Raw genomic sequence first — 57671 nt, 5'->3', positions numbered from 1 at the left:
ACTAATATTTGTCGATAGACTCATCCTAATAAGTTATTCGCCCATTCGAGTAATTAAAAAAATACTGAATCAAGAGTAACGCATTACATGATGAGAACAAAAAAAGAACCCTTGAACTCCAAGGGTTCTTTCTCTGTCTGATAACGATGATTAACGACGGATTTCTTTGATACGAGCAGCTTTTCCGTGTAATGCACGTAGGTAGTACAATTTTGCACGACGTACTTTACCGTAGCGAACTACTTCGATTTTTGCAACACGTGGTGTGTGCAATGGGAATGTACGCTCAACGCCCACTCCGTTAGAAACTTTACGTACTGTATAAGTTTCGCTGATTCCAGCACCGCGGCGTTTGATAACAACACCTTCAAATAACTGGATACGTTCACGAGTACCTTCGACAACTTTTGCGTGAACACGCACAGTGTCACCAGGGCGAAACGCTGGGATGTCAGAACGTAATTGGTCTTTTGTTAATTCTTCGATTAATGGATTCATGGTTTTCTTCTCCTTATTCCAAATATTCTTATGAGCTTTTCTCACAGCGGAATATCGTAATAGTTAAGTGCTTGTACACTCACCATAAAATACTAACATACTATCAATCTACTGTAAAGAAGATTTTAGAAAAATTTACTTGGTTACATCTGCTGTTTTTTCTTGTTCTTCTTTCTTGATCTCTTCTAAAAATTTCGTCATTTGAGGTGTCCATTCAAGTGTTTCCAAGAGATCAGGTCGGCGTTGATAGGTTCTTCTTAGCGACTCTTTTAATTGCCATTCTTCAATCAATTTATGATTTCCATTTGTCAATACTTCTGGTACTTTCATCCCTTTATATTCTGCTGGACGAGTATATTGGGGATGTTCTAATAGACCAGTTGAATAAGAATCGGTTTGGGCAGAAGTCTGATTGCCTAACACATCTGGCAACAGCCGAACTGTTGCATCGATCATGACCATCGCACCTAATTCTCCCCCAGTAAGGACATAATCCCCTAAGGAAACTTCATCTGTCACTAATGTGCGGATACGTTCATCATATCCCTCATAATGACCACAAATGAATACCAGATGTTCTTCCTGTGAAAATTCTTCTGCCATTTTCTGATCGAATCGTTTACCAGCTGGGTCAAGAAGAATTACTCTTTTTTGGACATCCGGTGCAGCTTGTTCGATTGCTTGGATGTTATCATAGATGGGCTGGACTTTGAGCAGCATACCTGCTCCTCCGCCATATGGATAATCATCTACTGTCTGATGTTTGTTATCTGAATAATCACGGAAGTTAGAGATATTGATGTCTAATAATCCTTTATCTACAGCCTTGCCGATGATGGATTCCCCCATAGGGCCTTCAAACATTCTTGGAAATAAAGTCAATACATCAATCTTCATCGTCAATCAGTCCTTCTGGGATTTCTACACGGACCACTCCAGCTTCTAAATCGACTTCTTTGACGACAGAAGCGATATATGGAAGCAAGATATCAGCTTTTTTCGGACGTTGAACGACCCAAACATCATTGGCACCTGGTGACAAGATTTCTTTTACTTTACCTAGTTCCGTTCCATCTTCTTCCACCACACGCAGACCGATGATCTCGTGGTAATAGAATTCATTTTCAGCTAGATCTACAGAGTTGTCTTTTGACACTTTCAATATGCCATCCCGATATTTTTCCACATCATTGATAGAAGGATGTCCTTCAAAACTCAATAAGTCAAAATTTTTATGTTTGCGATGACTTTTGACTGTTAATTCCACAGGTGCTTTTCCATCTTGGAATAATGTCAGCACCGTCCCTTTTTTGTAACGTTCTTCTGGGAAATCCGTTGTTGAGATCACACGGACTTCACCTTTGATACCTTGTGTGTTTACGATTTTTCCTACATTCAAGTATTCAGTCAACTTATATCCCCATTTCTTTTTTGTCTGTTTTATTTTAGCATGTGCGGAGAGGCAATTCTAGTTTTCTTTTAGGGTATTAAGCCAAATTTATGCAAAACTGTGGCTTGCTGTTTTTGATGACTTCTTATTTCTTGGAGCTGAGCACTTCTGTCATGGCTTCTTCATAGAAACTGCCATCTTCAATGCAGCTATAGGGTCTTGACGAGTGATCGTATAGACATTTTTCGGTTCTTGCCAACTTACTTCTACGGCTCGATTCGTCGTATCTCCCATATCAATAGTTATCTTACCAAATTGTTCAGGTGCTGGCAGCCTGTTTTCTTCCAAATAGGCTACGATTTCTTTAGCTAACGGCAAGGGTTCTTGACCATCTATATTATTCCCACGGATCCGAATACGCCAATTTCCTTCTTGCCATTCAAGGTAGCTTGAACCTGCTGCTCCTTGCTGATACCCCGTGATTTGATGACCTAAATCCATTTGCTGCCCATTTGTATCGATCTCAAATGGCTGCAAGACTTGGATCGTTTCTTGACTAGAAGCAAATCCATATTGATAGAGATAAGTTGCAATAGGCGTTTCTTGATTCAATTCGTCAGCATTCAACCTGAGGGGACGATCTGATCCGTAATATAAAATAGAATAGCCTTGCTTTGTTTGTGCCGCTGCGACATTGAGATAGCCAGAAGAAATCGGTACATCTAAAGGCATGGGCACGTTTGGTTGTTGTTCTTTCAATTGGTTTAAAGCAGGCTTTTCCTCATTATTTGAGGTAGCCCTTGTTTGTTCAGTAGATGAAGCCGTTTTAGTACTACTTTTTTCTGTACTTGCAACAGTTTCAGATGTACTGCTTGATAGTTGCGTATTGTCTGATCTTTCAGTAATCAAACTGCAGGCGCTTAACAATAAGACAAACGGAATAAATAACATAGTATTTCTCATTATCTGCTCACTCCCTCCTATTATAAGGATACGCTTTCTTACTTCTTTTGCCAAATAATCATTTCTTCAATTAATAAAAAAACAAAAAAGCTGTACTCGGAAATTCGAGTACAGCACGTTTATTTACTTTTCCTTATCATCGATGATATTCAAACGCACTTTTTTTGGTGCATTGATCCGAACACCGTAAACGATCGTGCGGATTGCTTTGGCCACACGCCCTTGTTTTCCGATGATACGGCCAATATCTTCAGGTGCCACTGTTAGGTTGTACTCGTAAAAATCTTTCGACTCTACGACCTCTAACTTGACTTGATCAGGATAAGTGACTAGCGGACGAACGATTGTTAAGACTAAGTCGCTTAAATCTTTCATATCCGGTCACCTTATTTCTTTGAGAATTTAGCTTCGTGGTGTTTTTGCATAACGCCTTCTTTTGAAAGGATGTTACGTACAGTGTCAGAAGGTTGTGCACCTTTTGATAACCAGTCAAGAACTAAGTCTTCTTTTAAAACTACTTCTGCAGGGTCTTTCAAAGGATTGTAAGTACCTACAGTTTCGATGAAACGTCCATCACGAGGAGAACGTGAATCAGCTACGACGATACGGTAAAAAGGACTCTTTTTAGAACCCATACGTTTTAAACGGATTTTAACTGCCATTATTTATTTCCACCTCCATTGTTTTATTCACAAGATGTAGTGTAACAGTTTTTTTTTACCCTGTAAAGCTTTTTTTCTTTACAGCTTGATTAAATTCGATTTTTTTTAGGAAATAGCAGATTTTAGACTTCTTTTTTGTTAAAAACAAGCCACCCAGCTACGATGGATATGACGATAGAACAACATGTCACTGCTAATGACCGAGTATAATCTGCAAGGTGGATTTCTTTCGCAAGAAAATTTGAGGAAGAAATCAAATAAGTCGGTACATATTCTGCTACTTTAGAGAACAACCCAGCACCATAACTCAGAATGACCGTTCCCCCACTAGCCAACAGAACCGCATAATTGGAAGAAAGAAAAGCTGAATAAAATAAAATCAATGAATAAAGCCAACAACCAAAAAAATAATAAGTAAAACTGATAAATAAAGGATGGGTGATAATCGACTGGTCCCAATAATAAATCGTGTATGCTAGCGTAATACTATAACAGCACCAATAGCTGACACTCCAAAATAGTATACCCATGATCCATTTCGACAGAAATATCTTCCAGCGCTTCATCCCTTTTGTCAGCAAGTTGATGATTGTTCCGTTTTGGTATTCGCTTGTCAATATCCCACTGAATAAAAGAAGGAAAAAAATCAGCAACATCGGAATATTTTTATAAAATTGTGTCCATGAAGTCGTTGCATCAACTGTAATCTTCTGAACAGAAATCCCTGACTCTGCCAGAGTTGTTGACATAGCTTGCACTAAATAAGGAGTCAATTTAGCTAGCAATGGATTCATTATACCGAAAATCACTGTGAGCGCACTTAGCGTGATGATTTTTCCAGTACGCCAGTTTTCCTTTAGCTCCTTTTTGGCGAAGGCAATGAGTTGTCTCATGATTGAACTACCTCCAAAAAGAGTTTTTCTAGCGTAGGTTCTTCCATCTGGACCGATTGGACTGGCAATTGGTATTTGGCTAGCAAATCCATAGCAAAAAGCATTTCTTCTTTACTTTTTTGTGGATAAGCTATACGCAGTTCACTTCGGATCATCCCTCCAGGTAAAAGCTCTTCAAATTGTTCGCGCTCTTTTTTGGAAAAAAATACGATCTCAAACCCACTAGCATTTGTTTGCTTTTTCAATTCGTCCACTGATCCAGACAACACGATTTTTCCCTTATCCAAAAAAGCAACTTTGTCACAGATACGCACCACATCAGATAAAATATGAGTTGAAAATAAAATCGTCGTTTGCTCTTTCACAGAGGATAAGATATCTAAGATTTCTTTTCGACCAACAGGATCAAGAGCAGAAGTTGGTTCATCGCAAATGAGTAATTTGGGCTCGTTCAACAAGGCTTGAGCAATCCCTAAACGTTGTCGCATCCCTCTGGAAAATTTTTTGATCCGCTTCTTTTCATTCGACAGACCGACAAGTGACAACAGTTCATTGGTTTTTTCCTTTATCCGCTGTTTAGGCATTCCTGTGAGTTCGCCGCAAAAGATCAAATACTCAGAAGCAGTCATATAATCATAAAAAACCGGTACATCAGCTAAATAGCCGATTTCTTGATTGGTCGTTGTTTGTCCGTACTCTACTTCTTTTCCGTTCACTCGGATCGTTCCGCTGTCTTTTTTGATAAGACCTAAGATCAGTTTCATAGTTGTCGTTTTTCCAGCACCGTTTTTACCGATGAAACCAAAAATCGTCTGTTCTTCTACAGAAAAAGATAAATCATCTAGCAATTTGTTTGTACCAAAAGACTTTGAGACTTTTTCAAGTGTCAAGATAGCCACTACGCATCCTCCTTGCCAAAAATCAAATAAAGGACAGGGCCGATAAACTGCATACCAACAATAACAATAATCACCCATATCATTCGATTTCCATGTTTATATGCAGAATGTGTAAAGATATGATGAAGTACATAAATAAGTAATCCAAACTGTACAATGATTAAAGGAATTAAAAACGGAAGAAATTCTTTGATGCTCATATTACTCGCCCGCCAATCGTTTTTTTAGTTTTTCAATTTTTGATCTTTCAATTTGTTGAAAAATCGGATTTTCTAATGCACTCAATGCCCCTTCCCTGATGATTTTCGTGTCTCTTATTTGCTGTACCCCAAGATCTGCTCCTTCAAATATCTCATTTATCTCATCAAAATACCTATCACCATGAAGAATCCTGCCTTCCTCACTTAAAAGTATAAGTGTCAAATCCACAAACTGTTTTAAACACTTTATTACTTGTTCTTCTTTTTCATGTTTCGCATAAGCACAGGCTGCAGCGTAAGAAAATTGAGCACAACTGTTGGGATGGATCGCCGTCAGGTTGAATGCTTGGATCACAGCATCTATTCTATTGACAGTTTCTTCTATAACCGGTAATTGAATGATTTGGATCAATAGATAATGAGTGGCTGAAGATACGAGATTGATTAAATGAGAAAACATGCTGAATTGAGTATAGCTTACCGCTTTTTTTGTTTGACCAGCGGCTCGGTACGCTTGGATAAGCAAGGTGTCGCTTTGCTGGGCAAAACGATAAGGATCCGCTTTTTCTTCGATTTCAGATAAAGCTTCTTCTGGTTTGCCTAACTGGAGCATGACCGCTACTTTTAACAAAGAAGCATTATTGCATAGAGATAATTCTGCTGATTCTTCAACGATTTTCGTACATAACGCTTCTGCTTCAGACAGAATTGCTTGTTGTTCCTCCAGATCCTTTGTTAGCATAAAATGATTCAACCACAAAACGACTACTTGTAGAAGAAAAGGATAACATGAGTAATATTGTTTGACCGCTTTTCTACAGTCCTCCATCACATATTCAAAGGGCTCTTTAGAAAAAGCGGTGGTCCACTGCTGATAAAAGTGTCTGATTTGCTCTTTCGTCAATTGAGGATGATAGCCGAGCAGTTCATCAACAGACACATCAAAAAAACTGGCTAATTTAGGCAATATGAGTACATCAGGCATACTTTGGCCTGTCTCCCATTTGGAAACAGAAGCTTTTGTCACACCTATGAATTCGGCTAGAGTTTCTTGAGTCACGCCTTTTTCCTTTCGTAAATTTGCTACATTTTTCGATAATGATAATTCTTCCATCTTATCCCTCCTTTTTCTTCATTATATAGACTTTCTAAGAGGGTTGGCAATGGAGACTAACGATACTTCGCGATCATTTGTCAACTAAAACGAAACTTTTGCCAGTAAGTGTTTTTATTTGCTCCAGTTACTTATTTTTTGTAAGATTATTATAGATAGTTTGAAGGAGGAAAAATCGTATGACAAAAAAAATTGGATTTTTTATTGGTAGTTTAAGAAAAGATTCTTACAACAAAAAAGTAGCAGAAGCTTTTGCGAAATTGCTTCCTGAAGGGTACGAAAGTGTATTTGTAAAATTCGATGATCTGCCATTTTACAATGAGGATCTTGAAACCCCAGAAAAAGCTCCTGCTGAATGGACTCGTTTTCGTGAGGAAGTGAGCGGATTAGACGGTGTCGTTTTCGTTACTCCTGAATACAACCGCTCTGTGCCAGCAGTATTGAAAAACGCTTTAGATGTAGGCTCAAGACCTTATGGACACAGTGTTTGGGATCATAAACCAGGTTTAGTCGTTACTGCATCACCAGGTGGGATTGGCGGCTTTGGCGCAAACCACCATCTACGCCAATCACTTGTCTTTTTGAATGTGCCAACCTTGCAACAACCGGAAGCATATATCGGAAACGTTGCGAATCTAATTGATGAAAACGGCAATATCGTTGAAGGAACATTAAGTTTCTTCCAAACGATTTTAGATGCGTATCTAGATTTTTCTAACAAATTAGCAGAATAAAATCAGAACAATTAAAAAAAGAGGCTGGGACAGAAGCGTTTAACTCCAAGAAATAAGAAGGAATTCACGAAAATTGCTTTTCAAATTTTTGTGAAATTCAGCTTATTTCCGAAGGAGTTGCTTCTGCTTCCGCCGTTTATATGTGTTTAGAGCGTGAGACAAAAGTAAAGAACACTTTTGTCTCACGCTTCTTTTGTTTTATTTGCTTCTACTTTCGTACATAATGTAATTCGATAAATTCACCGAATCGTGTCGTATCTAGCAATTCAAAACGTGCTTCATAGGTTCCTTTTTGGAATAAAGGGATTCCGTCCCCTAATAATACAGGGGCAATCTGGATATACCATTCATCAATCATTTGATGTTCTACTAACGGTTTGATCAATCGACCGCCACCCACGACCCAGATATCTTTTCCTTCTGTCATTTGTAGATTTTTTAGAAAAGCAACAGGCTCTTCGTGTACGACCTCAGCATCTGGCAATTGTAATTGTGCATTGGTTGAAAAAACGAAATTCTTTTTCTCTGGATAAATTGCTTCGGTTTCCAAATATTTTTTTGCTTCTTGATAAGTTTTCCTGCCCATGATGGTCGTATCGATTGTTTCATAAAAAGCTTCATAAGTGGTTTGCTCACCTGTCGGAGTGTCAAAAAGCCATTGAAGGTCATCCGTTTTCGTTGCCAAATAACCATCTAAACTTACAGCGCCATAAAATATGATTTTTCGCATGTTTTATTCGCCCTTTCTTTATTTTCTTCCGATACGTACGACCTCTTCTTTGCGGAAACAACTGTCAAGGTGATCATTGATGATCCCGACTGCTTCTAAAAAAGCATAGATTGTCGTACTGCCAATAAATTTAAATCCTCTTTTCTTTAGATCTTTTGCTAATTCATCTGAAAGAGGACTTGTTGTCGGGACTTCTTCTTGTGAATGATAAGAAGAATCAACGATTTTTCCATTAGAAAACGACCAAAGATACTCAGAAAAACTGCCGAATTCTTCTTGAATCTTCAAGACTGCTTTAGCGTTTTGGACAGCAGCTTCGATTTTTCTGCGGTTCCGAATAATTCCTTTGTTTTCCATTAGTTCGCTCATTTTTGTTTCTCCATAATTTGCGACTTTTTGGATATCGAATTGATCATATGCTTTATCGAATGCTTCACTTTTATTTAAAATCGTCTGCCAACTCAATCCTGCCTGATTGATGTCGAGCATCAATTTTCGGAACAGCTTTTGGTCATCATATTCAGGAACACCCCAGACAGTATCATGATATTGCTGCATATTTTCTGTCTGTTCACTCCACGGACATCTCATTTGTGCCACCTCTTTGTTTAGAGTAATTGTATCAGTAAAGAATAAAAATTGCTGATAGAAAAGCTCCGGCAATAGACATTTTCAGTCTGTACCGAAGCTGTTTTTTTTATCTTATTTCCGTTTTTTCTTTTTCTTCTTATTTTTCTTGATCATTCGATTCATCGCCATTTTGCCTAGTTTCCCTTTGACGCCTGATCCAAACATTTGGTCCATACCTGGGATGTTCATATCCCCTTTGGACATTTGTTGCATCATTTTTCTTGATTCCTTGAATTGCTTGATCATTCGGTTTACTTCAACCACACTGTTTCCAGAACCAGCAGCAATTCGGCGACGACGGCTTGGATTCAACAGATCAGGATTTGCTCTTTCTGCTGGTGTCATAGAATAAACCATCGCTTTTTTGCGTTCAACATCTTTTGGATCTACCTTGACGTTTTCGATTCCAGGGACTTGATTCATTCCTGGGATCATTTTGATTAGATCTTCCAGTGGGCCCATCCCCATCACTTGATCGAGTTGTTCAATAAAGTCATTGAAATCAAATGAGTTTTCCCGCATCTTCTGTGCAAGTTCTTCCGCTTTTTTCTCATCATAGTCTTGCTGCGCTTTTTCAATCAGTGTCAGCATGTCCCCCATACCAAGGATACGGCTAGCCATACGATCTGGGTGGAATACTTCTAAGTCAGTCAATTTTTCACCAGAACCGATGAATTTGATTGGTGCGCCTGTCACTGAGCGGATCGATAATGCTGCCCCGCCTCGAGTATCCCCATCAAGTTTAGTGATGACTACTCCAGTAATCCCTAATTGCTGATTGAAGCTGTCAGCTACATTGACGGCATCTTGACCAGTCATGGCATCGACAACCAACAAGATCTCATTTGGTTGAGTTAATTCTTTGATTTGTTTCAACTCATCCATCAATGTTTCATCGATGTGTAGACGTCCTGCCGTATCGATCAATACATAGTCGTTTTTCTTTTCTCTTGCTAGCTCCATCCCTTGACGAACGATTTCTACTGGGCTGACTTCTGTTCCCATATCAAATACAGGAACATCTAGCTGTTGACCTAATACTTTCAATTGGTCGATCGCTGCTGGCCGATATACGTCCCCTGCGATTAGGAGCGGACGAGCATTTTCATTTTTCTTTAAATAATTCGCTAATTTACCGGTAAAAGTTGTTTTACCTGCCCCTTGTAGACCAGCCATCATGATAACAGTTGGTATTTTTGGTGATTTATTTAACTCTGCTGTTTCAGAACCAAGTGTGATTGTTAATTCTTCATCAACGATTTTTACGATTTGTTGTGCTGGTGATAAACTTTCCAGCACTTCTGCCCCTACCGCACGTTCGCGTACGCGTTTAGTAAAGTCTTTGACTACTTGCAAGTTAACATCGGCTTCTAGTAAGGCAAGGCGGATTTCCCGCATCATTTCTTTTACGTCAGCTTCTGATACTTTTCCTTTTTTTCTTAGTTTTCCCATCGCCTGCTGGAGACGTTCAGTTAAGCTTTCAAATGCCATATTTTCTTCATTCCTTTTATTTATTCTTCGATTGCTTGAATTTGCTGTACATATTCAAGCAGTTTTTTATCTTCCGGATACTTATCAGTAATATATGCGGTCATCTTTTCCAATATCTGTTCTCGGACAATATAATCAGAGAAGAGATGGAGTTTTTTTTCATAATCCTCCAAGATCTTGCTTGTCCGCTTGATATTATCATATACTGCTTGACGACTTACTTCGTATTCTTCCGCGATCTCGCCTAATGAAAAATCATCTGCATAATATAACTCCATGTAGTTCATTTGTTTTTCTGTCAATAAGGTCGAATAAAATTCAAAGAGCGCGTTCATTCGATTGGTCTTTTCGATTTCCATTCTGCTCACCTCTAGTTTTCAGCCATTCTTCATCAGAGAGCACAGTCATTTTTTGCTGAATAAAATAAGCAGTGGCCACTCCGGCGCCATTTTTTGTTATTCCGGAAAAGCTTCCATCATAAATCGAATGGGTCCCGCATGAAGGGCTTTTTTCCTTCACGATGACTAGATCAATGTGCTTTTCCTGCAATTTTTGATAGGCTTTGATCGCGCCGTTTTTGTACGCTTCCGTTACATCTTCGCCGCTTGTCGTCCATACTTTTGCTTGATCTTTCCACACATCGAACCCATTTCCACCAATGATTTCAGCAGGATCTCTAGGAATTGACAATCCGCCGATTACTTCTGGACAGACCATGACGGCTTCGCCAGTTTCAACTAGTTCCATCAATTCTGGTACTTCTTTTTTCTGTCCATCATAGCGACAGGCCAGACCGCCTAAACATGCACTGATTCCAATCATTGACTGCTCTTCCTTTCTATTCAGCAAAGTGCCTTCCTATTATACCATTTATTTCTTCTGTAAAATAGCCCCTTGTACTGATTCTATGCTAAAATATAAACAGAATGAAACCTATTTAAAGGAGATTTGAATGAAAAAAATACTAGTTGTTGATGATGAACCTTCTATTGTGACGCTCTTGACGTTCAATTTGGAAAAAGAAGGCTATAAGGTAACCAGTGCCGCAGATGGAGGCGAAGGATTAGAATTAGCATTAGAACAATCATTTGATTTCATCATTTTAGATGTGATGCTTCCAACGATGGATGGCATGGAGATCACTCAGCGGCTGCGTCAAGAAAAAAATGAAACACCGATTTTGATGCTGACGGCTAAAGATGATCAGGTGGATCGAATCATTGGTCTTGAGATAGGTGCTGATGACTATTTGACCAAACCATTTAGTCCACGTGAAGTATTAGCCCGTATGAAAGCCATATTCAGACGGATCGAACCTCGTAAGCAATCAAAAGATGAAGCTGAGCCTGAATATCTATCGATTGGACAAATCACTGCTGATTTGACCAATTATCAAGTCACCGTAGACGATCATCTGATTGAACTAACACCGAAAGAATTTGAATTACTCGTTTATTTCATGAAACGAAAAGACCGTGTGATCGATCGCGACACATTGCTAGACCGCATTTGGAATTTTGACTTCGCAGGACAAAGCCGTATCGTAGATGTACACGTTAGTCATTTGCGAGAAAAAATCGAGCGAGATCCAAAACATCCAAAGTACTTGGTGACTGTTAGAGGATTTGGCTATAAGTTTCAGGAACCAAAACGATGAAATGGAAAAAAATTTATGAGCGTCTCTTCTTTCTTATTCTTTTGATTAGTTTATTTTTTGGTGGTTGGCAATTGATCTCCCATTATTTCCAACAACAGATCGTCGAACAGCAAGAAAGCTACCTGACAAAAAAAGCACAACTACTGATCCGGCAATTAGATGTCGAAAACCTCCAAGCGGCGCAAAACAAAACTGCTTTGGAAGAATTCGTCCATCAGTCGAACGAACGGATCACTTTAATGGATGCTACTGGAAAAATCTTATTTGACACAAACAATGAAACATTGAATGAACAGCGAAGTTCTCGTCCAGAAATAAAAGCTGTATTGAATGGTGGGAACCTAGGTAGCGCTTTGCGCAAAAGTACTACTTTGAATGAGGATCTTTTATACGTCGCATTACCAGTCAAAAAAGGAGGCCAGTTAGAAGCCATTTTACGTATCGCAGAACCGACAAGCGGATTTTTACCGAGAACGGAAAGTTTTCGCCGTTGGGTCTTTTTCTTCTTTCTGTCTTTCTTCCTTGTTCTTGCAGGAATGATCTATTACCTGATCTACCAAAAAAATCAGCCTTTGAAAACTGTCCTGCCTGTTCTTAGAAAAATGGTACAAAATCCAAACCAATCAGAAGTAATCATGCAGACACCTGACCAATGGGAGGAATTGTATCAGACGATCAATGCGCTGAGCGAACAAATGAGTAAGATGTATCGAGCGTATACTACAACAGAAGAACAATTGTACACATTATTAAATGAACTGATGATAGGCGTATTCCTGATTGATGATGCTGATTCTCGTTTACTACTGCTTAATCCAAAGATGCAGTTGCATTTAAACGTGACAAGCTATGAACCTGAACAACGATACACAGAAGTCATCCAAGAGCCAAAACTCATTCAGCTGATTCACCAAGTGACTCCTGAGCATCCGCTGATCCATCAGGAGATCACCATCGCTGAAGGACGACAGACATTAGACTTGAGTTTGCGCTACTTTACTAATTCAGAAGGTACCGGACAGATTCTAGGGGTGGCGTATGACTTAACGAAAGTGCGACGTTTAGAAAAGCTACAAAAGGATTTCGTGGGCAACGTCTCCCACGAATTAAAAACTCCTGTGACTTCACTGATTGGTTTTACCGAGACTTTACTGGATGGTGCAAAAGATGACCCACAAACTCTGACTTCTTTTCTTGAGATCATGCAAAAAGATGCGATTCGGTTAGATAAATTGATTCGGGAAATCATCCAGCTGTCAAAAGACGGTGAAAATTCTTACGAGATCCAGACGATTTATACAGAACCTTATTTCCAGCAAATCGTTCAAAATTATCAGCCAATCATCGAAAAGAAACGGTTGACGATTCGATTGATTGGAAAGAACGAACCATTTACTACTAAAACAGATATCCTTTATCCAATCCTCAAAAATCTGATTGAAAATGCTGTCCAATACTCAAAAAACGACAGCGAGATCATTATCCGTTACCAGGCAACAGATGAATTATCGTTTTCTGTCCAAGATTTTGGTATAGGTATCGACATTGAGGATCAGGAACGGATCTTTGAGCGTTTTTACCGCGTAGACAAGGCACGAAGCCGACATTCAGGCGGGACCGGACTAGGGTTAGCGATTGTAAAAGACTACGTGCAACTCCTTCATGGTACAATTACTGTAGACAGTCATCTTGGAACAGGTTCGACTTTCACCGTTACCATTCCGAAAAGCAATTAAATAAGGCCTGCTTGCAGCAATGTTTAGATGTCTAACGATCATCTACTACGCTGAAAAGCAGGCTTTTTATTAGCTAAAAACGCTGAGCCACATGTTATAGATCTTTGTCATGATGTGTAGCTGTCTTTTCTGACATCTTTACAATCAGCTCCTGGTTCATTTTCTGATAAGCATCTATAGCATAATCAGCAAAACTTTGTGTTTTTTGATTCAAATAATCCGTTAATTTTTCGGGATGATTTACTATTAATTCTCTTGCTTGTTGGTCTGTACTTGCTAACTCTTTCGATAGATGGTCTCGAACTTTTTGGCGAGTTGGTAAAGTAATATTTTTCTTAAAATCACTATAGTATGGCTTCGTCAAGATGTTCGTCAACCGATATGTCCAGTAAGCGGAAATATCATCTGGCATATCTGTTCCTTTTTGATAAGCTTCGGGTGTCTCGCTTATATTGCTATAAAATGGTATATAATTGCTTGTATCAGGAATCCCCAACGCTAACCAATGGATACCACTGATTTCTTCTGGTACATTGTTTCTTATCTGTAGAATATGAGATTCCATCGTATTCGGCACAGAGATTGGACGATACTTATCTGGCTTTGTCCCTTCGATGGTATCATATTCAGTACCATTAAAGTGTAATGTCATGATATAAGCTGTTTCTGCAATTGAAATAGGTTTATCTGGTTTGACAAACATCTCAAATGAACGATCTGTTATTTTTTGTTTCTTTGAAGGTGTCAGTTTTCTCTGTGCATCCCATATCCTAGGAAGATTGTATTTTTCATCCTTTGACTTATCTGCAAATATGTCTCTTAAAGAAATATCCCGTTTCGTATTTATCAGTTGATTCTTTTCTAAAAAAGATTCTAAATCTGCTGAACAAAGATAAGAATCTTTGTCCTTCAAATCAAATGAATCAATTGACAACATATTAGGAATAACTGCATAACAGTCATCTGGAACTTTGACAGCTGCCCACTGATGACCACTAAGTATCTCCATATACCAGATTTCATTTTTATCAGAGAAAATCACACCATTTGTCTCCGCAGCTCCTTGCTTAGCAACGATTTTTCCTAATCGTTCTACCCCTGCTCTTGCTGAATCAATATAAGGAAGGGTCACGGTCAACATAGAGTCTTCTGCGATACCATGCGCGGTATATGGATCTTTTTTCAATATCTCTTCCTTTGTCGTAGCTGATTCAGTAGCGCTCATTGCAACGTTCTTGCTATTGATACCATCTTCTTCAAATAATCCTTCTGACGTATCCCATTCTGGGGTCGCTGTGTACTTCAGCTGTTCTTACGGAAGATCAAGGGTAAATCCATTCCCTTTTGATACAAAATGTGAAGGATTCGTATTTTCTTTTCTGACAACAAAGTATTTTGACCAAGCCGTGTTCAGATCTTCATTTCTAGCAATCATCGTTGAACCATCTCCTGAAGCATTTTTTCCTACTAAAATCGTCGTACAAGCATCAATAGAAACTGATAAGAAAATCCCATACAGTACACCTAAAAATAAACTAAATTGAAGCAATCTTCTATTTTTCATTTGAAGCATTCCTCCCACTTTTGTAAAAACGCTTTCAAAATGATTATAGGACACCTGAAGTAAAGATTTAATTGGTTTTCTATAAGTTCTAGATAAAAATTTGCTTTGTTTTTTATACAGAAAGAAGCTTAGAAAATACAATTTTTTAGTTAATGTATTTTTAAGCTTCTTTTATCTTATTAGTCATTTATTTCTTTTGAATACTCGAAGGAACCGAGGCAATTTATTTATTATCTCCGGCTCTTTTTCATTTTTACGTTCAAACAAATATTCTACCAATGTAGTCAAATGCCTAAAAATCGAATCTGCCGAGAAAAATAAAATACTCAACAACAAAAGCGATACAGCTGAGATACCGGTGATTGAAAACAGTTTATGCAAAAAAACGACCGAAAAAAAGATACCGCTAGCACAGAAAAGAATGATCTGACTTCTGAATTTATTCAGCGGTGAACAGATTTTATAGAGAACGAGAAATCCTACTGCAATCAAAAGCATAGTAGATGCTGTAGAAACATCTGTTTTATTTAGATCCAAAGTCACCCCGCAGATCACCAACGCACCGACTACGATCATATCTGTCAGTCCACCTGGCACAGCCTTTTCCATCACATTCATGATGAACTTCCCTCTGATTCGCTTTTTGTTTTCTTCTAGAGCAAGCAAGAAAGATGGAAGTCCAATCGTAAACAAACTAATCAATGTGATCTGTGATGGTTCTAAAGGATAGGTCAAAGCAAAGATGACTGAAAACAGCGAAAGCAAAAAGGAGAAAATATTCTTCACTAAAAACAAGCTGGCTGATCGCTCAATATTGTTCACGACGCGCCGTCCTTCTGCAACAACTTCCGGCATGCGTGAAAAGTCAGAATCAAGCAAGACCACTTGTGAGGCCTGCATGGCGGCTTCATTGCCAGAAGCCATCGCTATACTGCAGTCTGCTTCTTTCATGGCTAGAATGTCATTCACGCCATCACCTGTCATAGCTACTGTATTGTTACGCTTTAGCAATTGAACGAAGATTTTCTTTTGTTCTGGCTTGACGCGTCCAAAAACTGTATATTTTTCGACAGCTGCTTCATATTCTTCTTCTGATAATTTAGACGCATCAACGTACTGATCAGCATGTGAAATCCCTGCTTGGACAGCTACATTAGATACGGTGAGCGGATTATCTCCAGAAATCACTTTGATGGCTACTTGCTGTTTTTTGAAGTAATTGAATGTGGCTTTTGCTTCTTTTCTGATAGGATTAGCGATCAGGATATACCCTAATGGTGTGACTGCCTCCGTTAATACTGGTTCTTCAAGAATCCCATCGTACACACCAAAGACCAACACGCGATAGCCTTTTTCAGCGAAAGAAACAAACTCTTCCGCATATTCCGGCAACTGATCTCGCAAAACCATTTCGGGTGCTCCTAAAACATATACCTTGTCTCCCAACGCTACACTGCTGAATTTTTGGACAGAAGAAAAAGGAATGACTTGGTGATAGGATTGATCAGTGGTTTTTGTAAAGTATTCTTTGACGGCTTCCATTGTTGCATTGTCTCCTGCCATCGCTTTTGCATAGTCAGCAATGCGCTCTTCCAGTTGATCTGATTGGCTGATTATTTTTTGTTTTTTAGAGACAATCACTTTTTGGACAGACATTTTGTTTTCTGTGATCGTTCCTGTTTTATCTACACAAAGGACATTTACTCTTGCCAATGTCTCAATGCTTTTCATATTGTGTAAAAGAACTCTTTGCTTTGCTAGTTTAGTCGCACTTAATGCTAATGCAATCGTCGTTAACAAGTACAGTCCTTCAGGTATCATACCAATCAATGCTGCTTCCATTGCGACGACACTTTCTTTCATCGTGTTTCCATTAAAAAAGTAACTTTGAGAAAAAAGCAGAATACCGATAGGAATAATGATGATCCCAATCCATTTGATCAATTGATTAAGAGAAGCAATCATCTCCGACTGTTCTCCTTCTCCCATTGTCTTGGCTTTGACTGTCAATTGGGAAATATACGAATCTGCTCCGACTTTGTCTAATCGGGCGTAAGCTTTTCCGGAAACAACGAAACTGCCGGACATCAATGGATCACCTATTTCTTTGGTTATCTCATCTGCTTCGCCTGTCAATAAAGCCTCATTAACTTGCAGTTTCCCTTCCACGACCTCTGCATCTGCTGGAATTTGATGTCCAGTCTCTAAAATAACAATGTCATCTATTACAAGGTCTTCTATATCTATTGTTTGTTCTATCCCGTCTCGTATGACATTGACTTTTGCTGTATTTAAAACATTTAGTTCGTCCAAGATCTTTTTGGATCGAATTTCCTGAAAAATGGCGATTCCTGTATTGGCTATGATAACTGGTAAAAAAGTCAAGTTCTTATAGGATTCTACTAAACAAAGCAAAATAGCTAAGATAAGAAAGATCAAATTGAAATACGTAAAAATATTTTCCAATATAATTTGTTGGTTTGTTTTGAATGTGGGATCGACTGAATCGTTTGCTGCACCTTTTTCTATTCGTTCCTTGACTTGTTCTGCTGTCAATCCTTCTTTGTACGAGGGAAAAAGACGGATAACTTTGTCAGATGATTTTTGTGTTATTTTCTTTTTTTTACTTCGATTTGTCCATTTATTCTTCATGTGGCTACCTCGATTGATTTCGTTTTCTGGATATTTCCAAACTTCTCCTATCCAGTATAGAACAGATATGGAAAGTGTTCCTCACATTAAGCTTGCAAACACCTTTCATTCCTGTCATATAGCAAAAAAAAGCTACGACAGTTCTATGTCGTAGCTCTTTTTTTCGAATAAACGGTGTTCAATCAGCTGACCCTCGGTATTAGCTCAAAAAACGGAAAAATATGAGGAACTATTTTTCACAATTAAAGGAAAAATGTATATGTGGGGAAACATAGTTGATTTTTCCTTAATAGTAACGACTACCGTAGTATGTTTATCTGCTAGTTATTTGATATTTCCTTCGTGATCACGTTCTACTTCCATCATTGTGATCGGTAAATACCCTAATTCTTTGACAGGACCTTCTTGTATTTCTTCTGTCATCATGTAGTCTAAGAATTTTTGAACTTCAGGGGAAGGTTTTCCGTTCGTGTACATATGTTCATATGACCAGATTCCCCAGCTGTTATCTGCTACATTCTCCTCTTTTGGTTCTACACCGTCGATACTTAGTGCTTGTGTGGAATCATCGAGATATGAGAAAGCTAAATAGCTGATTGCTCCTGGTGTTTGACTTACCAACTGCCGAACAGTTCCTGATGAGTCTTGTTCTTGGGACTGTATAGGTGTGGCACCATCTAATCCCCATTTTTCAAATGTCGCGCGGGTACCGCTGCCGTTTGCACGGTTCACGACGTTGATTTTTTGATCTTTCCCGCCAACTTCATTCCAATTAGTGATTTTTCCTGTAAAGATATCAATCAATTCCTGTTTTGTGATATCTTTGACACCTGTATCTTTGTTGACGATTGGTGCCATCCCAACCACTGCTACTTTATGATCCACTAATTTTGAAGCATCAACTCCGTCTCTTTCTTCTGCAAATACATCAGAGTTTCCGATAGTAACTGCTCCAGCTTCGACTTGGCTCAAACCAGTTCCGCTTCCTCCTCCTTGTACAGAGATTTGATAATTTGGATTTTCTTGTACAAAGCTTTCTTGTGCTGCATCGACTAACGGCTGTAATGCTGTCGAACCTACCGCAACGATTTTTACTTGTTCATTTGAGTCACTTGAATTATTTTGTGTGGCAGAGCCATCTGTATTTCCTGATCCTGAGCCGCATCCGGCTAAAAGAATTCCCATCATACCTAGAGTAAACAATACTTTTTTCATTTTATTGCTCCTTTCTTATTTACAACTAAAGTTTATCAGTCGACTGTAAATCCCTCGTATGGTTGCTGTAAAAATATAGTTAAGTTATGTAAAAATCATGTAAACGTTTTTCGCATTCTTTACATAATAATAAAAAAAGCATATGAGAAACATGCGTTTTCCGCCGCTCATATGCTTTTTACTGATGATCCACCATCAATAGTTATTTTTTATAGATACAGATCGTTCACTTTTTATCCTGATTTCTGTCCAGAAGTAAAAAAATGTTGCAAGAATAAATGAGGCAATTACTAAATAGAACCATGGTTTGATCGTCAAGAAATACATGGAGGGATATGCTGAATCCTTCAGTCCGCTCTCGCTCAAACCATTAGGACCGATGATCATGCGAGGCAACAAGGAAAACATAGATGTGAATATGAGTAAACAAGAAAAATAAAGCAGCTGCCAATTATAATGATTGATCAGAGATTTTGGCAGTAATAGACCTACACTTATCACTAAGTAAAAAATAGTCAAAGCTGGAAAATTTCTAGAAACCACAAATCCACTTCCTTGGATCAGCCCTAATATCTCGGCACCTTGCACAACAGCATTTACCCATGTAAAAGGTAGCAAAACGATAGGAAAAAACCAAAAAAATAAATAAAGACGATCGATTACTGCTTTTCTTCTCATCAATGTTCCCCCAAACCAATTTCTGTCTCTTATACACATCTAGATGTTTCTTTCATCATACTATACAATTTTCTATCTAAAAAAATTAGGGGGAAAAACTTTTTTTTTAGAGATAATGGCATGAGAGTTTATTCATTTAATCTAGAAATAATGAAAAAGTAATTGATTATTATATGATTCAATTTACAATAAAATTAACAAAATAATAACACTTGTTAGGTGGTGACAAAATATGATAAAAACGTGTTGGAAGAATCTTCCATTGCTTTTATCTTTTGTTCCTTATGTGCATTTCGCTTTACTGCTTGATTTCTATTATCATTCCGTAAGCGGATTCATCACGTTGATATTTTTATCTCTTTTTGCTGGGTATTATTTCCAAAAAAGCAGGCGTATTTTATCTTTATTTATCGCCAACATTATATCTACTGTCACTTCCTATTTATTTTGCGTCAATTTTGCTGAATGGCGGTACTTTTATCATCCTTTAAAACCGACCCAACTGATTTTGATTCTAGCTGGCATTTACTTAGTTCCACAAATCCTTGGATCGTTATGGGCGGTAGCCTTATCTTATAAAAAAGCACGGCATCCCTAAAAAAATAAACCCTATATGTACAAAGAGAAGCTGTTTTTTTCTTTTTGTACATATAGGGTTTTCTTATAATTCATGTAGAAAAATTTTTTTGATAATAATCTTATCCATCAATTGGGATTGACTGTTTTGCTCCCCTATGATTTCAGCGATGATGGTCCGATTTTGCGGTTTTCTTCTTAGCTGGTAATTGATTTTCCCGGTTTTCATCAATTCGCTGAGCATATCCACGACCCCGCCAAATCCGGTTTTTTTCGTAATAAAACCAAGTGCGACCATTCGTTCATCTAGATTTTTTGCTGTAATCGTCACACCAGTAATAAGCGAGTGCTGTAATGTTTGTGCCAACTCTTCCATCCCTTCAGCATTGGATACGACGGAAGCTGTTTTATTGACAGATTCTTCATGTATTTCTTTTTCCTTTGGTTCTTTCAGTTCCTCTTTCACTGTTTGACGAAGGACATCTAGTTCTTGCAAGAGCGTTTCGTATTGTTCTTGGGTCAACATCACACCAGCTACTTTTTCCCGATTAAATATATATACGCCAGTTCCCGCGTCTCGCGCTTGAGCAAATACATCCATCGGCGATCGTTTCACTTCTGTGATCGAAGATGTGGGAACTTCTAATTTCTTTAATTCCAATGGATTTCCTCCTTTACTAATCGCTTTTTATTATAGCATAGACTGACTTGTTTTGATCTGTTTTCCAAAGGTTTTATCGGTTTTTCCCTAACCAGTAATTGATATCCGTAAGTAGTCTTTCAATACCAAATGAAGGATGGTACAGATACGTTTTTTGATCTTCATTATGGTCTAATGGAAAAAAATGATCCGTAATCACTAGATCTGCATAACGAGGTGGCTTATTTCGAGTGCAAACATGGATCGAAATCCGTTTTCGATGTCTTAGGGTTTTGTTCAGTACCCCGGCAAGTCTTCTTGCTTCCTGATGTTCATAACGAAAAAAAAAGACGATTTTCACTTCAGGAGGATGGACATCTAAATACCCCCGTTCTTGGAGTGTCTTAAGTAAAAGCATTCCCCACTCAACTGCGGGGTGTGCAAGTGCTTGTTGGATTGCTAGACGAAATTGATACAGTTTATCTTTGGAATTGGGAAACTTTTCTAATGTTTCCTGATAATAACGAACTTCTTCTTCCACCAATCGATCATGGATACCAATCACATAACGAAGCCATTCTTGGTAAAGTACTTTTGTCAGCTTTGATTTATTTCCACTTTTAAACTCACTATTCAGCCAAAACAGCGAATCAAGCTTTTCAGTTACGATCGTCAATTTCCGATAGTCTTGTGTCTCTTCTATCCGTTCCCACCGTTTTTCAGTAATCTGGTTACAGCTCAAGCGCAAAATCGCTAGATAATTTTTTTCTTTTATTGGCAAAATCTGCTCTTCTCTAAAAAGTAATTCTGGAAACAACTCAAAGAAAAGGGTTCGACTGTCTCCTAAAATCTCGATTTCTGCCGGATCCTTTCGTTGCTTCAATAATTGGATGAATGTCTCTGAAAAGGATTGCTCTCCATCGTCTGCAAAAAAATGGGGGAAATCTTTCAAGAAACAAAATAGCAGGTACCGTATTTTTCTTTCTGAACCAAAGATCTGCGCTTTTTTATAAGAAAACGAAAGGTGATACTCACCAAACCATTTTCTCAACCGCTCTTGTGTCGAACGATCATACTCCTGCTCATAAGGTTCATTCAACAGCAGATTTTTCAGTAGACAAAAAGGTGGTGATTGAATCAGAAAAACAAAAAGGAGGTAGGGTTCGCTATATCCTTGATCATAAACTAACTGAACGGTTTTCTTATGAAGAATCAGCTGGATTGGACAGTCGCTTTCTGCCAAACGTTTTAGATGCCGATCAACTGTTTTGACATCGATTTTCAGTTCTTCAGCTAGATCCGTTTTTCGCCAGATTAGATCTTTCATTAGGTTGATTAGTGAAAATAAATTCTGTGCATTTTTTGATAATAGTTTTTGCCATCTCATTGATCATCTCTCACCTAGTTTCTAAACATATTGTTTGATCAGAAAGGGCTCTTTTCTAAAAAGATAAAAAGTCCCTTTCTATTTACTTAATTACGCAAATTTCTCTCATTATTTTTTATTTTACTTAATTTAATTGTATTCTCATTTTAAAACGAATGTATTTAAAAAAACATAATAAAATCACTTTGCTTGTAGGATGTATCCCCTTCCATTACAATTAAATTAAATAGTGATTTCATGAGAAGGTGATGTGAAAATGGAAGCTAAAATCGAAGAATCCAAACAAAAAATCGATCAGTTGATACAAGAATTAGAAAAAGCGGTCATCGGTAAACGTTCCACTATCCAATTGATGATCGTTGCCCTGCTAGCAGGTGGTCATGTCTTGTTCGAAGATATTCCCGGTGTAGGTAAAACATTACTAGTCAAAGCACTAGCAAAGGCTGTGCAAGGAACCTTTAGCAGAGTCCAATGCACACCTGATCTTCTTCCTAGTGATATTTTGGGCTTTTCCGTCTATAACTCACAAACAAAAGAGTTTGAATTTCGTCCGGGGCCAATCTTTACAACGATCTTGTTAGCAGATGAAATCAATCGTACGACTCCCCGTACTCAGTCAGCACTTTTAGAAGCAATGGCAGAGAATCATGCAACGATCGACAACAATACATACCCCCTAGACAATCATTTTTTTGTCTTAGCTACACAAAATCCAATCGAGTATGAAGGAACATATCCTTTGCCGGAAGCACAGCTCGATCGTTTTTTATTCCGACTACAAATTGGTTATCCTTCTTTTGACGACGAACTTCTGCTACTTTTGGATAAATTCGAAAAAGTGTTGGATAATTTGAAGGTCGTCTTGAACAGTCATGAAATAGAAGAAATAAAAACAAGAGTGGCGAATGTCTTTGTCAGCCCAGAAGTGGCATCTTATGCCTTGCAGTTAGTATCCGCAACAAGAACCCACTCTGCTATCCAGATTGGTATCAGTCCACGAGGAAGCCTTGCCTTTATTCAAGCAGCAAAAGCCTATGCATTAATCCATGGGAGAAATTACGTCACGCCCAAAGATTTGCAGGAGTTAGTTCCTTTCGTTTTTTCTCACCGCTTGATTTTTTACGATCGTTCATTGAAGGAAGACGAAAAGACACAAATGATCCATGCCCTTGTTGCACAAATCCCAATTCCCGTGAGGTAGATAATGGAAAAAGCCAAAGATTATTTCATTAATTTTGTGTTATTTCTGATATATTTCGTCATTGTCTTTTTTGCTCTTGTATTCAACAATTCTTTAGGGTGGTTCTTATTGGCTTTTTTTACTCTTTATGTATCATGGAGTGTGTTTTCATTAAGCACCTTTCTAAAGAAACTTTCTGTTACTTGCACAGTCCAGCCAGTCGTTTATCGTAAAAAAAGTATACAGGTTATTTTTTCTATAGCCAAAAAAGAAGCTTTTTCTTTCCCTCTCCCTCGTTTACAGATCGTCTTTCCAGAGATCTTTGCAGAAAAAAAACAAGAAATATTGATCCTTACAAATAAACCGCAAGAAGTCCAAGTACTTTGGCAACCAAAAGAGAGAGGGTTCCATGAAGCATTAACCGTCATTTTTACAGCCTATGATAGTCTAGGACTTTTTAGAAAAAGGACAAGAAGAGAGCTTTCTTTTCCTGTGACTGTTCTTCCTGCTTTTCATAAAACTCAAGCAGAAACATTGCAAAGAGTTCTGGAAAAAAAACAACAGCTGAACGCGTATCAAAAAGGTCTTGATTTTCGAGAACATCGCTCTTATCGCCCCGGCGATTCTTTTAACCGAATCAATTGGAAATTGTCTGCTCATAGTCAAGAGTGGTTATACCGCGAATACGAGTATCAAGAAGAATATTCTCCGCTTCTTTGCTTTTGGGGTTCACCTAGCTTGAAATTTGACCATCTGCTAGATTTGTATTTTTCTTTATGGCATCTGAGAAAAGAAAAGCAGCCGGAACTTCTGATATTAGGCGACCGTACCTTTCATGGCAAAGATCCTGGATATACCTATTTTGCTTCTTTGAACGCTGGCGATGAGAAAACTTTTTTGGCACACTTGAAAAAACAGGCAAAAAAACAAATCGTCCTCTTTATTCCTGAGCATTCTCCTGAAGTCTCAGAAGCTGTCGAAACATTGTCGAAAGATCGAACGGTCTATCTTGTTTATTTCGCAGAAAAACAAATCATGATACAAGAAAAAGACAAGGTATGTTCACTGTCAGGAGGTGAATGGATTGACGATTAAATGGGAAAAATACCTGCGTGGCGTTTACTCCTTTATGATGCTAAGTGTAGGTGCTCCGATATTTGTAGCAGCTAATCAATTGCAAAATAGCTATCCTCTTATCCTGACTATTGGTATCCTATGTCTTATTGTCTGCTGTATTCCTAAAAAATGGGTACGATTACTACTTTCTTTGCCAGTAATGATTGGCTGTTTGTTTACCTATTTTCCTTCAAAGACAATTTCTTTATTATGGGTCGTACAGTTTTTTTCGTCAATTACAGAGGAATTCTTCCATCTATCCCAAGGTAAACTTCATTATTTACCAGAAAAGACAGCTTTTTTTCTCATATTGTTGTTGATCTATTTATTTATTACTTTGACCGTGGATTACGACTATTGGTATGCACCCTTTCTTGCATTGATGGGTTACTTCATGATGCTTACCGTTTTTCGGGAAAAAGAACTATTGTACGAAATGATTGCGGTAGTAGCTGTTTTATGCGTATATTTGGCAGCAAGGCAATTTTTCTCCCTCCGATTGTTGTCGGGAAACGCTCGATTCCAGTCGTTTACTACGATCCTGCTTATTTGTTTGTTCACTTTCAGCGCCATCTTGCCTTTATATCTCCCAAAAGTACACCAATCTCTTGAGGAAACGAGTGAACCGATCCGAGAATATCTTAATGATGAAGGGCTTTATGACAGACTCCATGAGTATCAATTAACCGGAAGTGCCAGAACGGGTTTCAGTGAAAATGATGAACAACTTGGTGGTCCATTGTATGATAATGGCGAAGTTGTTTTTACAGCGAACCAGAAAGTAAACGGCTATTGGAAGATAGAAAATAAGAATCATTACACCGGTTCTGGATGGGTAGAAGATCCGGATGCACCCATCCAACCAATCCAAGAATTTCCTGTTGATATCACAAGCTACCAAACAGTTATGGAAGAAAAAGAAAACATTACATTGACGCTAAAAAACCAAGCTTTCTTACCTTATCCTTATGGAAATACTACCTTGACTGATTTTTCATTAGCCAGTGGACAAACGCTTTACTATTTGCCTGAAAGCCAACGATTCATCCCTGTCCCGAATGAATCGACGCGATTGGCGTCCTTACAAACAGAAAGATTAGCTTTTACGAGAGAAGAATTAAAAAGCAGTCAGTTAGAGGCCGATGATTTAGAAAAACAACAGACAAATCTTCAGTTGCCGAAAGGGTTGCCTCAACGTATTGAGGACTTAGCGATCGAATTGACCAAAAATGAAGCAACTTTAATTCGTAAAGTTGAAGCTGTCGAACAGTATTTGAAAACAAGCGGGAATTTTCGCTATTCCAAAACGGATACCGGACATACGCCTAAAGAACGCGATTATGTAGATTATTTCCTCTTCGATTCAAAAGTCGGCTACTGTGACAACTTTTCAACTTCTATGGTCGTCCTTCTTCGCACACTAGGCATCCCAGCTCGGTGGACAAAAGGGTTTACGGATGGGATTAGAACAGGAACAGATGAGCAAGGAAATGAGGAATACAGCATTCTCAATAGTCATGCTCATTCTTGGCCAGAGGTGTACTTTCCCGAGTTTGGCTGGCTTCCATTTGAACCAACTCCTTCATTTGCCAATCCAACTGTTTCACAACCAGCCGCTGAAACAACAGAAACCGTCCAATCTGCTGAAGAACAGCCAAAAGAAAGCGAAAATATAGTAGAAACTATTTCCAGTGAGAAACCTGAGACTATTTCGTCAGATAACACGACACTCACACCGTCTTATAAAATCGTCTTATTCAGCCTTGGGGTGTGTTTATCCGTCTTGTTGTTCTTTCTATTGTTATTTAGAAAATCTCTGCGCTGGACAAGTTATCTTATCTATCTTCATTTTTTTGCTTCTACTAATGCGGTTGCGTATCAAAAACTTCTCCACCATTTGGAAACACTGGTACCGCGCACCCCCACAGAATCTTTGCAGGCATACAGCCAACGAATAGAACAAACATTCAAGCTAGATCAACGTTTCATTCGATTAACTGCTCAATATGAAGCAGAAATATATGGGCGACAAGCAGATCCGGTAAAATTCGATAAAAAAACCTATTTAGAACTAACGCATATAATAAGAAAAACGGTATACAAAAAGGTTATGACAAAAGGGAGCAGCTTCAAAAAATAAGATAAAATTACTAGAGAATCTACTTCTGGAATGCCGAGAACTAGCTGATTGAGCATCGATTATTCGTAAAAAAAGGTTGTGACACGTTTTTTGTCACAACCTTTTTTCATTATTATTTGATTTTCAATGTCAAAGCATTCAGCGCTACGACTACCGTACTTAACGACATCAAGACAGCACCAACTGCTGGACTTAATAGGATACCAATTGGTGCAAGTATTCCGGCCGCTAGTGGAATTGCGAGAATATTGTAACCAGCTCCCCACCAGAGGTTCTGGATCATTTTCTTTCGCGTTTGCTTAGCTAAATCAAGGAAATGCAAAATATCTTTTGGATCGCTGTTTGTCAAGACGACATCCGCAGAATCGATTGCGATATCTGTTCCTGCACCTATTGCCATCCCAATAGAAGCACGGGCTAAACTTGGCGCATCATTAATCCCATCACCCACCATGATTACTTTTTTCCCTTGGTCAAGATATTTCTGGACAACAGCTTCTTTATCATCTGGTAATAAACCGCCGTAATATTCTTCGATTCCTAAATAATCTGCTACTGCTTGAGCAGCATTTTTATTGTCGCCAGTAAGCATGACTGGAGTGATTTTTCTTTCCTTCAATGTTCGGATAAACTCTTTTGCTTCTGTTTTTACTACATCACCTAAAGCAACGATTGCAGCTAGATGATTTTCTAAAATCAGGAAGCTGATGGTATTTCCTTGTTCTTGGTAAGGTTTCAATAATGCTTGTTCTACATTTAATCCGAGACGCTCAACTTCTTTTTCATTAACTATTTTCACTTGTTGGTTTTTGACTGTTGCCTCTAGCCCAACTCCTGAAAGATTTTTTAGATTTTCGGCTTGATAAGGCTTGATTTCATGTTCTTTCAAATAATTCATAATGCCAATAGCCAATGGATGATTGGCATTCGCTTCCAATGCTCCTAAATATTGAAGGATTTCATTTTTATTGAACGCATCATCAAGAACTTCGACACCCGTTACCGTAAATTTTCCTTCTGTCAGTGTCCCGGTTTTGTCCAGCATGATCACATCTAGATCATTGGCTTGCTCTAGTGCGTTACGGTTTTTCAAAAGCAATCCGTTTTTAGCGGCGATCGATGTGGAACGAGCAACAACTAATGGGATAGCTAAACCTAGAGCATGGGGACAGGCGATGATAAAGACAGTGACCATACGTTCCAATGCATTAGGAAGATCTGTCAAGAACAACCATGCGATAAATGCCAAGATACCGACAATTAAGGCAATATAAAACAGCCATTTTGCCACTTTATCTGATAATGACTCTAGCTTGGATTTTTCTCCTTGTGCTTTTCGCACCATTTCCATAACCTTCGCTAGATACCCATTTTCACCAGTTCCAGTTACTTCGATTTCGATCGTTCCATCCCCATTGATAGAACCGCCGATCACTTTATCATTGGCTCGCTTTTTGATTCCTTTTGATTCGCCAGTCACAGCTGATTCATCAACGATAGTTTCACCTTTCAAGATAACACCATCTGTTGGCATTTTGTCACCGGAACGGACGATCAAATGATCGCCTTCGGTTACTTCTTTTAGTGAGACTGTCTCTTCTTTTCCTTCTTTCGTCAAGCGTTTCACTGATTCTGGCAGTAATTCTGCTAGTTTTTGTAAAGCATTGCTGGCATTCGAAACAGCGTTCATTTCGATCCAGTGACCTAGCAACATAATGACGATCAATGTAGCTAATTCCCAGAAGAAATCCATGACGTGCGTATGAGGATTGATCAGATTCGCGATAAACGAATAGACACTATAAATATATGCAACTGTAATCCCCATCGCGATCAGCGTCATCATAGCAGGACTTTTTTGTTTCAATTCCATTTTTGCCCCGCTTAAAAATGGCTGTCCGCCATAGATAAACAGTATAGTTGCTAAGATCAGTACGAGCCAATCCGAACCAGGAAATGTTATCTGGAAGGGAAATTCCATTCCCATCATTGGTGAAAAAAGAATGATTGGGATAGCTAGGATAAGCGATAGCCAAAATTTTTGTTTGAAATTCCCCATGTGCATGGAATGATCCATACCGCCATGATCGTGATCCATGTGCATCGAATGGTCCATTTGTTTGCTGTCCGCTATATCTCCATGGTTATGTTCCATATGCATCGAATGGTCCATCTGGCTATGATCATGCTTCATCTGTTTTTCGTTTGAATGAGCACTTTCTTTGTTTCCTGCTTCTTTTTTATGCTCCTGTTTTTTCTCCATATCGTTCCCGTTCATTTTTACTCCATCCCTTCTCTTACTTTTTCATGTGCCGATTTAAGCTCAGGGAGTTCAACAATACACTGACGGAACTAAACGCCATCGCTCCTCCTGCAATGATTGGATTCAAAAAGCCTAATGCAGCAAAAGGAATGCCAATCGTATTATAGACAAAAGCCCAGAAAAGATTTTGTTTGATTTTTCTCAATGTCATTCTAGACAACTCGATTGTTTGAGCAATGGACGCCAAACTACTATTCATCAGCGTTACATCTGCTGTTTCCATCGCGATGTCCGTTCCACTTCCCATTGCCATACCAACATCAGCTAATGCGAGAGCTGGCGCATCATTGATTCCATCGCCTGCCATACCGACTTTTTTGCCATCTTTCTGCAGTTTTTCCACATAGGCTGCTTTATCCTCTGGAAGTACTTCGGCAAAGATGTGCATTGGATCAATCCCCACTTGTTTACCGATCGTTTCGGCTGCCAGTTTGTTGTCTCCTGTCAGCATAAAGACATCTAATCCTTTATCCTGTAACTGCTTGATTGCTTGTTTGGCTTCTTGTTTGATTTGATCTGCCACGGCAATCAGCCCGATCACTTGCTTTTCATCAGCTAAAAACATGACTGTTTTTCCCTGCTGTTCTAATTCTAACGCGTGTTCTTGGTATTCATCAAATGATAGGTTCAATTCAATTAATCGTTTACGTGTACCCGCAAAACAGCGTACTCCGTTAATCGTACCGCTGATTCCAGCACCTGGGTGAGCTGTAAAATCAATCATATCGTATGTTGCTGCTTCTTGCAGTTTTCCGTATTCCACGATTGCTTTACCTAGTGGATGTTCAGAAGCTTGTTCTAAAGTATAAAAAATAGATAGGACTTCTTTAGAACCGACTAGATCTGTAACTTTGGGCTTTCCTTCTGTAATCGTTCCAGTTTTATCCAAAACAATGCTGTCTAAGTGAGCAGCTGCTTCTAATGCTTCTCCGCCTTTAATTAAGATTCCGTTTCGTGCGCCAACACCCGTTCCTACCATGATAGCTGTTGGAGTCGCTAAACCTAATGCACATGGACACGCAATGACTAATACAGAGACGCTATGGATCAATGCAAGTTGCCAATCACCCGAGATCAAACCTGTCGCCACTAGTGTGATGAATGCAATGACTAAAACGATCGGAACAAAAATCCCTGAGATTCGATCCGCGATTTTTTGAATTGGTGCTTTGCTTCCTTGAGCGTCTTCCACCATTTGGATGATTTGAGCTAAAACTGTCTGCTTACCAACTTGTGTGACTGCCATGTGAAGCAGACCATTCGTATTGATTGTTCCGCCAAAGAGTGTGTCATCTGGATTCTTTTCTACAGGAAGACTTTCGCCAGTAAGCATACTTTCATCGATCGCACTACTTCCTGAAATGATTCGACCATCTGCTGGGATCTGCTCACCAGGACGGATGACTAGCTGATCGCCAACGACGACTTCTTCAATCGCTAACTTTTCTTCTTTACCGTTTCTTATTACTTGAGCTGTTTTTGTTTGAAGAGACATCAATTGTTTGATTGCATTACCTGTTTTCGTTTTTGCTGTATGTTCCAAATATTTGCCGAGCAAAATCAACGTGATGATCATACTGCTGCTTTCAAAATAAAGATCTTGGGGATGTCCACGGAAAAATCCGTTGTAAATGCTCAATGCAAAAGCAGCTGATGTTCCGATTGCTACCAGTACATCCATATTTGGTGCTTTTGTCTTGATTGCGTGGTACGCCCCTTTATAAAAACGAGCACCAACATAAAATTGGACAGGTGTAGACAGAACTAACTGAACGATTGGCAGATGAAAAAAGTGAACAATTGCCGCATGGCTCCCAAACATCATGGCAATCATTGACAGCATCAATGGCAAAGTCAAAATCGTACTCAATACAAGATCGAATAGCATTTTTTTCAAATATGCTTGCTTTTCTTCCGCAATTTTTTGTTTATGGGCTTCATCGTACAAAATCGCACCATAGCCGATGTTCTCTACGCTTTGGATTAATTTTTCAGAGGTCGTCCCTTCATATTTGACACTTGCTTTTTCAGTGGCCAAGTTGACTGTGGCATTGACAACACCAGGTTGTCCGTTCAGCTCTTTTTCGATCCTAGCAGAACAATTTGCACAAGTCATACCTGTAATGACGAATGTGTCCATTTTGGTTTCTGCTGCTGCCATCAAATCACCTCTGCTTTATATCCCAATCCATTGATTGCTTGACAAATCTTTTCGGATTGGACTTTTGTTTCATCAAACTTGACCGTACCGTTTGCTTTTTTCAAGTTCACTTTTACTTTCTGTACGCCGTCAAGTGCGCTTACCGCTTCTTCGACTCTTGCAGCACAATGATTGCAGCTCATACCTTCGATTGAAAATTGTTGTTTCATTTTTTCTTCCTCCTATTGATGTTGTTTACATTCACATTGACCTGGGATACAGTTGCATTCGATTGTTTCGACTGGTTGCTTTTGTTCTAATTGTTTCAAGATTTCATTGATATCTTCTTGAGTCAAAGTAGCTTCTTCTACTAAATCCGCAATCGTCTCTCCAATCCTTTTTGCACAGATATGGGAAAAAAGATTTTCCGTCGCACTTCGAACTGTTTCCATCTCTGAGACAGCTGGATGATAAATGAATTTTTTTCCTTCTTGTTCTGTCCAGATCACTTCTTTTTTTACCAAACGTCCCAGCAAAGTTTTGATCGTTGCTGGTTTCCAATCCATTGAATCAGCTAAGATCTGCGTGATTTCTTGAGCAGTCGTCTGTCCAAGTGTCCAAATAACTCGCATGATCTCCCATTCTGAATCGCTGATTTTTATCGGCGTTTTGACTTTCTCCATTTATTTCACACCTTTCGTTTACAAATGTAATCAATAACTTATGAATACAGATTACACTTGTAAACAAAAACTGTCAATTATTTTTGCTCTCTATTTTCAATTTAGTTAAAAATTCTTGTTTTTCCCCTCTTGTTTTAAGGATGATCAGTTTGTTTCGTGCATGGTTTTCTTGGATCAGTTGCTGTATTTTCGGTTCATTGTTTTCTTCAAAATGCCAGATAAAAGATAAAAATTCTACGTATTCCCTGTTTAGTTTCTCTGTAAATGCTTCAGGCATATCTGGCCGTGATTTTTTGTTTATCTTTCTTTTTAGAGAACGCCAAACTACTCGGTAGATGGCGACATAACGCGGCACTTTAAGCCAAATGATTTTATCTGCTTCTTTGATTCTCTCTTCTAATGTAGAAGTGTAATTTCCTTCAACGATCCATGACGGATTAGATACCATAAACGATTGCTGTTCTTGTAAAAACCACTGTTTTGCCTGAATACTGTAATCTGTCGTATGCCATAAAAGGTCTAGAGGCAGTAGCGGAAAGCCGGTGATTTCTTTGATCTTCCTTGCGAGGGTCGATTTTCCCGACCCACTTTGTCCAATCACGATGATCTTCATTTTCCTCCCTCACTTCTCTTTGGAATTTGGTTCGATCATACCACTTATAATGCCACAAAAAAACAAGGGACTGTGACAAAAGTCGTGTCAAAGTCCCTTGTTCCGAATAAACGGTGTTCTCCTGCCAACACCTCGGTCACAAGTCACACTATTCAACAAACATGAGAAGCTGTTTTTTGAACTTGTTCCTTGTGACTCAGAGTGAAACGGCAAGTTCCCGACCTCTGGGTAAACGGTGTTCAATCAGCTGACCACTTCTGTTACAACCTCTTGTAACAAGTATTTCTATATTTAAGGCTGAACCACAGTTTCTGGCTCAGTGATTTCTTTATTTTTGTCTCGACGAGCGATAGCTGGCAAGATCATGCCTAATAAGATCAAGACGATTGGTGTGATGATATTCGTGAATAGCTGGAACCACCATGCTTTAGGATCAGCAGTATAATCTACTTTTGGTACCATTCCTAAGATACAGGCGAACGCAGTGAAGGCAAAGCACCAAGCACCGAAGATAAACCCGATTTTTGGATTTTTGACAAATTTATATTCAGAATTGAATTTCTTATAAGCTTTATTCAACATCATATACGCCAAGAATACCCATAGGTAACGCATTGGCATAACAACTGAGTTCAAGTTCGTCAACCATTTAACTAATTCATTCATATCTTTGATACCGAAGATTGGCAGCAAAATAATGATTCCTACTAGTATACCTGTCAAAAGATAGCCGTTTACTAATGTACCTTTATGACTACGTTTACGTAGCCAGTTTGGTACGAATTCTGGATCTGCATCTGCTAACAAGATTTTTAACGGTGCATCGATTGAAAAGGCTAATGCGGAGATTTGTCCGATCATATTTGTCAATGCGTAAATAATCATCAATGAGTTACCGATACCATAGTAATTACCTAAAATTTGAAAAGCACTGTATGCCCCATTTGCCATCAAATCTTTAGGGATATTATCGCTAGCAAACAGCATGCCCATTGCGACTGAACCTAATACAGCACAAATCCCTACCATTGCTGCTAAGAAAATCATCCCTTTAGGAAATTCTTTTGCAGGATTTCTTGTAGAGTTAACATAAGGGGATATTTTTTCCGCTCCTCCAACTGCAAACACTAACATAGAGACGGTTGTGAAATAACTGAAGTCAAAGGTTGGAATATATGTTTTCACTTGATTCATATGCGGTGTGGCAAATTCCATCGTTGGATTGATGAACGGTGCCGTTACTGCTAAAAGAATATATAAGATCGACATAACGAACATCGCTGTTCCGGCTAATCCGCCGATTACTTTCAACGTAGAAAGTCCTTTTGTTGACAAATATAAAAAGGCAAGAAATATAATAAGTGAAATAACTGCTACCATTTGGACTGACATCGTATTTACGATATTTCCATTTCCTTGGACCGCCCACCCCCCTGCAATCAGGATGGCTTGAGGTTTTTGTGCTAAATAAGGAATATGCACGACCCAGTAAGTCCAAGCAGCATAATATGCTAGCCGTTTATTGGATGTCGTATTTTCGACCCATGAACTGACGCCTCCTTTACTATCCTTGAAGGCTGAGCCTAATTGTCCAACGATCAATGCGTATGGAATGAAATAAATGGCTAGAATCAATAGCCAAGAGGTGACAACTGATACTCCTTGCTGGGCATAGTTATTAACTACATTCCCCATGCCCCAAACCATGTTAAATGCAATTAACGCAACAGTGAACCAGCGTAATTGTTTATTGTTCATTCGTTCTCTCCTTTATAATAAAAATTTGTTAACCAAATGTAATCATATTCAATTTTTAACAAACTTACAAGACAGCGTTATTTTATGTGTGTATTCTTTTATTTAATATACATCATTTTTTCATATTTTTTCCATCAAAAAAAGGAGTTGTTTTCTTTCATTTCATTGATTTTATTGTATTTAAAGCAATTTTGAATTTTCTGTAAAATTAAAAACATCAGTTATTTTATAATCTTAGCTATTTTCTTTGTATTCTTTTATTAAGAAAAAGGAATAAAAAAAGAGGACGTTCATTCGTCCTCTCTACTGGTCAATATTTATTTTTTACATGTAAGCTTCGCATAGCATTCAAAACAGCTAGGACAGTTACCCCGACATCTGCAAATACTGCATCTCCCATTGTTGCAAAACCAAAAGCACCTAAGGCAAGTACCAGCATTTTTATTCCAATAGCAAAAATAATGTTCTGCTTGACGATCTTCAATGTTTTCTTTGCTAACCGGATCGCATCTGCAATCTTCGATGGTTGATCGTTCATGATGACTACATCTGCTGCTTCAATTGCAGCATCGCTTCCTAACCCACCCATTGCGATCCCTACATCTGCTCTTGCTAGCACTGGTGCATCGTTGATTCCATCTCCGACAAAGGCGGTCTTTTTATTGCTTCTTTGTAAGATCTCCTCTAACCGCTGTACTTTATCTTCTGGAAGTAGTTCACTGTATATCTTGTCCACGCCAACTTGCTTCCCGATATGATCAGCGATTTTTTTCGAGTCACCTGTCAACATTACTGTGTGCTTGACACCAGCCTGTTTTAGTTGAACCAATGCGTCTACGGCATCTTCTTTCAAGGTATCCGCAATGACAAGATAACCACTATAACTTTGGTTGATTGCTATATAAAGCAGTGTACCGATTTCTTGACTTGAAGGAAAAGAAATCTCAAACCTTTCCATCAATTTGTGATTACCTACTAATATTTGTTTGCTGTCAACTTCAGCTAAGATTCCTTCACCTACAAATTCTTGGATATTTGTCGCCGGTAAAAGCGGACCTTCGTAGCCTTCTAAAACGGATTGCGCAATCGGATGTGTAGAAAACTGTTCTGCACTTGCAATATATTGCATAAATTTCTTTGGATCAATTCCTGTTGGATCGATCGTCTGGATCGAAAAGTCGCCTTTTGTTAATGTGCCAGTTTTATCGAAAACCACTGTCTCAGTTTGTGCAAGCAACTCCAAATAATTTGAACCTTTTATTAATACACCAATTTTACTTGCTCCGCCGATCCCACCAAAGAAACTAAGTGGTACGGAAATCACTAATGCACATGGACATGAGATCACTAAAAACGTCAACGCCCGATAGATCCATTCAGAAAACGCCGCTCCAGAAACTATTGGAGGTAAAACAGCCAATAAGACGGCCAACCCTACAACGACTGGTGTATAATATCGCGCGAATTTGGTAATGAAATTTTCAGCTGGTGCTTTTTTGCTGCTGGCATTTTCTACTAATTCTAATAATTTACTGATGGTAGAATTTTCATAGGATTTTTCTACTTGAACTAAAAATGGTTTATTTTTATTGATAAATCCACTTAATACTGTTTCACCAACATATACAGATTTAGGAACGGATTCACCTGTAAGTGCGGATGTATCGACTAATGATTCTCCTTCGATGATCGTTCCATCTAACGGTACACGTTCACCAGGCTTAACAAGTACATACTGACCAATCTGCACATCTTCAGGATTCACGGTCATCAATCCTTCTTCTGTCTGTATGTGCGCTGTTTCTGGACGAATAGCCATCAATTCACGAATCGATTTTCTTGAATGATTGACTGCCAATCCTTGGAAATATTCGCCGATTTGATAAAACAGCATCACTGCTACGGCTTCTGGATATTCACCGATCAACATAGCGCCGATCGTAGCCACAGACATGAGGAAATTTTCATCAAAGATTTGTCCTTTGACGATATTCATCACCGCTTTTTTCACTACATCATATCCTATCAGCAGATAAATCAATAAATATCCTATCAAACGAATTGGTTCATTAAAATCAAATAATAGCAAAACAGCGATACCTGCAAGTGAAAATAAAATCCGGATCAGCGTGTTTCTCTCTTTTTCATTTCCATGTTCAGATACTTTTTCTTTATCTATTTCTGTTACCTTGACGTCTGGTTCTAATTCCCTCACTACTTTTTTTGTTTCCTGTTCAACCGTAGCTAATCGATCTTCCGCTACGTCAATCGTTAGTTTTCCAGAAGTGAAATTTACTGTTGCTTCCTTGACTCCATCGATTTGCTGGACTCCTTTTTCGATTTTCATCGCACAGTTCGCACAATCTAAACCTTCTAATCTGTAACTTTTCATTTTAATGGCCTCCTCGCCTTAACATATGAATATCTCTTCATAACTAATTATAAATGAATGTACATTCATATGTCAAGGTATCCGAAAGAAAAAATGAGTTTTCAAAATATAAAAAGAACCAGATAAAACACGTGATAGTTGTGTTTCATCCAGTCCTCTCGTTCATAAAACATGTTTAGGACACTCTTTTAGAACATCCTGACTTATATAATCTCTGCACCAAATGGCATTAACGCCAATCGAGCAAGTTTGAAAGATTGCTTTGCAAATGGTATCCCTATAATCGTGATACATAGAAGGATGCCGCTGACGACATGTCCAAGAGCAATTGGGAGACCTGAAACGATCAGCCAGATGATGTTAACAATCAATGACATGCCGGACTGGTGATAAATTACTTCTTTGCCAAAAGGCGCAAAAGAAAGGGAGGCGATTTTAAAACACTGCATACCGATGGGGATACCGATGATCGTGATACACCAAAGTACCCCTGCTGCTAACCAGCTAAGACCCCCAATTAGTCCGCCAAATATGAACCAGATGACATTTCCTAAACAACTCATTGTATTTCTCCTTTTATTACAGTTTTTAATTAGAACTGGACAAAAAACGATTTGATTTTTCTTTTTTTAGCTTCCAGCATCAAGTATTCCGCAAATCTTTTTTGGATTTCTTCCGTTTTTTCTTTTGTTACTAATGTGTGTTGGATTAGTTTTCCTGCTGGTCGCTGATCCACCCGTTCTTCTGATTGCTGTTCATCTGCTTGCGCAAAACCGATGATCCGGTTTTCTTTTGTTACAGCAACGATCAATAGTTTATTCCTATCATGTAGTTCAGCTGCCGTTTTTACTTTTACGAATGATTCTGGATGATCAGTAATCAGCTGATTGATTTGAGGGAGATCTTCTTTTACTGCCCTTCGTATTTCCATCATTTCTCCCTTTTCTTTCGTTCATTTTTATTTCCACTAAAAAAATCAACTGCGGAAATCGCATCTATCCAACTTTGTGCAATAATCTCGTGTCCGCCAATCGTTGGATGCACGCCATCTTCTTTTGTATATTTCGAAAAACCATAAGCGATTCCTAAAGCATTGAATATTCCATCTAAAGGAATCAGTAATGTGCCATATTCTTTTGCGAGTTTACGAACGGTTTGGATCTTAGGGTCTAAGTCTTTGCGCCACCCATAACGATCATTTGTCACAGGAAGTACAAAAGGCTCCATTAATACGATATTGCAGATTCCATCTGCTTGTAGTTCATTTAGTAACTCTCGATAAACGGATTCAAATTGCTGCACAGATTTCTCAGTGCCGAATATAGCTTGATCTCCAGTATTATGCCACGTATCATTGATTCCAATCAAAATCGATACATAATCAGGTTGCAGAGCTAAACAATCTTCTTGCCAGCGCGCTTGCAGATCTGCAATTTTGTCTCCTCCTATCCCACGGTTTATACATTCAAATTCCATCGTTGGATATCGTGAGATTAGTTTCCCGGCAATCAAAAGCGGATACCCTTTACCTAAATCCGTTGCTTCTGAACGGTCTCTTCCTGCGTCTGTAATACTGTCACCAATAAATAACACGCGTGTTTTCATTTGTCAAAAACTCCTTTTTGAATAAAACGACGATTTTCTTCCTTATATTATCCCATAAGCTCTGCCAAGACGAAAGAGTAAATAGATGTATAAAAAAAGACACCCGCCTAGTTTCCTCAAACGATTGGATGAATACTCAACAAGTGCCTAGTTTTTTATGCTTTTTTCTTAACGTGCCGGATTTTTCTTGATTCCTTCGTTGTTTGATTCAGTGAAATCGATCAGACCTAAGTTTCCGTCAATCAGCCCACTGTCGCCCGTCAAACTCAAAATATGACGAGAAGCATCAAAACGTATATTCATATGCTCATCTAAGTCTGCCAACGAATATCCCTTTACTAATATCTCTCCTAGATTGCTTGGGATAGATTGGTCATAACTTTCTGTCGACATATCTGATCCGATGATTCCAAGGGTGAATTGAACTTGCATGTGGATCATTGCATGCTGAGAATACGGACCTATTCCATCTTCGAATGTTAATATTAGTTTGTTTTCAGGTGCTAGATGCTGCTTTATTTCAGCAGCAGAAGCATCATCAAATCGGATCTCCATTTGAATCGCCTTCTTTGTATATGTTGGATTGATTGCGATTTCATTATAGAATCTTGTGAATCAAATAGCAATTTATTTTGCTTTCTTCTCTTGTCTGTTGGAAACTTCCTTTATCCCGTATTTAAAAAAAGAACTGCGAGAGCTCGCAGTTCTTTTTTAGAATAAACGGTGTTCAATCAGCTGACCCTCGATATTAGCTCAAAAAACGGTAAAATATGAGAAGCTATTTTTCCGTTTTGTTTCTCTAATACTCAGGTCAAGGCACTGATTTCACAACCTCTTCCTTAAACGGTGTTCAAAAGCCAGTTTCTCGGTATTAAGCCAAATTTATGTAAAAATGTGGAAAGCCATTTTTTACAAAATTTTTCTTAATACTCGAAACTAAACAGCTTTTTCATCACTTCTTATGGATAAATTCGGTTCAACAAACGTGGGAATGGAATAGCTTCACGCACATGGTCGATACCAGCAATCCAAGTGACTGTTCGTTCAAGACCTAGACCAAAACCAGAGTGCGGAACAGAACCGTATTTACGTAAATCAAGATACCATGAATATTCTTTTTCATCCAAACCGTGATCACGGATTTGTTCTAACAAGAAATCATAGTCCGTTGCCCGTTCGCTTCCGCCAATGATTTCACCGTAGCCTTCTGGTGCGATCATATCTGCACAGATCACCACGTCTTCTCTTGTTGGATGTGGTTTCATGTAGAATGGCTTGATGGCTTTTGGATAGTTTAGGATAAAGACAGGTTGTTCGAATGAATTCGCAATGAACGTTTCATGAGGTGAACCAAAATCTTCGCCCCATTCGATGTCATCAAATCCATTTTTCTTCAGTAATTCGATTGCATCATCGTAAGTAATACGAGGGAATGGCAATTTTGTATAAGTTTTTAAGACTTCTTTGTCTCGTCCTAGTACATCCAATGCGTATTCGCAATGATCTAAAACATTTTGTACTAAGAAGGCTACATATTGCTCCTGTACTTCTAAACTTTCTTCTTGGTGAGTGAAGGCCATTTCTGGTTCGATCATCCAGAATTCAATCAAGTGACGGCGTGTCTTTGATTTTTCAGCACGGAAAGTCGGACCGAATGAAAAGACTTTTCCGAAAGCCATAGCAGCAGCTTCCATATATAATTGGCCACTTTGAGATAAATAGGCTTTTTGATCAAAGTAGTTTGTTTCGAATAGATCCGTTGTGCCTTCTGGTGCTGAACCAGTCAAGATTGGCGGATCGATTTTGACAAAATGATGTTGATTAAAGAATTCATACGTTGCACGAATGATTTCATTTCTGATTTGCATGATCGCATGTTGTCTTGAAGAACGTAGCCATAAATGACGATGATCCATCAAGAAATCTGTTCCGTGTTCTTTTGGTGTGATTGGATAATCGTGGCTCTCGCTTACTACTTCCACATTTGTAATCCCGATTTCATAACCGAATTTTGAACGGCTGTCTTCACGAATTTCTCCAGTTACTAACACAGATGTTTCTTGGTGCAGATTTTTAGCTGTTTGGAAAACTTCTTCTGGCACTTCGCTTTTTACAACCACCCCTTGGAAAAAGGCTGTTCCATCTCTTAATTGTAAAAATGCGATTTTTCCGCTTGATCGTTTATTTGCGACCCAAGCGCCGATTGTTACTGTTTCTCCCACATGGTTTTTCGAATCGATGATTTGAATTTGTTCCACGTATGACTCTCCTTTTATATTCCTTGAATTTCTTCAGGATTAATTTTGACTTTTACTCTCAATAAATTGCTTGATTCTGCGTACCGCTTCTTCTAACGTAGCCCGATCAGTCGCATAACTCATGCGGACATTCTCTGGTGCCCCAAATCCTTCGCCAGTCACAAGTGCTACCCCTGTTTCTTCTAAAAGATCTTCTACCCATTGTGTGACATTTTCATACTTACACAAGCGTAGCGTTTCTTTTACATTAGGAAAAAGATAAAAAGCTCCTTGCGGCTTTTCAAGAGAAACACCTGGTAGTTCTGCCACAAGCGGATACAACGTATTCAGGCGTTCTTCAAAGGCGTTCCGCATTTCTTCTACTGTATCTTGCTCACCTTTCAATGCTTCAACAGCTGCATATTGACTGACTGCGGTCGGATTGCTAGTTGATTGGGAAGCAACAGCGATCATCCCATTGATAATTTCAGGATTCCCAACCGCATAACCGATGCGCCAGCCTGTCATCGCATAGGTCTTAGACACGCCATTTATGATGATGGTCTGATTTTTGATTGCTTCTGAAATCGTTGCAATTGGAGTAAACTCATTGCCATTATAAACTAAACGACCATAAATATCATCAGCAACTATCAAAATATCATTTTTTACTGCCCATTCACCAATTGCCTGCAGTTCATTCTTGCTATAAATCATTCCAGTCGGATTCGATGGCGAATTGATGATCACGGCTTTTGTTTTTCCTGAACGTGCTTGTTCTAACTGTTCAACAGTGACTTTCCAGTTATTAGATTCTTTCCCTTTCACAAAGACAGGCAGGCCTTCTGCCAGTTTCACTTGCTCGCCGTAACTGACCCAATAAGGCACAGGAATGATGACTTCATCTTGCGGGTCCAGAATTGTTTGAAAAAGTGTATACAAAGCAAATTTCGCGCCATCTGTTACGACCGTTTGTGAAGATTCATAGACAAGTCCATCGTTTTTCTTCAGATAATCAACGATCGCCTGTCGAAGTTCTGGGATTCCTGCTGTTGGTGTATAATAGCTAGCTTTTCCGTTACGGATTGCTTCGATTGCTGCTTCTTGGATGTTTTCTGGTGTCGCAAAATCCGGTTCTCCCACAGTCAAACTCAGCACATCTCTTCCTTTTGCTTTTAACGCCTTGGCTTTTGCCGCAGCTGCCAAAGTAACAGATAGTTCTAATCGTTTCGTTCTTTTTGATAACTCCATCCCATTCATTCCTTTACCTATTAAATTCCCTTGATTGTCTTGACTTCATCTCCTGATTCAAAACCAATCAGGTAATAATTCAATTTTCCATTTGTTTCTTTTCCTACTACTTCCCATACAGGCTGATCATCGTACATTCCTAATGCTGCTTTTTCGATTTGGATTTCAGGATGAGCTGTAGCAATTGTTTGTTTCGCTTCGTTTTCAGTCAACCCCTTCGTTTGATCCAATACTTTTACTTTTTCACCAGATTTAGGAATGATAACGGCGATTTCTTTTCCTTTATCATTCGTACCCGTCAATGAAAAGTACGTTTTCTTTCGAGTAAACCAGTAAAAATGATCAGCTTCCTCGAGATTTGCATATTTCTTTGCGATTTCTACTGCTTCTTTTTTCGCCTGGACCGCCGGACGACTAGAACGCAAGTAAAAAATCGAGCTGATCACGATGACCGCTAATAAAAACACGATCAAGCCAAGCAACACGCGATTAATCGTTTTTTCCTTTGTCTGTTTTTTCTTCAAGGGTCGTCGCTCCTTTATCTTCATTCCTTTTCATTATAGCAGATTTTAATGATGAAAAAAGACGGCACCTTTAACTTCCTTCTTTATTTTTCTTTAAGAATTCATGGAGATCCTGATAGATTTCATCCATAGCTAGCTCTTTTATCGGTACTTTTTTCGGTAATGCATGGATGATTCGTGCACCATATTTTGCAGTGACTAATCTCCGATCCAAAATAAGTAATACGCCACGATCTGTCTCCGTCCTTATCAAACGACCTAATGCTTGGCGTAACTTCAAAGCTGCTTTAGGCACGGATTCCTGATAAAAAGGATTGATCCCCTCTGATTCCAGATAAGCATTCCTAGCTTTAACCATGGGACGTAACGGGTTGTCGAAGGGTAAACGTGTGACTACAACAATCTGTAAAGCATCTCCAGGTAAATCTACACCTTCCCAAAAGCTGTCAGCACCAAATAAGACGCTTTTTTCTGACAAAATGAAGCGTTTCAAAAGTTTTTCCCGACTTCCGCCAAATCCTTGAGCAAGAATTTCACGTCCTTTTTCTAGCATAGACAAATGCATTTTCTGATATACCTTTTGCAAAACATCATGAGAAGTGAATAAAACAAGGATCGGCCGATCTTCTTGTTCAATCAATCCTGTGAGTGCTGCTTCTAAATAATCGATATATGCTTGATTGCTGACTTGATGGACTGCAGGTGCTTCTTTCGGCACATAGATTCTTGCCTGTTTCTCGTAATCATAAGGAGAAGCAATCACTTTAAGAGGTGCTGCTTCAATGCCCAGTCGTTTAGAGAGATACTGTCGATTAGGTCCGATCTTCAGCGTTCCTCCAATATAAAGAATATGGTCATATCGTGGATACCACACAGTGGACGGCAACATAGCTGCTTGAAAATCATGGAGATGAAAAATCATCTGCTGTGCTGTATTCCCAGGAACGAACCAATGGATCAAATGATCTCGCCAATCTTCTAGCCATTGGTCCATCAGCAAGTATTGCTTGTCTAATTGATCAAATAAGCTATATAAACTTGCTAAATCGATCCGCATCTGGTTAGTCCAACTTTCTTGGATAATCTCAAAAGTCAAGCGCATTTGTGATTGTAGTTGTTGGATCTCTTGATAAAAAAGTTGCAGGTGATCCATTGCTGTCCCAGATTCCAGTGGCAGCTGATCCAACATTTCTTTTGTCATCATGACTTCTTCTGGATATTGTCCGTTAGGTTGCTTGCTGCTTACTAAGTTCATTAATCCCTCTGCCACGCAAATCTGCGCTTCGCATAGCGCAGAGAGTTCTTCTCGATAAATCGACAACCAGCGTAAGGCTTCATGTTCCTTCGGCAAATAACTTTGTATGCGGTCAAATAACTGATTCGGCTCTTCCAACTGCTGGATTTGTTTATGGAAGTAGTTAATACTTAGTCGTTTGTCATTTACTTTTTCAGCAATTTCCGGCAAATGATGCACTTCATCAATCAACAAATAAGGACTAGCTGGAAGCAATGGTTCTTTTCGCTGTGTTTCTTGTACTAAAAATGCATGGTTGACAATCAAAAAATTGCTTTGTTTGATTTTCTTTTGCAAGAAACGCACAAAGTCTTGTTTGTAAAACGACTGATTCCTTGCTAAAAACCCGGTGCCTCTGTGCGCGACATCTGCAAAGAATGCATGGTTCAGATTAGTTAAATGTAATTCATCCAAATCACCGGTCTTCGTTTGTGTTAGCCATACTAAGACAGCCATTTGGTACAAAGCATATTGTTTTTGTCCCGGCGGTTCCACAAGTGTACCTTTAAAACGCTGTAAATCAATATAGTGGCGATAGCTTTTGATAATCACAGGTTGTATCGGCTGTTCTAGTAATTGATTCAGTAATGGAATGTCTTTTTCCATGATCTGCTGCTGCAAAACAAGCGAAACGGTGCTGATGACAGCTGGTTTTTCAGGTGTAGCCAAATAACTCAAAGGCAACAGATAACCAATCGTTTTGCCCATTCCTGTAGCTGCTTCGATCATCAAATCTTTTGATTCATCTTTTGTGAAATGGTCGTAGACAGCATTCATCAGCCTGTTCTGTTCTTTTCGATACATCAGTGTTTTACCAAACATTTTTTCTTTTGCTTGTTTTTTTCTTGGATATGTCCGCTCGCCATAATGGACGGATGTGAATAGTTCCACTTCTTTTTTCTGCAAAGCTAGCCCATCGATGATTTCTAATGAGAGATCAAGGGGCTCCGGGTTCTCTTTCATTTCTTCAAGCACGTGGTAAATGAAACGACTCGTATCCATTCCTGTATGGCTACTTAATCGTGCAATCTGCTCTAATGTGATGATCGGCAATTTCCTCATTCGTTCTTCGATCAGTAAAAGAAGCTGACCTGTCACTTCGGCATCACTATCCGCCTGATGAGGATTCTCATGAATAAAGCCAAGGCTTTCTGACAAATCAGCTAAGCGAAAACTTGGTTCCGTCGGCAAGAAAATTTGTGCAAGTTCTACGGTATCGATGCCCGGTATCTTCAAACTAGGAAGTCCGCATCGCATGAGTTCATGGTTCAAAAAATTATAATCAAAATAAATATTATGCGCGACAAATATGGTGTCTGCCAAAAGATTGTAAATCGTTTGGGCGACATCTTCAAAATAAGGCGCTTTTTGGACGCGTTGATTCGTGATCCCTGTTAAATGCTGGATTTGTTTTGAAATCTTCCGCCCTGGATGAATATCGATCGAAAAACGTGAAGTGATCCGACCAGCTTCAATCATGACGCAGCCAAATTGGATGATCCGATCTTCTTTTGGATTCGTCCCAGTCGTCTCGATATCAACGACTGCATAAGTTCTTGGTTTCAAAATATCTTCCTCTTCTCCTGCCTCTAATGTTCTTTTGAAATTATACTACAAAGTGCAGAAAAATACTCTCATCGCTTTTTAAGGAAAAAAAGACAAAAAAGCCCAGACACGTAAATGTCTGGACTTTTATTTTTAGTATAGGTAAATTAAGCTTTAGTAACGTTTGTTGCTTGAGGTCCGCGTTGACCTTCTTCAACGTCGAAAGTTACTGTTTGGCCTTCTTCTAAAGTTTTGAATCCGTCACCTTGGATAGCTGAGAAATGAACGAATACATCGTTTCCGTTTTCTGCAGTGATGAATCCAAATCCTTTTTCTGAGTTAAACCATTTTACTGTACCTGTTTCCATAATAAAAATCCTCCTTGTGTTTCAACACATATTTTGCAATTACTTGAATGGTGTATATCTGGAAGATGTTTATTTGAAACAAGCTACCACAGATTACCGAACAAAAACTACTTCTACAGTATATCATACCGTTTACAAAAACGCTAGAGTTTTTCGATATTTTTTTATAAAAAAATGTTTTCTCAGCGATTACATCAAGTGAAAAACCGAACTTTCTTAATGACAAACGTTCTATTGTTCAGATACCCCTCTTTCGATCCATTGCACCTCTTTAAACTAAAAAATTATTCTATCTGACTATTTATTGTTTCTGTTTCAACGGTTGAGGATGGGGAAGACTCTTTAGTAGGTCTGATGTTCTCATGGTGTTTCTGATAGCCTATGACAGTGACCAGAAGAACAAGACAAACCAATACGATTAACGAGATTAATTTTTCTTTTTTGTTCATACCTATACCTCATAAATGACAGGATGATGCCCATCATATTTCTGAGCATGGGTAACAGCAAAAGCTGCAGCTGTTGAACGGAAGAAATGCCAGCAACTTTCGTAATCACATGACGGACAATACCAAAAATAACCAAACCTTGGCTGCAAAGCCCGTTCTTCTGTTTCAGGGAACGCAGAATCAAACGCTGATGTCTGCGCATAAATATTTTTGTACATATGTGCGCCTGTGCTTAGAGAACGCTGTGTTTCTTCTGCAAAAACTGGTTGACTTGTTAAACTTAGGGATAGAGACAGCAAACACCATAACAGTCTTTTTTTCATAAAGACCTCCTTATCGATAAGTTTTTCCCAATTAAAATCATATCTCAAGAACGACCGTTATTTGCATTTCATTCATAAATGGTGTTTTTTGTATCATAATCGTCAAAAAAGAGGTCGTGACGATGTCACGACCTCTTGATAAACGATGTTCCAGAAGTAACTTCTTCGGAAATAAGCCGAAATTTCACAAAAATTTGAGAAATAATTTTCGTAAATCTCTTCTTATTCTTGATGCAGAACAGCTTTTTCTCTCTAATACTCAGATAAAAACACTGATTTCACAACCTCTTTAATAACGAAGAATCGCTGTCAGACTCTTTTCATCTGGCGCATCTTTTTGATCCAAAATAAACACTTTCCCACCATTAATAATCACATCGTCTGCCAAAGCATTCAGCACTTGACGCCGATCATATTCTGTTTCAGGATCTTCTCCGAAACCATCAGCTAAGTTTGACGTAGCGATAAACAAATGGGATACTTTTCCTTCTTTCGCAGCTGGAACGATATCAACTAACTGATCGATGAATTTCTTATCTAAAAGTTTATTGTACTCTTTTGATTCTTGGGCTGCTAGTTCACTTGACAGCTTCTTCGCTCCTTCTTCGATATCTCTAAAGGATAGTTGTGCTGGAGAAGCAGAAATCGCAACGTCTGCACAATAGTAAGGATTTTTGGCGATTTTTTTGAACATCGTCTGATTTTCTGGTAGAGCGAATAAATAAATCGGCCATTGTTCAGGATTTTCGAAAGAATCCTTCAAGTACGTATCAACTGCTTGGTAATAGTTGACCCAATCGATCTCTACTTCTTCATCTTTTGGATTCACGCCATGGAAAGTAACGCTATCTCGGGCACCGCCCCCTCCATTAGAAGAGAAGTTCAAACCGCCACCTGTCAGTTCAGATCCCAATGCAGTAACAACATCGACCGGTGCCCCTTCTGGTAGAGACACTTCTTTTACTTGTTTGTTGCTGACTTCATACAATTTCATGGAGTCGCGGTTCAATCCCAACAGATAATAGGAATAGTTGAACTGTCCATTTTTGATAATGGCCAGTAAATAAGGAAGATCACTTACATAATATTGATCGTCTACCGGGATACTCAAACGATGGATATAGGTTTGATCAGCAGTTATAATGACCGCTACACTCGTAGTTGCACTACGCCAAAACGAAGGATCTCCTAACAAATTTTCAATTTTTTCTTGGAACGGGGACCAGTCATGCTCGGAATATTTTTTTTCAAAACGTTTCTTTGCTTCTTTTGCAAAATTTTTGAATTTGATTTGATCTTTTTCCACATCTTGATGTGCGACATGCGTATTCAGCATGATCGTGACGAACGGTCCTTTAGCGCCTTCTGAAGTCAATTGTGACAGTAGTTCTTTATCCTTTTTTGCCATAAACGTACCCCTCCTAAAAAAATCATTCCTTTGTGTCTATCTAAAGTCTACCACAACACTATTTTTCCATACAATAAAACGTATCTAAAAAAATAAAACGGTTTCTTTAGTTGGGCATTTAGCAATTTTTTTAAGTTATCTTCATAATTTCCTCAATTATTTGGGCATAGTCTTCAACTATTCTTCATGAAAGGCTGTTAGACTAAGAAAAAGAATAAAAGAGGTGGACCTTATGCATTTGATTATGATTTTTAGTTTATTAAGTATCATCAGCTTGTTTGCTTTCAGCGCTTCCCGCTTATTAGAGGCGGAAACACAGCCTGTTCCTATAAAAGTACGAAAAAATGACCGCTAACCTTTTCATAACGCGCGTTCTTATCCTAAAGTTTTTTTCAGAAACATTGAAACTCTCTTCCCTCTCTGATAAAATTTTAATTTGTAGCGAAACAAATTAAATACAAGGAGATCGGATATGTCCATAAAAAAAACACGTCTAGTCCTATTATTGGCTAGTCTCATTCTTTGCCTTGCTTCTTTTCTACCATCTGTTGCTGTGCAAGCTGAAGATACTTTCAAAGTAAATGCAAAAGCAGCCTTTGCTGTAGATGCGCAAAGCGGTAAGATTCTTTATGATCAAGATGGAGAAAAAACCATGGGGATCGCTTCAATCACAAAAATCATCGGTCTTTACATCGTCCTTGATCAAGTAAAAGAAGGGAAACTATCATGGGATGATAAAGTTTCAATTTCAGATTATGCAGAAAATTTGAGTGTCACCCCAGATTTATCAAATGTTCCTTTGCATAAAGAAAACACCTACACCGTTAAAGAATTATTCGACTCTGCAATCATCCAGTCAGCCAACGCTTCAATGGTTGCCTTGGCAGAAAAAATCTCTGGCAGCGAAGCAAAATTCACTGAACGAATGAAAGAACAATTGAAAGATTGGGGTATCAAAGATGCAACGATCGTTAATGCATCAGGACTGAATAACTCTTATCTTGGCGAAAACCGATCAGAAGGTACTGGAGAAAACGACGAAAATCAAATGTCTGCTCAAGATGTGGCTATCGTTGCCCGTCATTTGATCTTGGATTTTCCAGAAATACTGGATGTATCTAGCACTACGACACAAATGTTTGGCGAAAACACGCAATCACCAGTAGAAATGGTCAACTGGAACTGGATGCTCCCAGGATTCGTGAATTATAAAGAAGGCGTGGACGGATTAAAAACTGGTACGACTGAACTTGCAGGAGCCTGTTTCGTCGGTACGATCACTAAAAACGATCAACGAATCATCACTGTCGTATTGAATGCAGACGGCCATGCGGAAAACCCAAGTGCCCGTTTCAATGAAACAGCTCGCTTAATGGATTATTGCTACGACAATTGGTCAGAAAAAGAGCTTGGAAAAGCCAACGCAAGTATCCCTAGTCTAAAAACCATTGATGTAAAAGACGGAAAAGAATCAACAGTGCCCGTTGTGCTTAAAAGTCCTGTAAAAGTATGGGTACGGAACGATATGGATACTGGAAAATTAACAATCACACCAACTCTTGACAAAAAACAAGTCACTGACAATGAGATCCAAGCACCTATGGATAAAGGAACAAAAATCGGTACCGCAACGATCACCTTGGCAGAAGATAAATTAGGTTATCTAGAAGACAACAACGCGCCATCCACAGAAATCATCACGGATAAAACCGTAGAAAAAGCAAATATTTTCGTTATTGGCTGGCGACGCGTCGCAGAATTTTTCGGTAACTTGTTTTAATTGAACAAAAAGAAAAAAGCATCTTTCCATGTGGAAGATGTTTTTTTGCTTTTTCTAGTTTAAATAACAGCTTTTTTCATCTATTTTCGTTATACTGTATAAGAAAAAGGAGTTGAATTTATGAATCTAACCAGAGATCTGATTTTTTTGGTTCTCTATCTTATTGGGGTATTCTCCATCGTTTATTGGCGAAAACAGAAAAAGGATCCTTCCTTGTTCTTTTACAGCAGTACGTGGACATTTGCGGTAATCTTGACTTATTTTGTCGTGTTGGAAATTTTTTATTCGACCTTTTATTTTTTGATTCCCTTAGTGTTTTTCAGTATCTTTGCCTTTTCCTATTTTTCAGAAAAGCGAAGGCTGTTGAATGGTCTTTTATTCAATGTTTTCCTCATTAGTTTTGGTATCTACTTGTTTGTCTTGCTATACGAAACACAAAATATTTTTCTTGGCGGACTGATTGCCTTGATCACGATCCCGTTACTGCTTGTCTTTCTATTCGGCATTTATGGATTGATCGTTTTTCTTTTTTGGAACGGTGTCACAGTTTTACGTAGAGAGTCGCATTCATTAGCTAATCTTTTAACGTTGATACTAGCCATTTTTCTTACATTGTTTCTTGTTTTTGACTTTTTCTTGTTAAAATATTTACCACAATGGATAAATGCTTTGTTTTTCTGCATCCCATTAATCTTGATCTATCTATTTATCGTATTCTACAACTTTTTGACTGTCTCATTCTTGTATCAGTTCAACCGCCCTCGATACAACCAAGACTTCATCGTTGTGTTAGGCGCCGGGTTGATCAATGGAGAAACAGTTTCTCCTCTTCTTGCCAAGCGAATCAATAAGGCGATTGCTTTTTATGGGGCACAAAGCCGTGCGACATTAAATCCGCCTATCCTATTAATGTCGGGTGGACAGGGAGCAGACGAAAAAGTACCAGAAGCAATTGCGATGAAACAATATGCTATGGAACAAGGAATTCCTGAAAGAGATATTCTTGTCGAAACCAATTCGACAACCACTTTGGAGAATATGCGCTATTCAAAGGAAATCATGGATCAGCAAATGAAAGGTCCCTATCGCGCGATCTTCAGTTCCAACAATTACCACATTTTCAGAGCTGGTCTCTATGCACGACAAGCGAAACTGAAGGCAAATGGCATTGGGGCAAAAACAGCTTTCTATTACTTGCCTAACGCGTTTTTAAGAGAATACATCGCCATCTTGATGATGAACAAAAAAAGACATATGATCATTTGCGGATTGCTTTTCGCAGGTTCCGCATTCTTATCACTGATCACTTTACTTTTCTAAAAAACCAAGGTGTGACAAAACATATGTCACACCTTGGTTTTTTCTTTTATTCTCTTGACGATTGGCAAGAATAGTATTCCTTTTTTGACGGCTACTTGCTGTGCAGAATAAATACCGCTGTTTCCTGAACACATAAAGCTGATCAAGCAGATCATAAAGAAGTAAACAGCAGCTTGTGAACCAAATAATTCGATTCCCATCACAAAACAGGCAATCGGTGTATTTGTCGCACCAGAAAATACCCCGATAAAACCTAATCCAGCAAGAAAAGGAACAGAAACATGGAGCAAAGGCGCTAGTACTGCGCCAAGCGTTGCACCAATCTCAAATAGTGGTGTCACTTCTCCCCCTTGGTACCCCGCACCTAAAGACAAGACCGTGAAGAATAATTTCCCAATAAAATCATAAGCATGTGCCTGTCCATTAAATGATTCCTGCAGTAACGGAAGACTCAACCCAAGGTAACGTTGTGTTTGCAAAATCAACGCTGCGGCTACAACTACTGCTCCACCTATCGTATTTCGCCAAACAGGATGAGGAATCCATTGCGCATACCGCGCTTTTAAAAAGACGATCGAACGGCTGAATACCCAACCAATCAAACCAAAAGCAATCCCAGCAACAAAAACTTTGAAGAACAGCAACATACTCCATTCAGGAATCACACCCATTTGGTAATGTAGATGAGAAACACCATAGCTTTCTGTCATGAAATTTGCAAAAAGCGCAGCAAAGAAGCTAGGAAATATTGCTTCTGTTCGGACTTTACCGATTGCCAACACTTCTAATCCAAATAATGTTCCAGCTAAAGGTGTGCCAAATACAGAACTAAAACCCGCACTGATTCCACTGATAACCAAAATCTCCCGTTCTGCTTTATCCAATCGGAATAAATGCGCTATATTATCAGCTAATGCTCCCCCCATTTGAACTGCTGTTCCTTCACGACCAACAGATCCCCCAAATAAATGGGTAGTGATGGTCCCAAACAAGGTCAATGGAATGAGCCGCAAAGGGATCTTCTCTTCTCCTCCATTCCCTTGATCGATCACTAAGTTATTCCCACGACTAGAAAGACCGCCATGATACGCATAAAGATAAGCAAAAAGCGCGCCGCTGACTGGCAATAGATAAAGTAGCCAAGGATGTGCTAGTCGGATATCTGTCACGAACGTCAGGCTATTTAAGAAAAAAGCAGACAAGCTCCCCATGAATACTCCGAGAATCGCTGTGACCACCAGCCACTTCAACATGTACATCAAAATACGCACTGGACTCGGTAATTGTTTTTCCATAAAAAATTCCTCCTCAAATAAAAAAACGCCTACTAAAGAAAAGGGCTGGCCCCAGACTTTAGTAGGCGTCATTAGCTATCTTACGTTAGCATTTAAAGGCGAACACCATCACCTATTCACTTCCATTAAAAGATAGCATATTTTTCTGTAAAAAACAATAAAATTATCGTTCTTTCTTTACACGTTCAGCAAATTCATAGAAAGGAGCCAATTTCGTTAACTGTTGATTACATTGATCACTATCATGACAAATATAATTCCCCTTTTTCGTATACGTGCCATCAGAACCGGCTTTCGTTGTAGAAAGAAAGAGTGAGACATTCGATGTTTTCTGACAGATCGCACAGATTCCCTTATTAATCGTTGGTGATAAAGTACCGCTGATCCCTTTTAATTTTCCATCTTCGTAATAAACCATGAATTTTTTTTGCGTCCCTGGATCATTCCAACCGATGTACGTATGTGCTTGCAAGTCGATTTCATTCCAAGCGGGTTGTTTGAGTTTTTTCACTTTTCGGAATAATTTCTCGATTTGTGGTTTGCTCGGCTGCATAAACGGTTGGACGATTTGCTTCAGCTCCTCCAATGCTCGTTCTGCTTGCGTTTTTGTCAGTTTTACATCTAAAACTGTCGTTAAAAACGTATCGATTTCTGGTGGTTCGTAACCTAATACATCGCGAATCTTTTCAGCTGCTAGAGCCTGAACCGTTTGTACCGTTTTTGAGTCATTGACAGATGAGTACGCATTTAATAACTGCTCTACTTCTCTTTTTATAAAAAAATATTGATATGGTTTCATTGTTTGTTCCATGATTTTAAAGTCCTTTCTTCTAACCAAAGTGCATACTTTGTAGAAAAAAGTGATCTTCTGCAAAGTATGTGTTACCTGAAGATCCCGGACTCTTTTAAATAAGATACGTTTTGCATCTTATCATCACCCCCTTTAATGTTCATTCTTCTATGTACATGATTCATTCGATAAATAAAAGTAAACCGTATCTTGAGCAGATAGTCAACTGCAAACAGAAAAAGGACTGTGACAAAAGTCGTGTCAAAGTCCCTTTCTACAAACAAACGGTGTTCCAGAAGTAGCTTCTTCGAAAAATAAGCCGGAATTTCACAAAAATTTGAGAAGCAATTTTCGTAAATTCCTTCTTATTTCTTGAAGCTGACCACTTCTGTCACAACCTCAATATGGTCTATTATTGGTTTTACCTGTTAAATCGAGGATTCTTTTCCGAAGTAACGTTGCCATCTCTTACGCATACTTGCTGACATGGGCTGAGCCGCTTCTTTGACTGCGCAGTATTTGTCTACGAATGTTACGATATATCCTTCTCTGTACTTAGGCGGTGCAATCGTTGCGCCCCACATGTGCTTCAAAATGATATCTCGCTCAAGATCCGACAATTCGGTGATCTTTTCTGCATTCTTTACAGCGATTCTTGGATGGATATACGCATGTGTGCCTTCATCAAATTTCGTCGTACGCCAATCATAGTAGAACAGATCATGCAAAAGTCCAGCACGCGCTGTTGCTTTAGCATTGCCACCCCATTTTTTTGCGAGCAGATAACTATAGTAAGAAACACTGATGGAATGCTCCAAACGAGTGGAATGAACATGCTGTGTGTAATTCGCTAATTTTTTCACTGCTTCTGTTTCTAAAAGATCTTCTACATAAGACATATATTCTTCGTCTTCACGCCATTTTTCTGTCATAATTATCAATCTGCCACCTTTTTGAATTTCATTTTCTTCTGAAATTGATCTAAGTATACCACCAGTGTTCGGATTATTCTAGTCGCCTTGGATAAAATAGCCAAAGCTTAATAGTTCCTTAATCATAAAGAAAAATGATAAAGAACAATCCCTGCCGCAACCCCAACATTCAACGATTCCGCATTTCCTTTCATCGGGATATATACGTTCTGATCAGTCAAAGACAAGATTTCCTGACTTACCCCCTGACCTTCGTTCCCCATGATTATTGCGAAGTTATCTGATTTTTCTACTTTGTCTAATGCGTGTGCTTCTTCATTTAATTCTGTGCCATACACTGTAAACCCTTTGTCTTTCATTAAAGGAATCACTTCTGTCAAATCTTTTTGCAACACAGGCAAATGATAATTGCTTCCCTGCATGCTGCGCAGCACCTTTGTACTATAAATATCTGCCGTTCCTTTGCTTAATAAAACACCAGCCATATCAAATGCATCTGCCGTACGGATCATCGTCCCTACATTTCCAGGATCTTGTACATTATCTAATAACAGCCATCCTCCTGAAAAATCTGGCGTGCCTTCAGCCGTTAACGCCATCACTGCTAAGATTCCTTGTGGTGTAGGTAGATCCGATACAGCATCCATGACCTCATCCGAAACTAGAAAAGTAGAAATCTCTTTGTTTGCGGCCAGCCAGTCTCCCCATTCTTTCATGCCTCGCTGTGTCACAAAAAGTTCTTTTATTTCTGCATCAGACGACGCAGCTTCTTCAATCAGATGGAACCCTTCCAAAAGATATTCTTCCTTTTCTTCCCGATATTTCTTTTTATGTAGTTTTTTTAATTCTTTGATTCTTGGATTTTTTGCTGATTGGATCTCTTTCACATTCCTCACCTCCCCATGATTATATCATGGAATAGGTGCTTGAGCTTGTTTCATCCTAAAAAAATCGGTATCATTAATTTATAAAATAGGAAAGAAAGGTGACGAACATGCGCAAAGTTAAAATGAACGTCCAAGGACGCGTCCAAGGCGTAGGATTTCGCTACATGACCAAGATGGTCGCTGATCAACTAGGCGTGACTGGAACGGTAAAAAACGAAGACGACGGCTCAGTCACAATCGAAGCAATCGGCAATGACGACATCATCCAGAAATTTATTGAAGAAGTCAAGAAATCACCGAGCCCAAGTGGACGAGTGCAGTATGTGGATGTCCAAGAAGACCCGATGATTGAGGAACGAAAGAAATTTGATGTGGTGGGATAAGGTTGTGAAAAAGCTGGTCTGCATCAAGCATTAAGGACAGGTTGTGAAAAATAGCTCTCCATATTTTTCAACAGGCTGGACTTAATGCCGTAGATGCAAGCTTTTGAACACCGTCAATAAGGTTGTGAGAAAGTCGCTTAGTTTTGAGTAGTAAGGAGAATTTTGTGAAAATGGCTTTCCACATTTTTGCATAAAATTTGACTTAATACCGAGAAACTGACTTTTGAACACCGTCGATAAGGTTGTTTTTGAGGCGCTTTGCCTCAAGCATCAAGGACAGCAGTGAAAAAGCTGATCTATCACTTGCAGTGAGTTCATTTGTCTCCGCTTTTCGGGCAGAATAAAAAAAGTTTTTAGTTTATTATAATAAGAAAGAAACACTTGGAATCATTCTACTTTTTTCTAGTATTTCGCTACGTAAAAGAACGAATATTTATATGAAATTTCTATGAAGTTGATTGAATTCCATGCGCTTTTTTAGTATAGTTAAGTTTGTGTAAAAATTATAGAAGAGGAAGTATTCTATGAATAAATGGAAAAACTGGTTATTGGGATCCGGACTTGTCAGTATCCTGCTCTTTTTATCTGGCTGTGTGCGGATGGATTCAAACGGAAACCCTGACACTTCGGGAATCGTTTATCGAGTACTCGTCCATCCTATGGGCCAAGCGATTACATATCTAGTTGAGAATTTCAATTGGTCTTATGGCTGGGCAGTTATTGCAATGACTGTGATCGTCCGTATCATCATCTTGCCACTAGGTATTAGTCAATCGAAAAAAACAATGATCCAATCTGAAAAAATGCAAGCGTTAAAACCACAAGTTGAAGCAGCCCAACAAAAATTGAAAGCTGCAACAACACGTGAAGAACAAATGGCAGCACAAGCAGAAATGCAGCAAGTATATCGCGAAAATGGATTGAGTATGACCGGCGGAATCGGCTGTCTGCCTCTATTGATCCAAATGCCGATCTTCTCTGCCTTGTATTTTACGGCTCGCTACACAGAAGGTATCCGTGAATCATCTTTTTACGGCATCGATCTAGGCTCACCAAGTATGGTGCTTGTGGCCATCGCAGGGCTCGCTTATCTACTTCAAGGATATATTTCAACAATCGGTATTCCTGAAGAACAGAAAAAGACGATGCGTACGATGCTGATCGTCTCTCCTGCTATGATCGTCTTCATGTCGATCAGTGCGCCAGCCGGTGTTACACTTTACTGGGTAGTCGGTGGTGCGTTCAGCTGTCTGCAAACATTCATCACAAACGTTATGATGAAACCACGTTTGAAAGCACAAGTGGCAGAAGAGTTGAAACAAAACCCGCCAAAACAAGTCGTCACTCCAAGAAAAGACGTGACAGAATCAGCAAAGCCAGCTGACAACAAACAAGCAACAAATCAAATCAAACAACCAAAAAACAGTACAAACAACAAAGGCCGCAACGCAGGAAAGCAACAGAAGCGGAAGTAGGCGGGAAGCAAAGGGAGAAAGAAACCTCGCACCACTATCAATTGATAGTGGTGCGAGGTTTCTTTCTCAGTCCCTACTAAATATGTCTCTCGTATAAACTTTTTCTTTTACTTCAGCTAAAGCTGGCTCCATACGATTTGATACAATCACATCTGACATATTCTTGAATTCTTCGAAATCTTTGATTACCCGTGAATGATAAAATGCTTCTTCATCTAGTGTTGGTTCATAAACTACGACTTCGATGCCTTTTGCTTTGATACGTTTCATTACACCTTGGATAGATGAATACCGAAAGTTGTCAGAATTTGCCTTCATTGTTAAACGATAGATTCCTACAGTTTTAGGTTTTTTCGCTAAAATTTGTTCTGCAATAAAATCTTTTCTTGTCGTATTTGCGTCTACAATTGCACTGATGATATTGCTTGGAACATTTTCATAGTTTGCTCTTAGCTGCTTTGTATCTTTAGGTAGACAATATCCTCCGTAACCAAATGAGGGATTATTGTAGTGAGAGCCAATTCGAGGATCTAACCCTACACCCTCAATGATTTGTTTTGTGTTCAATCCTCGAGATTCGGCATAAGTATCTAACTCATTAAAATATGCTACGCGTAAAGCAAGATAAGTGTTTGAAAACAATTTGATTGCTTCAGCTTCAGTAGGATGTGTCAAAAGAACTGGCACATCTTTATCTAAAGCATTCCGTTCAAACATATCCGCTATTTCTTGCCCTCTATCAGAACACTCTCCTACAACAACTCGAGAAGGATGCAAGTTATCATACAATGCCTTCCCTTCTCTTAAAAATTCTGGAGAAAAAATAATATTCTCTGTTTTAAATTTTGCTTTTAATTCTAATGTATATCCCACAGGAACAGTTGACTTAATAATAAAGGTTGCATCTGGTCGAATGATCAGGGCTTTTTCAATAACGTCTTCAACTGTGGAAGTATTAAAGTAATTTTTCTTTTCATCGTAATCTGTCGGTGTAGCGATGATCAAGTAATCACCAAAAAGTACAGCTTCCTCGAAATCTTTAGTAAATTCCACATTCAAATCATCCCGTTCGAGAAACTCGTGAACTTCTTTATCCTCTAAAGGTGATTGTCTGTTTCTTAGCATATCGATCTTTTCTTCAACGATATCAT

The 57671-nt window shown here is 38.8% G+C and carries 55 protein-coding genes, 1 pseudogene and 1 riboswitch; of the genes and pseudogenes, 12 read left to right on the top strand and 44 right to left on the bottom strand.

The features are described from left to right. Positions 1-150: 150 nt before the first annotated feature. The 10 genes from rplS to A5849_RS06195 all read right to left on the bottom strand — a co-directional run bounded on the left by rplS (position 151) and on the right by A5849_RS06195 (position 6619). A complete protein-coding gene (gene rplS, locus A5849_RS06240; RefSeq protein WP_002290284.1) occupies positions 151-498 on the bottom strand; it encodes a 50S ribosomal protein L19 in 348 nt (115 codons plus the stop codon). Positions 499-633: 135 nt separating this feature from the next. Next, complete coding sequence (gene trmD, locus A5849_RS06235) at positions 634-1395, bottom strand: tRNA (guanosine(37)-N1)-methyltransferase TrmD (RefSeq protein ID WP_002308731.1); 762 nt, start codon at positions 1393-1395, stop codon at positions 634-636. Beyond that, positions 1385-1909 (bottom strand): ribosome maturation factor RimM, encoded by a 525-nt coding sequence (gene rimM / locus A5849_RS06230; RefSeq protein WP_002308730.1) that lies wholly within the window; start codon positions 1907-1909, stop codon positions 1385-1387. Before rimM ends, trmD begins: the two co-directional genes overlap by 11 nt. Positions 1910-2059: 150 nt before the next feature. Then, positions 2060-2851, bottom strand: coding sequence for a hypothetical protein (locus A5849_RS06225; protein WP_002345215.1), 792 nt, complete (start codon positions 2849-2851; stop codon positions 2060-2062). A 123-nt stretch (positions 2852-2974) separates the two neighbouring features. Next, positions 2975-3226: a KH domain-containing protein gene (locus tag A5849_RS06220; protein WP_002308728.1), complete on the bottom strand. Its 252-nt coding sequence runs from the start codon at positions 3224-3226 to the stop codon at positions 2975-2977. An 11-nt stretch (positions 3227-3237) separates the two neighbouring features. Then, a complete protein-coding gene (rpsP, locus tag A5849_RS06215) occupies positions 3238-3513 on the bottom strand; it encodes a 30S ribosomal protein S16 (RefSeq protein ID WP_002290274.1) in 276 nt (91 codons plus the stop codon). 122 nt (positions 3514-3635) lie between these two features. Beyond that, complete coding sequence (locus tag A5849_RS06210; protein WP_002308727.1) at positions 3636-4406, bottom strand: ABC transporter permease subunit; 771 nt, start codon at positions 4404-4406, stop codon at positions 3636-3638. Then, entirely contained in the window at positions 4403-5305 is a 903-nt protein-coding gene (locus A5849_RS06205) for an ABC transporter ATP-binding protein (RefSeq protein ID WP_002348532.1), read from the bottom strand. The genes A5849_RS06210 and A5849_RS06205 overlap by 4 nt, the downstream gene beginning before the upstream one ends. After that, positions 5305-5505, bottom strand: coding sequence for a PLDc N-terminal domain-containing protein (locus A5849_RS06200; protein WP_002290267.1), 201 nt, complete (start codon positions 5503-5505; stop codon positions 5305-5307). The genes A5849_RS06205 and A5849_RS06200 overlap by 1 nt, the downstream gene beginning before the upstream one ends. A gap of 1 nt (position 5506) precedes the next feature. Beyond that, positions 5507-6619, bottom strand: a complete 1113-nt coding sequence (locus tag A5849_RS06195) for a helix-turn-helix domain-containing protein (protein ID WP_065763635.1) — start codon at positions 6617-6619, stop codon at positions 5507-5509. A gap of 179 nt (positions 6620-6798) precedes the next feature. Here A5849_RS06195 and A5849_RS06190 point away from each other — a divergent pair, with 179 nt between their 5' ends. After that, the gene (locus A5849_RS06190; RefSeq protein WP_002290264.1) at positions 6799-7353 is read left to right on the top strand and encodes an NADPH-dependent FMN reductase; all 555 of its coding nucleotides are present in this window, start codon (positions 6799-6801) and stop codon (positions 7351-7353) included. Between the two features lie 208 nt (positions 7354-7561). Here the strand turns inward: A5849_RS06190 and A5849_RS06185 are convergent, their stop codons facing one another. The 5 genes from A5849_RS06185 to A5849_RS06165 all read right to left on the bottom strand — a co-directional run bounded on the left by A5849_RS06185 (position 7562) and on the right by A5849_RS06165 (position 11026). After that, positions 7562-8083, bottom strand: a complete 522-nt coding sequence (locus tag A5849_RS06185; protein ID WP_002348529.1) for a dihydrofolate reductase family protein — start codon at positions 8081-8083, stop codon at positions 7562-7564. An 18-nt stretch (positions 8084-8101) separates the two neighbouring features. After that, complete coding sequence (locus A5849_RS06180) at positions 8102-8674, bottom strand: DNA-3-methyladenine glycosylase I (protein ID WP_025478147.1); 573 nt, start codon at positions 8672-8674, stop codon at positions 8102-8104. Positions 8675-8785: 111 nt separating this feature from the next. Further along, entirely contained in the window at positions 8786-10204 is a 1419-nt protein-coding gene (gene ffh / locus A5849_RS06175; protein WP_002291602.1) for a signal recognition particle protein, read from the bottom strand. 20 nt (positions 10205-10224) lie between these two features. Further along, the gene (locus A5849_RS06170; RefSeq protein WP_002291603.1) at positions 10225-10563 is read right to left on the bottom strand and encodes a putative DNA-binding protein; all 339 of its coding nucleotides are present in this window, start codon (positions 10561-10563) and stop codon (positions 10225-10227) included. Continuing rightward, positions 10523-11026, bottom strand: a complete 504-nt coding sequence (locus tag A5849_RS06165) for a DUF523 domain-containing protein (RefSeq protein WP_002313561.1) — start codon at positions 11024-11026, stop codon at positions 10523-10525. The genes A5849_RS06170 and A5849_RS06165 overlap by 41 nt, the downstream gene beginning before the upstream one ends. A 130-nt stretch (positions 11027-11156) precedes the next feature. On the opposite strand from A5849_RS06165, the gene A5849_RS06160 reads away from it, so the two are divergent. Further along, entirely contained in the window at positions 11157-11861 is a 705-nt protein-coding gene (locus A5849_RS06160; protein ID WP_002291606.1) for a response regulator transcription factor, read from the top strand. Further along, positions 11858-13597, top strand: a complete 1740-nt coding sequence (locus A5849_RS06155) for an ATP-binding protein (protein WP_002348526.1) — start codon at positions 11858-11860, stop codon at positions 13595-13597. The genes A5849_RS06160 and A5849_RS06155 overlap by 4 nt, the downstream gene beginning before the upstream one ends. A gap of 94 nt (positions 13598-13691) precedes the next feature. Here A5849_RS06155 and A5849_RS06150 read toward each other — a convergent pair. The 4 genes and pseudogenes from A5849_RS06150 to A5849_RS06135 form a co-directional block, all read right to left on the bottom strand. After that, a pseudogene (locus A5849_RS06150) lies at positions 13692-15161 on the bottom strand (C69 family dipeptidase). Positions 15162-15344: 183 nt separating this feature from the next. Beyond that, the gene (locus A5849_RS06145; RefSeq protein ID WP_002348523.1) at positions 15345-17813 is read right to left on the bottom strand and encodes a cation-translocating P-type ATPase; all 2469 of its coding nucleotides are present in this window, start codon (positions 17811-17813) and stop codon (positions 15345-15347) included. A 324-nt stretch (positions 17814-18137) separates the two neighbouring features. Continuing rightward, positions 18138-19028, bottom strand: a complete 891-nt coding sequence (locus tag A5849_RS06140) for a phosphate ABC transporter substrate-binding protein PstS family protein (protein WP_002336504.1) — start codon at positions 19026-19028, stop codon at positions 18138-18140. Positions 19029-19223: 195 nt separating this feature from the next. Beyond that, positions 19224-19706, bottom strand: coding sequence for a hypothetical protein (locus tag A5849_RS06135; RefSeq protein WP_002336505.1), 483 nt, complete (start codon positions 19704-19706; stop codon positions 19224-19226). A 232-nt stretch (positions 19707-19938) separates the two neighbouring features. Between A5849_RS06135 and A5849_RS06130 the strand changes: the two genes are divergently transcribed. Then, the gene (locus tag A5849_RS06130) at positions 19939-20304 is read left to right on the top strand and encodes a hypothetical protein (RefSeq protein ID WP_002313555.1); all 366 of its coding nucleotides are present in this window, start codon (positions 19939-19941) and stop codon (positions 20302-20304) included. Positions 20305-20367: 63 nt separating this feature from the next. Here A5849_RS06130 and A5849_RS06125 read toward each other — a convergent pair whose 3' ends face one another. Both A5849_RS06125 and A5849_RS06120 read right to left on the bottom strand, forming a co-directional pair. Next, on the bottom strand, positions 20368-20943 hold the full coding sequence (locus A5849_RS06125) for a hypothetical protein (protein WP_002291618.1): 576 nt from the start codon (positions 20941-20943) through the stop codon (positions 20368-20370). A 73-nt stretch (positions 20944-21016) separates the two neighbouring features. Next, the gene (locus A5849_RS06120; RefSeq protein ID WP_002348521.1) at positions 21017-22309 is read right to left on the bottom strand and encodes a hypothetical protein; all 1293 of its coding nucleotides are present in this window, start codon (positions 22307-22309) and stop codon (positions 21017-21019) included. A gap of 256 nt (positions 22310-22565) precedes the next feature. On the opposite strand from A5849_RS06120, the gene A5849_RS06115 reads away from it, so the two are divergent. The 3 genes from A5849_RS06115 to A5849_RS06105 are packed head-to-tail and all read left to right on the top strand — an operon-like array spanning position 22566 to position 26745. Further along, positions 22566-23510 (top strand): MoxR family ATPase, encoded by a 945-nt coding sequence (locus tag A5849_RS06115; RefSeq protein ID WP_002313554.1) that lies wholly within the window; start codon positions 22566-22568, stop codon positions 23508-23510. A 3-nt stretch (positions 23511-23513) separates the two neighbouring features. Continuing rightward, a complete protein-coding gene (locus A5849_RS06110; protein WP_086309996.1) occupies positions 23514-24584 on the top strand; it encodes a DUF58 domain-containing protein in 1071 nt (356 codons plus the stop codon). Then, positions 24574-26745, top strand: a complete 2172-nt coding sequence (locus A5849_RS06105; RefSeq protein ID WP_025478143.1) for a transglutaminase domain-containing protein — start codon at positions 24574-24576, stop codon at positions 26743-26745. The genes A5849_RS06110 and A5849_RS06105 overlap by 11 nt, the downstream gene beginning before the upstream one ends. Positions 26746-26857: 112 nt before the next feature. Here the strand turns inward: A5849_RS06105 and copB are convergent, their stop codons facing one another. The 18 genes from copB to A5849_RS06010 all read right to left on the bottom strand — a co-directional run bounded on the left by copB (position 26858) and on the right by A5849_RS06010 (position 47658). Next, positions 26858-29023: a copper/silver-translocating P-type ATPase CopB gene (gene copB, locus A5849_RS06100; RefSeq protein WP_002316394.1), complete on the bottom strand. Its 2166-nt coding sequence runs from the start codon at positions 29021-29023 to the stop codon at positions 26858-26860. 19 nt (positions 29024-29042) lie between these two features. Further along, positions 29043-31229 (bottom strand): cation-translocating P-type ATPase, encoded by a 2187-nt coding sequence (locus A5849_RS06095; protein ID WP_002348518.1) that lies wholly within the window; start codon positions 31227-31229, stop codon positions 29043-29045. Further along, complete coding sequence (copZ, locus tag A5849_RS06090; protein WP_002308701.1) at positions 31229-31438, bottom strand: copper chaperone CopZ; 210 nt, start codon at positions 31436-31438, stop codon at positions 31229-31231. The genes A5849_RS06095 and copZ overlap by 1 nt, the downstream gene beginning before the upstream one ends. Before the next feature lie 12 nt (positions 31439-31450). Further along, complete coding sequence (locus A5849_RS06085; protein WP_002336514.1) at positions 31451-31891, bottom strand: CopY/TcrY family copper transport repressor; 441 nt, start codon at positions 31889-31891, stop codon at positions 31451-31453. Positions 31892-31964: 73 nt separating this feature from the next. Then, positions 31965-32504 (bottom strand): topology modulation protein, encoded by a 540-nt coding sequence (locus tag A5849_RS06080; RefSeq protein WP_002313548.1) that lies wholly within the window; start codon positions 32502-32504, stop codon positions 31965-31967. Positions 32505-32795: 291 nt separating this feature from the next. Continuing rightward, positions 32796-34262, bottom strand: a complete 1467-nt coding sequence (locus A5849_RS06075) for an APC family permease (RefSeq protein ID WP_086309995.1) — start codon at positions 34260-34262, stop codon at positions 32796-32798. Positions 34263-34572: 310 nt separating this feature from the next. Beyond that, positions 34573-36654, bottom strand: a complete 2082-nt coding sequence (locus A5849_RS06070) for a heavy metal translocating P-type ATPase (protein WP_002313546.1) — start codon at positions 36652-36654, stop codon at positions 34573-34575. Between the two features lie 203 nt (positions 36655-36857). Beyond that, positions 36858-37217, bottom strand: a complete 360-nt coding sequence (locus A5849_RS06065; protein ID WP_002291778.1) for a YccF domain-containing protein — start codon at positions 37215-37217, stop codon at positions 36858-36860. 29 nt (positions 37218-37246) lie between these two features. Beyond that, complete coding sequence (locus tag A5849_RS06060) at positions 37247-37588, bottom strand: hypothetical protein (RefSeq protein ID WP_002316395.1); 342 nt, start codon at positions 37586-37588, stop codon at positions 37247-37249. Further along, the gene (locus A5849_RS06055; RefSeq protein WP_002348517.1) at positions 37585-38259 is read right to left on the bottom strand and encodes an SGNH/GDSL hydrolase family protein; all 675 of its coding nucleotides are present in this window, start codon (positions 38257-38259) and stop codon (positions 37585-37587) included. The genes A5849_RS06060 and A5849_RS06055 overlap by 4 nt, the downstream gene beginning before the upstream one ends. Before the next feature lie 168 nt (positions 38260-38427). Further along, entirely contained in the window at positions 38428-38814 is a 387-nt protein-coding gene (locus A5849_RS06050) for an iron-sulfur cluster biosynthesis family protein (RefSeq protein ID WP_002308691.1), read from the bottom strand. 404 nt (positions 38815-39218) lie between these two features. After that, positions 39219-40517, bottom strand: a complete 1299-nt coding sequence (asnS, locus tag A5849_RS06040; RefSeq protein WP_002308688.1) for an asparagine--tRNA ligase — start codon at positions 40515-40517, stop codon at positions 39219-39221. Positions 40518-40556: 39 nt separating this feature from the next. Next, positions 40557-41747: a pyridoxal phosphate-dependent aminotransferase gene (locus A5849_RS06035; RefSeq protein ID WP_025478141.1), complete on the bottom strand. Its 1191-nt coding sequence runs from the start codon at positions 41745-41747 to the stop codon at positions 40557-40559. 20 nt (positions 41748-41767) lie between these two features. Further along, complete coding sequence (locus A5849_RS06030) at positions 41768-42295, bottom strand: DUF5590 domain-containing protein (RefSeq protein ID WP_002316397.1); 528 nt, start codon at positions 42293-42295, stop codon at positions 41768-41770. Positions 42296-42341: 46 nt separating this feature from the next. Next, a complete protein-coding gene (locus A5849_RS06025; protein WP_002334831.1) occupies positions 42342-45131 on the bottom strand; it encodes a helicase C-terminal domain-containing protein in 2790 nt (929 codons plus the stop codon). 146 nt (positions 45132-45277) lie between these two features. Further along, complete coding sequence (locus A5849_RS06020) at positions 45278-45478, bottom strand: cold-shock protein (RefSeq protein WP_002294871.1); 201 nt, start codon at positions 45476-45478, stop codon at positions 45278-45280. A 451-nt stretch (positions 45479-45929) separates the two neighbouring features. After that, the gene (locus A5849_RS06015; protein WP_025478140.1) at positions 45930-46250 is read right to left on the bottom strand and encodes a hypothetical protein; all 321 of its coding nucleotides are present in this window, start codon (positions 46248-46250) and stop codon (positions 45930-45932) included. A 289-nt stretch (positions 46251-46539) separates the two neighbouring features. Further along, complete coding sequence (locus A5849_RS06010; protein WP_002348514.1) at positions 46540-47658, bottom strand: hypothetical protein; 1119 nt, start codon at positions 47656-47658, stop codon at positions 46540-46542. A gap of 232 nt (positions 47659-47890) precedes the next feature. Here A5849_RS06010 and A5849_RS15165 point away from each other — a divergent pair, with 232 nt between their 5' ends. The 3 genes from A5849_RS15165 (at position 47891) to A5849_RS06000 (ending at position 50758) form a co-directional block, all read left to right on the top strand. Further along, a complete protein-coding gene (locus A5849_RS15165; protein WP_002294875.1) occupies positions 47891-48013 on the top strand; it encodes a hypothetical protein in 123 nt (40 codons plus the stop codon). Between the two features lie 117 nt (positions 48014-48130). Further along, on the top strand, positions 48131-49438 hold the full coding sequence (locus A5849_RS06005; protein ID WP_086309994.1) for a serine hydrolase: 1308 nt from the start codon (positions 48131-48133) through the stop codon (positions 49436-49438). A gap of 120 nt (positions 49439-49558) precedes the next feature. Beyond that, complete coding sequence (locus A5849_RS06000) at positions 49559-50758, top strand: YdcF family protein (protein WP_002336519.1); 1200 nt, start codon at positions 49559-49561, stop codon at positions 50756-50758. A gap of 26 nt (positions 50759-50784) precedes the next feature. Here A5849_RS06000 and A5849_RS05995 read toward each other — a convergent pair whose 3' ends face one another. The 4 genes from A5849_RS05995 to A5849_RS05975 form a co-directional block, all read right to left on the bottom strand. Beyond that, positions 50785-52053: a voltage-gated chloride channel family protein gene (locus A5849_RS05995; protein WP_025478139.1), complete on the bottom strand. Its 1269-nt coding sequence runs from the start codon at positions 52051-52053 to the stop codon at positions 50785-50787. A 55-nt stretch (positions 52054-52108) separates the two neighbouring features. Continuing rightward, positions 52109-52175: riboswitch (Fluoride riboswitch) on the bottom strand. A 41-nt stretch (positions 52176-52216) separates the two neighbouring features. Beyond that, positions 52217-52864 (bottom strand): FusB/FusC family EF-G-binding protein, encoded by a 648-nt coding sequence (locus A5849_RS05990; RefSeq protein ID WP_002336521.1) that lies wholly within the window; start codon positions 52862-52864, stop codon positions 52217-52219. Positions 52865-53271: 407 nt separating this feature from the next. Beyond that, positions 53272-53775, bottom strand: a complete 504-nt coding sequence (locus tag A5849_RS05980; RefSeq protein ID WP_002344395.1) for an HD domain-containing protein — start codon at positions 53773-53775, stop codon at positions 53272-53274. Between the two features lie 122 nt (positions 53776-53897). Continuing rightward, on the bottom strand, positions 53898-54662 hold the full coding sequence (locus A5849_RS05975) for an RNA methyltransferase (protein WP_002348511.1): 765 nt from the start codon (positions 54660-54662) through the stop codon (positions 53898-53900). Between the two features lie 107 nt (positions 54663-54769). Here A5849_RS05975 and A5849_RS05970 point away from each other — a divergent pair, with 107 nt between their 5' ends. Next, positions 54770-55045 (top strand): acylphosphatase, encoded by a 276-nt coding sequence (locus A5849_RS05970; RefSeq protein WP_002289551.1) that lies wholly within the window; start codon positions 54770-54772, stop codon positions 55043-55045. A 524-nt stretch (positions 55046-55569) separates the two neighbouring features. Next, complete coding sequence (gene yidC, locus A5849_RS05965) at positions 55570-56520, top strand: membrane protein insertase YidC (RefSeq protein ID WP_002348510.1); 951 nt, start codon at positions 55570-55572, stop codon at positions 56518-56520. A gap of 66 nt (positions 56521-56586) precedes the next feature. Here yidC and A5849_RS05960 read toward each other — a convergent pair. Further along, on the bottom strand, positions 56587-57671 hold a 1085-nt coding region (locus tag A5849_RS05960; protein WP_086309993.1), incomplete at its 5' end, for a nucleotide sugar dehydrogenase.

Source organism: Enterococcus sp. 10F3_DIV0382, assembly GCF_002140245.1.
Classification (GTDB): Bacteria; Bacillota; Bacilli; order Lactobacillales; family Enterococcaceae; genus Enterococcus_B; species Enterococcus_B lactis.
The sequence above is the reverse complement of the archived record's forward strand: the minus strand, read 5'-3'. Positions and strand labels throughout refer to the sequence as shown.

What these genes read in the sequence shown, in the direction of transcription:
- A5849_RS06075 (WP_086309995.1), bottom strand. Translation starts at nt 34,262, where the DNA reads ATGAACAATAAACAATTACGCTGGTTCACTGTTGCGTTAATTGCATTT.
- A5849_RS06060 (WP_002316395.1), bottom strand. Translation starts at nt 37,588, where the DNA reads ATGATGGAAATACGAAGGGCAGTAAAAGAAGATCTCCCTCAAATCAAT.
- A5849_RS06180 (WP_025478147.1), bottom strand. Translation starts at nt 8,674, where the DNA reads ATGAGATGTCCGTGGAGTGAACAGACAGAAAATATGCAGCAATATCAT.
- A5849_RS06015 (WP_025478140.1), bottom strand. Translation starts at nt 46,250, where the DNA reads ATGAAAAAAAGACTGTTATGGTGTTTGCTGTCTCTATCCCTAAGTTTA.
- A5849_RS06140 (WP_002336504.1), bottom strand. Translation starts at nt 19,028, where the DNA reads ATGAAAAAAGTATTGTTTACTCTAGGTATGATGGGAATTCTTTTAGCC.
- A5849_RS06035 (WP_025478141.1), bottom strand. Translation starts at nt 41,747, where the DNA reads ATGGAGTTATCAAAAAGAACGAAACGATTAGAACTATCTGTTACTTTG.
- A5849_RS06145 (WP_002348523.1), bottom strand. Translation starts at nt 17,813, where the DNA reads ATGAAGAATAAATGGACAAATCGAAGTAAAAAAAAGAAAATAACACAA.
- A5849_RS06165 (WP_002313561.1), bottom strand. Translation starts at nt 11,026, where the DNA reads ATGATTGGAATCAGTGCATGTTTAGGCGGTCTGGCCTGTCGCTATGAT.
- A5849_RS05980 (WP_002344395.1), bottom strand. Translation starts at nt 53,775, where the DNA reads ATGACAGAAAAATGGCGTGAAGACGAAGAATATATGTCTTATGTAGAA.
- A5849_RS06200 (WP_002290267.1), bottom strand. Translation starts at nt 5,505, where the DNA reads ATGAGCATCAAAGAATTTCTTCCGTTTTTAATTCCTTTAATCATTGTA.
- A5849_RS06225 (WP_002345215.1), bottom strand. Translation starts at nt 2,851, where the DNA reads ATGAGAAATACTATGTTATTTATTCCGTTTGTCTTATTGTTAAGCGCC.
- A5849_RS06210 (WP_002308727.1), bottom strand. Translation starts at nt 4,406, where the DNA reads ATGAGACAACTCATTGCCTTCGCCAAAAAGGAGCTAAAGGAAAACTGG.
- A5849_RS06155 (WP_002348526.1), top strand. Translation starts at nt 11,858, where the DNA reads ATGAAATGGAAAAAAATTTATGAGCGTCTCTTCTTTCTTATTCTTTTG.
- rpsP (WP_002290274.1), bottom strand. Translation starts at nt 3,513, where the DNA reads ATGGCAGTTAAAATCCGTTTAAAACGTATGGGTTCTAAAAAGAGTCCT.
- A5849_RS06220 (WP_002308728.1), bottom strand. Translation starts at nt 3,226, where the DNA reads ATGAAAGATTTAAGCGACTTAGTCTTAACAATCGTTCGTCCGCTAGTC.
- A5849_RS15165 (WP_002294875.1), top strand. Translation starts at nt 47,891, where the DNA reads ATGCATTTGATTATGATTTTTAGTTTATTAAGTATCATCAGCTTGTTT.
- A5849_RS06010 (WP_002348514.1), bottom strand. Translation starts at nt 47,658, where the DNA reads ATGGCAAAAAAGGATAAAGAACTACTGTCACAATTGACTTCAGAAGGC.
- A5849_RS05970 (WP_002289551.1), top strand. Translation starts at nt 54,770, where the DNA reads ATGCGCAAAGTTAAAATGAACGTCCAAGGACGCGTCCAAGGCGTAGGA.
- A5849_RS06160 (WP_002291606.1), top strand. Translation starts at nt 11,157, where the DNA reads ATGAAAAAAATACTAGTTGTTGATGATGAACCTTCTATTGTGACGCTC.
- A5849_RS06020 (WP_002294871.1), bottom strand. Translation starts at nt 45,478, where the DNA reads ATGGAAACAGGTACAGTAAAATGGTTTAACTCAGAAAAAGGATTTGGA.
- yidC (WP_002348510.1), top strand. Translation starts at nt 55,570, where the DNA reads ATGAATAAATGGAAAAACTGGTTATTGGGATCCGGACTTGTCAGTATC.
- A5849_RS06185 (WP_002348529.1), bottom strand. Translation starts at nt 8,083, where the DNA reads ATGCGAAAAATCATATTTTATGGCGCTGTAAGTTTAGATGGTTATTTG.
- A5849_RS06135 (WP_002336505.1), bottom strand. Translation starts at nt 19,706, where the DNA reads ATGAGAAGAAAAGCAGTAATCGATCGTCTTTATTTATTTTTTTGGTTT.
- trmD (WP_002308731.1), bottom strand. Translation starts at nt 1,395, where the DNA reads ATGAAGATTGATGTATTGACTTTATTTCCAAGAATGTTTGAAGGCCCT.
- A5849_RS06005 (WP_086309994.1), top strand. Translation starts at nt 48,131, where the DNA reads ATGTCCATAAAAAAAACACGTCTAGTCCTATTATTGGCTAGTCTCATT.
- A5849_RS06050 (WP_002308691.1), bottom strand. Translation starts at nt 38,814, where the DNA reads ATGGAGATCCGATTTGATGATGCTTCTGCTGCTGAAATAAAGCAGCAT.
- A5849_RS06130 (WP_002313555.1), top strand. Translation starts at nt 19,939, where the DNA reads ATGATAAAAACGTGTTGGAAGAATCTTCCATTGCTTTTATCTTTTGTT.
- A5849_RS06195 (WP_065763635.1), bottom strand. Translation starts at nt 6,619, where the DNA reads ATGGAAGAATTATCATTATCGAAAAATGTAGCAAATTTACGAAAGGAA.
- A5849_RS06170 (WP_002291603.1), bottom strand. Translation starts at nt 10,563, where the DNA reads ATGGAAATCGAAAAGACCAATCGAATGAACGCGCTCTTTGAATTTTAT.
- A5849_RS06115 (WP_002313554.1), top strand. Translation starts at nt 22,566, where the DNA reads ATGGAAGCTAAAATCGAAGAATCCAAACAAAAAATCGATCAGTTGATA.
- copZ (WP_002308701.1), bottom strand. Translation starts at nt 31,438, where the DNA reads ATGAAACAACAATTTTCAATCGAAGGTATGAGCTGCAATCATTGTGCT.
- A5849_RS05990 (WP_002336521.1), bottom strand. Translation starts at nt 52,864, where the DNA reads ATGGAACAAACAATGAAACCATATCAATATTTTTTTATAAAAAGAGAA.
- A5849_RS06055 (WP_002348517.1), bottom strand. Translation starts at nt 38,259, where the DNA reads ATGAAAACACGCGTGTTATTTATTGGTGACAGTATTACAGACGCAGGA.
- A5849_RS06110 (WP_086309996.1), top strand. Translation starts at nt 23,514, where the DNA reads ATGGAAAAAGCCAAAGATTATTTCATTAATTTTGTGTTATTTCTGATA.
- A5849_RS06085 (WP_002336514.1), bottom strand. Translation starts at nt 31,891, where the DNA reads ATGGAGAAAGTCAAAACGCCGATAAAAATCAGCGATTCAGAATGGGAG.
- ffh (WP_002291602.1), bottom strand. Translation starts at nt 10,204, where the DNA reads ATGGCATTTGAAAGCTTAACTGAACGTCTCCAGCAGGCGATGGGAAAA.
- A5849_RS06000 (WP_002336519.1), top strand. Translation starts at nt 49,559, where the DNA reads ATGAATCTAACCAGAGATCTGATTTTTTTGGTTCTCTATCTTATTGGG.
- A5849_RS06120 (WP_002348521.1), bottom strand. Translation starts at nt 22,309, where the DNA reads ATGAGATGGCAAAAACTATTATCAAAAAATGCACAGAATTTATTTTCA.
- A5849_RS06030 (WP_002316397.1), bottom strand. Translation starts at nt 42,295, where the DNA reads ATGAAGATAAAGGAGCGACGACCCTTGAAGAAAAAACAGACAAAGGAA.
- A5849_RS06190 (WP_002290264.1), top strand. Translation starts at nt 6,799, where the DNA reads ATGACAAAAAAAATTGGATTTTTTATTGGTAGTTTAAGAAAAGATTCT.
- A5849_RS06080 (WP_002313548.1), bottom strand. Translation starts at nt 32,504, where the DNA reads ATGAAGATCATCGTGATTGGACAAAGTGGGTCGGGAAAATCGACCCTC.
- A5849_RS06065 (WP_002291778.1), bottom strand. Translation starts at nt 37,217, where the DNA reads ATGAGTTGTTTAGGAAATGTCATCTGGTTCATATTTGGCGGACTAATT.
- rplS (WP_002290284.1), bottom strand. Translation starts at nt 498, where the DNA reads ATGAATCCATTAATCGAAGAATTAACAAAAGACCAATTACGTTCTGAC.
- A5849_RS05995 (WP_025478139.1), bottom strand. Translation starts at nt 52,053, where the DNA reads ATGGAAAAACAATTACCGAGTCCAGTGCGTATTTTGATGTACATGTTG.
- copB (WP_002316394.1), bottom strand. Translation starts at nt 29,023, where the DNA reads ATGAACGGGAACGATATGGAGAAAAAACAGGAGCATAAAAAAGAAGCA.
- A5849_RS06070 (WP_002313546.1), bottom strand. Translation starts at nt 36,654, where the DNA reads ATGAAAAGTTACAGATTAGAAGGTTTAGATTGTGCGAACTGTGCGATG.
- A5849_RS06095 (WP_002348518.1), bottom strand. Translation starts at nt 31,229, where the DNA reads ATGGCAGCAGCAGAAACCAAAATGGACACATTCGTCATTACAGGTATG.